This window comes from Streptomyces sp. NRRL F-525, assembly GCF_000716605.1.
In the GTDB taxonomy this organism is placed as follows: Bacteria; Actinomycetota; Actinomycetes; order Streptomycetales; family Streptomycetaceae; genus Streptomyces.
This window is the reverse complement of the sequence record NZ_JNXE01000001.1, coordinates 570,734-626,488: the sequence shown is the minus strand read 5'-3', so window position 1 is coordinate 626,488 and position 55,755 is coordinate 570,734. Positions and strand designations below refer to the sequence as shown.

Sequence of the window (55,755 nt, the reverse complement as noted above, 5' to 3'; positions counted from 1 at the left end):
GGAGACCGAGCTGTCCAGCGGAACGGGATCGGTCGGAATCCGCTCCCGGGCCGGCTCGAACTCCGCGGTCCACACGGCGGAGTGGTCGCCCGGCTGCTCCTGGGCCATGTCGTCGAGGGAACGGTCGGTCGGGAACGCCATCCGCAGGACGCCGAAAACAGTGGCGGCGTCCTCCTTGGACGCTGCCGTGAGGGACACGGTGGCCATCGAGCTCACTCTCCTTCCGAACGACGGGACACCGAGGGTTTCGGCCCCCTGTGTTTCCGGCGTTCTCTCTTCCTCGCACGGAGTTGGTGTCAGAGCCGGGTACCCCGACGGCCGACGACAAATCCGACCTCGACGCCTCTGACCTGGGGGGCCGGACCGTGACACACCCGGTCCGCATGAGACGGGCCGGGCGGGTTACCCGGGGGCTGTGCTGAGAATCGGAATGATCGCGGTGGTCGTGGCCGCCGCCCTCGCGGCTGCGGCCGCGGCCGTGACGGTGTCGCCCTGGTGGTGGACGGCCGCGGCGCCGCTCGCCGCGCTAGGCGTGATCGGTATGTGGGATCTGGTCCAGCGGCGGCACTCGGTGCTGCGGAACTATCCGGTGCTCGGGCACGCCCGCTTCCTGCTGGAACGCATCCGCCCGGAACTCCAGCAGTACTTCGTCGAGCGGAACTTCGACGGCCGCCCCTTCGACCGGGACATCCGCAGCATCGTCTACGAGCGGGCCAAGGGCACCGCCGCCGAGGAGCCGTTCGGCACCGAGCGTGACGTGTACCAGGCGGGATACGAGTACCTGGTTCCCTCGATGGCTCCGCGCCCGGTGCCCGAGAACCCGCCACGGGTACGGATCGGCGGCCCGGACTGCACCCGGCCGTACGACATGGCGCTGCTGAACGTCTCCGCGATGAGCTTCGGCTCGCTCTCCGCCAACGCCGTGCTCGCGCTCAACCAGGGCGCCGCGGCGGGCGGTTTCGCGCACGACACCGGTGAGGGCGGGCTGTCGGAGTACCACCTGCGCCCGGGTGGCGACCTGGTCTGGGAGATCGGCACCGGCTACTTCGGCTGCCGGACCCGGGACGGGGACTTCGATCCCGGCGAGTTCGCCGAGAAGGCGTCCGGCGAGAGCGTCAAGTGCGTGTCGCTGAAGCTGTCGCAGGGGGCCAAGCCCGGTATCGGTGGGGTGCTGCCCGGGGCCAAGGTGAACGCCGAGATCGCCCGGGTGCGGGACGTCCCCCAAGGGCAGACGGTCATCTCACCGCCGTATCACCGGGTGTTCTCCACGCCTCGTGAACTGGTCCGTTTCATCGCGCGGATGCGGGAGCTGTCCGGCGGCAAGCCTGCCGGTTTCAAGCTGTGCCCGGGTTCACGTCGGCAGTTCCTCGCGGTGTGCAAGGCGATGATCGAGGAGGGCACCGCGCCCGACTTCATCATCGTCGACGGCGGTGAGGGCGGCACGGGCGCCGCGCCTCTCGAATTCGCCGACCACGTCGGCACCCCGCTCACCGAGGGTCTGACGACCGTCCACAACGCGCTGGTCGGCGCGGGCCTGCGGGACCGGATCCGGATCGGCGCGAGCGGCAAGATCGCCACCGGGACGGACCTCGTCAAACGCCTGATCCAGGGCGCCGACTACGGCAACGCGGCCCGCGCCATGATGTTCGCGGTCGGCTGCATCCAGGCCCAGCGCTGCCACACCAACACCTGCCCCGTCGGCGTCACCACCCAGGACCCGCGCCGGGCCCGCGCACTGGACGTCGGAGACAAGGCCGCACGCGTGCGTCGCCTCCAAGAGGCCACCGTAGGCAGCGCGTTGCAGATCATGGCCTCCATGGGCGTCACCGACCCCGCCCAGCTCAGGCCGCACATGCTGCGCCGTCGTATCGACCCGCAGACCGTCCGTTCCTACGACGTGCTCTACGACTGGCTCTCCCCCGGCCAACTACTGGTCGAGCCCCCGGCGGACTGGGCCGCCGACTGGAAGGCCGCCGACCCCGACCACTTCACCATCTGACCCGCACCCGCTTAACGATCCGACCTGGAGGAATCCGTGGCACGAACCGTCGCCCGCGTCATCGTGGACGCCCTGAGCGAACTCGGCGTCCGCCAGGTGTTCGGCGTCGTGGGAGACGCGCTCAACCCCCTCACCGACGCCATCCGCACCACCGACGACGTGGAGTGGGTCGGCTGCCGCCACGAGGAGGCCGCCGCCTTCGCCGCGAGCGCCCAGTCCCAGCTCACCGACCGCCTCGGGGTGTGCATGGGCACGGTCGGCCCCGGCTCCGTCCACCTCCTCAACGGCCTCTACGACGCGGCCAAGAGCCGTACGCCCGTCCTGGCCGTCGCCGGCCAGGTCCCCCTGTCCGAACTGGGCAGCGACGCCTTCCAGGAGGTCGACAACGACCTGCTCTTCCGTGACGTGGCGGTCTTCCGCGCGACCATCACCGACCCCGACCAGCTGCCGCAGCTCCTGGAGACGGCGGTGCGCAACGCCCTGGGCCACAAGGGCGTCGCGGTCCTCACCGTGCCGGGCGACCTCGGCGACCGCGAACTGCACCACGACCGTCCCGCCCGCTTCTCCCTCACCACACCCACCACCCGCCCCGAGGCGTCCGCCGTACGACGGGCCGCCGACCTCCTCTCCGCCGCGGACCGGATCACCCTGCTGGTCGGGCAGGGCGCCCGCGCCGCCCGCGAGGACGTCCTCGCGCTGGCGGACCGCCTCGCGGCGCCGATGGTGCTGACGCTGAAGGCCAAGGAGGGCTTCGAGGGCGACAACCCCTTCCAGGTCGGCCAGACCGGTCTGATCGGCAACCCGGCGGCAGCCGGAGCCATGCGGTCGGCGGACACCCTGCTCCTGCTGGGCACCGACTTCCCCTATCGCGACTGGTATCCCGAGGGCCGCACGGTCATCCAGGTCGACACCGAGCCCGCGCACATCGGACGCCGTGTCCCCGTGGACCTCGGCCTGGTCGGCGACGTGGGTGCCACCGTCCGCGACCTGCTCGGCCAACTGGCCGCCGAGCCGGGCGAGTTGGGCGGCGCACGCGACCGCGGACACCTGGACGAAGGACGGAAGCGTTTCCTGAGCTGGCGTGAGAGCCAGGCACGGCTCGCCGATCCCGCACACGACACGAGCCTGGTCGGCAAGGTCCGCTCCGCGCTGGACAACCGCGAGCACGGCATCCGCCCGGAGGCACTGGCCGCCGCCGTGGACCGCAGCGCCACCGACGACGCGATCTTCACCTCGGACACCGGAATGGCCACCGTCTGGCTCTCCCGGTTCGTCGAGATGCGCGGGACACGTCGACTGATCGGCTCCTACAACCTGGGCTCCATGGCCAACGCGATGCCGCAGGCGCTCGGCGCGCAGTACCTGGACCGGGACCGCCAGGTCGTCGCGTTCTGCGGCGACGGCGGCCTGAGCATGCTCCTCGGCGACCTCATGACCCTCAAGTCCTACCAACTGCCGGTCAAACTCGTCGTCTTCGACAACCGTCGCCTCGGCATGGTCAAGCTGGAACAGGAGCAGGCGGGACTCCCCGAGTTCGGTACGGTCCTGGACAACCCCGACTTCGCCGCCGTCGCCACCGCCATGGGCATCACCGGCATCCGCGTCACCGACCCCGCCGACCTCGACGACGCCGTACGCCGCGCCTTCGCGACCGCCGGCCCCGTCCTCCTCGACGTCCTCACCAACCCGGACGAGATCGCCGTACCCGCCAAACCCACCGTCGAACAGGGCTGGGGCTTCGCCGTCGCCAAGATGAAGGAACTCCTGCGCAGCCACGGCGACGAAACCCAGCACTGATCACGGGCGCGGTGGGACGACGGCCTGGCCCACTCCAACCTCGAGGTCACCGGAGAAGGCCGGTTGATCGCAGCGCTCTCGCTCGTGGTGAATGTATGGGCGGCCGCACTGATCGTCACCGGCGCCCTGGCCGCCGGCACCGGAACGGACCATCGACAGCGTCAAGGCCGACCTAGCCGAGATCAGAGAGAGGGCACACCGATGACCCAGGACAAGCCGCACACCGGCGATGAGGCGACGCCCGCCACGGACCGACTGCGTGCGCCGGCCGAGGAGAGGACGGCACAGGCCCAGGCCCAACTCCGGGACAGGGCATCCCACGTGGTCCATGTGGTGCGGGACAGGGCCCCGGAGCCGGTACGCGAGAAGGCCGGCCAGGGTCTGCGGGCGGCACGGGCCAACCGCGCCCCGCTGCTCGTCGCGGCCGGTGCGCTCATCGCTCTGCTGCTCATCCGCCGCTCCAGGAAGCACCGATGAAGGCGAGCAAGATCGCTTACGGACCACCCTGCCATGCCGAGGACACCCCCAACGCCACCGCCATCCGTCGGCTGACCGGCAGTTGTACGGTGGCGGAACGGGGCCAGCCGTCCGACCGGGGAGCCCGAATGACCGACGACCCGACAGCCGTCGTAGAAGCGGCGTTTCAGTACTACAGGTCGCAGGACCGCGACGCGGCCTTCCCGCTCTACGTCGGCGATTTCACGTTCACGAGTCCGCAGGACGATCACATCGACAAGTCGGCCTTCTTCGAGCGGTGTTTCCCGACCGCGGACCGGTTCACGGAGCAGCAGTTGCTGCACGTCACCCCGGCAGACGAAGAACTCGTCTTCGCCTACTACGAGTTCGAGCTCACGACGGGCGGCAGGTATCGCAACATCGAGGCGATCACTGTCCGGGACGGGCTCATCCAGGAGGTGCAGGTCTTCTTCGGCGGCAAGGCGTGACGAGACCGGCGCGCCCATGCGGTCGCGGCCCGGGCTGCTCCTGTCGGGCCGACCGCAGCGGCTGGGGCCGTACGACCACGCGGTCCTCAAGCCGCGCCGGGCGCGTTCTACGGCACCTGCCCGGGCGGGGCTCCTCCGCGAACTCGGCGTCCACACGCCGGTGTTCGCCGGGAGCGGGCGTGTACCCGGCGCCTCGGCTGATGACCGATGACCGCTGCTGTGGTGGCGGGCTCAGGTGGCCGGCGCCGGGTCGGGGGCGGGCGTCTTGGCCGGGCCCGGCTCCGGTTCCAGTCCGGGCTTCCTCCGGCCCGGCGTGTGGTTGAAGAGCAGGTTCAGCAGGAACGCGGCGAGGGTCGCGCTGGTGATGGCGCTGCCGCCGATGATCTGGACCCAGGTCGGGAAGGCGTGGTAGATCGTCGGGGCCGCGACGGGGAGCATGCCGATGCCTATGGACACGGCGACGATGAGCAGGTTGCTGGTGCCCTCGAACTCCACCTTGCGCAGGGTGTTGATGCCGACCGCGGTGACGGTGGCGAACATGACCAGTCCGGCTGCTCCGATCACCGGTCCCGGCAGGGAGGCGACGATCTCGCCCAGCTTGGGGATGAGCGCGAGGACGACGAGAATGCCTCCGGCGACGGCGGCGACGTAGCGGCTGCGGACCTTGGTCATGCCGACCAGGCCGACGTTCTGGGCGAACACGGTGTCCACGAAGCCGTTCATGACGCCCGCGAAGATGCCGGAGACGCTGTCACCGGCGAGGCCGCGGGCGAGGTCGGCCTTGCTCAGGGGACGGCCGGTCATCTCGCCGACGGCGAGCATGTCGGCGGTGGACTCGGTGAACGTCACCAGCATCACCACGCACATGGAGATGACGGCGGCGATCGGGAAGTGCGGGGCGCCGAAGTGGAACGGCGCCGCGAGCCCGAACCAGTCGGCGCCCTTCGCGGAGGAGAAGTCCGTCAGGCCCATGGGGACCGCGACCAGCGTGCCGACCACCAGGCCCAGCAGCACACCGAGTTGGGCGACGAAGCCTCTTGTGAAGCGGTTGACGAGAACGATCAGCAGCACGATTCCACCGGCGAGCGCCAGGTGGCTGGGCGCCGCGTAGTCCTTGGCTGTGGCGTCCTGCCCGGCGATCAGGCCCGCCGCGACCCCTATCAGGGAGAGCCCGATGACGGTGATCACCGACCCGCTGACGAGCGGCGGGAAGAACCTGACCGCCCGCGCGAACGGCACACAGACCAGCAGCCCGAAGACACCGGCGGCGATCATCGAGCCGTAGACCGCCTGCATGCCGTACTCGCCCGCGATCAGGATCATCGGGGTCACGGCGGTGAAGGTAGCGCCCGCGACGACCGGCAGCCGCACGCCCAGGATCCTGCCGATGCCGAGCGCCTGAAGCATCGTCACCAGGCCGGCCACCAGCAGGTCGGCGTTGATCAGCAGCCCGATGGTCGAGGTGTCCAGCTTGGCCGCCGCGCCGAAGACCAGCGGGACGGTGACGCAGCCGGTGTACATGACGAGCACGTGCTGCAGACCGAGCAGTCCGAGCCGCCCGACGGGGAGGATCTCGTCGACCGGGTGTCGGGCGGGTTTGTCGGTGGACGCGGGCGCGTCAGGGGCCTGGGACACAGGGAGCCTCCGGAGGCGAAGCCGAGCTTGGAGAGAGAAGCGCGTGAGGCCGCGCCACGGCGAAAGGCGAAGGGCCGTAGAGCAGAAGCCAGTTCAGCGGGTCAAACTTTTTGTTGATGTCGTTTCGTTCGCGTTTCCGTAGCCGAACAGTGGTGTTGCTTTTGCTGTGGCTCGACGCTCGCGATCGCCCTCCACTCCCGGACATCGACTGTTAACAACGGCGGAACGGACGCGATACGGCGATGCGTCACCGTCACTCTCAAGAACGCAGGAAACCGGACACCCTGAAGGAGGTGGCGCCATGACTCTCGTACCCGGGCGTTGCGCCGATCTCCGTTGCCGTGTCCACCAGTCGGCGTGGACGCGGGGCCGTGTCGCCCACGGTGTGCCAGGCGCCCCTGAGGGCTTCCGCGCCTGAACTGCCCGAGCAGTTCGCCTACTTGACGCCGCCGCGAGCCCTCCCCCGGTTTCCCCCGACCGTTCCCGAGCCCGGCCGCTCTCCGCACGCCGCCGGGCCGCGTTCCCGTTAGAGGTCCTTCTCCCATGACCACCGTCGCGCCCCGGCCTGTCCCGACGCAGGCCGCCCCCGTCGTGCTGCCCCGCGAGTGCACCTTCGACCCCGACGACTGGGCGATCCTCGCCCAGCACTGGTACCCGGTCGCGCTCTCGACCGAGATCGGCGACGAGCCGCTCTCCGTACGCCTCCTCGACGAAACCCTCGTCGTCTACCGCGCCGACGGCCACCTCGTCGTCGCCAACGACATCTGCCCGCACCGCGGCGTCCCGCTCGGCAGGGGCTACGGCGCCGGCGACGGCACCGGTATCCGCTGCGCCTACCACGGCCTGCGCTTCGGCGCGGGCGGCCGCTGCACCGACGTACCCGCACACCCCGCGTCCAAGATCCCCGCCCGCCTCAACCTGCGCAGCTACCCGGCCGTCGAGCGCTACGGCCTGGTGTGGACCTGCCTCCGCCCCGAACCCGACGCGGCCCCGGTCATCCCGGCCATGGCGCACTGGGACGAGGCGGGCTTCCAGCAGATCACCTGCCCCTGGATCGACATCGCCGCCTTCGCCGGCCGCCAGGTCGAGGGCTTCCTCGACGTCGCCCACTTCGGCTTCGTCCACCTCGACTCCTTCGGCGACCCGAACAACACCGAGGTCCCCGACTACACCCCGGTCCGCCACCAGTACGGCCACTCCGTCGACTACTGGAGCACCGTCAGCAACTACCCCCACGGCACCAAGGAGGCCCCGCCCGGCTTCCAGTGGCTACGCCACTTCGACGTCCACCTCCCCTTCACCGCCACCCTCGTCGTGCACTTCCCCGACGGCGGACTCCTCAACATCATGAACGCCGCCTCCCCCGTCTCCGCCCGCCAGACCCGCATGTTCGCGCCCATCGCCCGCAACTTCGACACCGGCCAGCCCGTCCAGGCCGTATACGACTTCAACCGCACGGTCTTCGAGGAGGACCGTGCCGTCGTCGAGATCCAGAAACCCGAGAACCTCCCCCTCGACCCCAAACTCGAAGTCCACATCCCCGCCGACCGCAGCTCCATCGCCTACCGCCGCGGCCTGCGCGACCTCGGCCTGAGCCACTTCTTCACGGCGTAGGGCGGGGCAACACGCAATGACCACTCTCGACGCCATCGTCCATTCCATCTCCCTCGCGAGCGCTTCGGGCACCAGCCGCGTCTACGAACTCCGCCCGGCAGACCCGGCCGCGCCACTCCCCGCGTTCGAGGCCGGCGCGCACATCGACGTCCACCTGGGCACATCCCTGATCCGCCAGTACTCACTCCTCAACTCCCCTCAGGACAGCGGCCGTTACGTCATCTGCGTGCGCCGGGACGACACCGGCCGCGGCGGCTCCACAGCCGTGCACCGCGACATCACGGTCGGCCAGCAACTGCGGATCTCCGCCCCGCGCAACCTCTTCCCGCTCCTACCGGCCCAGCGCTACGTCCTCGTCGCGGGCGGCATCGGCATCACCCCGCTGCTGTCCATGGCGGAGGAACTGCACAGCCGTAGGGCCGACTTCGTCCTGCACCACTACACGTCCGACGAGCACGACGCACCCCTGCTGGAACGCGCCCGGGCCGGCGCCTTCGCCGACCGCGTGGTCGTCCACCACAGCCGGACCGGCGACAGCGTGCGCACCGCACTGCCCGCCGACCTGCGGACACCGGATCCGACGGGACTCGTATACATCTGCGGCCCGGACGGCTTCATGACCCACGTGACCGACCAGGCCGGTGCCGCGGGCTGGCGCGCCGACCAGCTCCACCTCGAACGGTTCGCCCCGGTCGCCCGCGAACCCGACCCCGTGACCGACGGCGAGTTCCGCGTCCGCGTCGCCAGCACCGGCGACAGCTACCCCGTACCGGCCGAGATGACCATCGCCGAGGTCCTCACCGCCAACGGCGTCGAGGTCGAGCTCTCCTGCGAGCAGGGCATGTGCGGCGCCTGCCTCACCCCCGTCCTGGCCGGCGAACCCGATCACCGCGACGAGGTCCAGACGGACGAGGAACGGGCCGCGAATACCCAGCTGACCATCTGCTGTTCCCGGGCCCGCAGCCCCGAACTCGTCCTGGGACTCTGATCTCTCCGTACTGTTCGGCCATCACATCCGGGTCGCCGATCTGGTACCGCGTCTCCTTCCGGCGCATGCGCGGCGCGATCTTCTTCGCCGTGAACTCGCTGGTGATCTCCTCGATCGGCTGGGCCAGTTGATAGGGGGTGCGGGTGTACGCCGAGTTCTGCAGCAGGCCAAGGATCAGGGCAACTTGGCGAAGTACAGGCCCTTCACGGAGCCGGAATCGACTACCCCGTCGCGGACGGCGGCTCTTCTTTCCGAGGAAGCCGAAGCCAGCCGCAGTGCGCCACAGCCCCACACACGAGTCCCGGAGGGGAAGAGTGGGCCACGGCCCCGGGGGACATCCGCCCCTCGGGCCGTAGCCGGGTGTAAGTCGGTCACGGCCACAGCGGCCGGGGTCCGTCGGTGAAGGCCGATGCCATCCGCCAGGCGTCGAACCGCTCCAGGGCCACGTCGCCGTCGGCACCGATACCGACGCCCACGGCCTCGTCCGGGCGGGTGGGGTAGACGCGGGCTGTCAGGGCACGCCCGTTGGCGAAGATCTCCAGTGCGGAGTGGTCGACGAGGACGCGCAGGTCGACCCGGCCGTCGGGGTCCAACGGCAGCTCGCCGTACCGGGGTTCGGTGTCGACCGTCGGGTCGAGGCTGCTCGTCTCGCGGCGCAGGCGGAGCCTGCCGCTCGCTCCGTCGGGTGCCCTGCTCACCTCCACCACGGTGCGTTCCGCGCCGTCCGGTGTCTCGCGGAGCACGAGCCGGGCGGTCGCTCCGGGAGCGAGACGCAGGGTCGTCTCGATGTCCAGCTGGTCCCCGCGCACGGCGGGCAGTTGGGTGTACGGGGCGGCCAGCCGGCCCGGAGCCACCTCTACGCGCTCTCGCCGCAGCCCGGTCAACTCCCGTACCGGGGCTTGATGCAGGCCGCCGTCCGCGGCAAGTGTGACGACCCTCGGCAGGGACATCACGCCGCACCAACCGGCCCGCGCGTTCGCCTCGTCCGTCCGGCCCTCCTGGAGCCAGCCGAACATGACGCGGCGGCCGTACTCGTCGCGGGTGGACTGGGGGGCGTAGAAGTAGCGGCCGCCGTAGTCGAGGCGGTGGAGGGCGGTCGGGGTGAAGGTGTCGCCCCGGTAGCGGCCGGTCCAGTAGAGGGGGTGGTGGGTGGTGCCCTCGTCCCAGGCGGAGAAGACCAGTGCGTCGGTGCCGCCGGTCTCCTCCTTGCCGGCCTCCTCGTCCTCGCCGAGCCGGAAGAGGTCGACGCACTCCCACATCGTGCCCGTCCAGTCGAGTTCGCCCCGGTTCCGCGAGGCGTCACCCGTCAGCAGGGGGCCGACGTAGCGCCAGCTGCGCAGGTCGTCGGACTCGTACAGGAAGGCCGTTCCGCCGACGCCTCGGATGCCCGAGCCCACCAGCTGCCGCCACACTTCGCCCTCCCGCCAGACGCAGTGGTCGCGGAAAGCCGTGATGTCGATGCCCTCGGGCGGGGCGGTGATGACCGGGTTGGCCGGGTCCTTGGTCCAGTACCTCAGATCCGCCGATCCCCTGGCCACGCACGGGAGTTCACGCTCGCCGTGCCTGCCCGAGTAGACGAGCGTGGGCACACCGCCGTCGTCGACCACGACACCGGACCAGCAGCCGTCGCGGTCGGGGCCGGTGGTGCCGGGGACGAGGGCGACCGGTTCGTCGGCCCAGTGGACGAGGTCGGTGCTGGTGGCGTGGCCCCAGTGGATGCGGTGGTGGGCGGCGGCGAGCGGGTTGTACTGGTAGAAGAGGTGGTAGACGCCGTTCCAGTGGCTCAGCCCGTTGGGGTCGTTGAGCCAGCCGCCGGGCGAGGTGAAGTGGAAGCGGGGTCGGTGGGGGTCGTGCGGTGCGCGTTCGGCCAGACCCTCGGCGGTGTGGCTGCCGGAGGGGAGGGTGAGGTCGTGGGTCATGCGGCGGTGGTCTCCGCTTTCTCGGTGGCGTCGGTGGCGTCGGTGGCCTCGTCATCCGACCGGTCCGTGGCCTTCAGGACGCGGCGGGCGGTGTCGGAGGCGGGTGCGCGCAGGTGGCAGCGCACCCAGTGGGGCTGGCCGTCGTCTTCGCCGACGATGTGGCGGACGGGCTCGGTGCGGCTGCACGTGCCGTCGTCGCCGTAGGGGCAGGACGTGGGGTTGAGGATCGCCTCGCGGAGCCTGGCGCGCTCGACGGGGTCGTAGCCGAGGGCCCGTTCGGGGTCGGGTACGGCGGACAGCAACAGGCGGGTGTAGGGGTGGGCGGGGGCGTCCATCACGGCCAACGCGTCGCCGCCCTCGACGAGTTCGCCGGCGAACATGACCATCGTGGTGTCGGCGAGGTAGCGGGCGGAGCCCAGGTCGTGCGTGATGTAGAGCATGGCGATGTTCCGCTCGTCGCGCAGGCGTCGCATCAGGTTGAGCACGCCGACGCGTACGGAGACGTCGAGCATCGACGTCGGTTCGTCGGCCAGGACCAGGCGCGGATCCACCGCCAGCGCGCGGGCGATGGAGACGCGCTGACGCTGGCCGCCGGAGAGTTCGTGCGGGTAGGACTGGAGCATGTCCTCGGTCAGGCCGACCGTTTCCACCAGTTCGCGCAGCGCCTCCGGTGTGGCGGAGTGGCCGTGCAGGACGAGGGCCCGGGTCAGGAAGTGCTCGATGCGGTGGACGGGGTTGAGTGAGCCGAAGGGGTCCTGGAAGACCATCTGGACCTTGCGGCGGTACGCCCGTGACGCCCGGCGCCGTTCGGTGCGCAGGATGTTCTCGCCGTCCAGCAACACCTCACCTGACGTGGGCTGTTCGAGGCGGGCGAGGCAGCGGGCGATGGTGGACTTGCCGCTGCCGGACTCGCCGACCAGGGCGGTGATCTTGCCGGCGGGGAGATCGAAGGAGACGTCGTTGACGGCTCGGACGCGGCGCCGGGAGAAGACGGTGCCGACCTGGAAGTCCTTGGTCAACCCCCGTACGGACAGCAGGGGTTCGGTCATCGGGAGGCTCCTTGCGTGTTGCGGGCCTCGCTGCGGGCCACCCAGCGGCCGGGCACGATCTCGCGCAGGTCGGGGATGTTCATGGAGCAGTCCGAGCGGTCCTCGGGACAGTTGACGTGGAAGCCGCAACTGTCGGCGGTGCGCGGGGCGTCGAAGAGGCCGGTGAGCTCCTGGCGCGGGCCTGTCAGTGGCGGGAAGGCGTTCATCAGCGCCTCGGTGTAGGGGTGCAGCGGTCCCGCGAACAGGTCCTTGGCGCCCGCGAGTTCGACGATCCGTCCGCCGTACATCACGCCCATGCGGTCCGAGAGCTCGATCATCAGGGAGATGTCGTGGGTGATGAAGAGGATGGAGAAGCCCAACTCCCGCTGGAGGTCGCGGATCTGCGCCATGATCTCCTGCTGCACGACCACGTCGAGCGCGGTGGTCGGCTCGTCCATGATCAGCAGCCTTGGCTTCAGGGCCACGGCCATGGCGATGACCACGCGCTGGCGCATACCGCCGGAGAGCTGGTGCGGGTACGCCTTCAGCCGTCCCGGGTCGATGCCGACCAGCTGGAGCAGCTCGCCGGCCCGCTCCCGCGCGGCCCGCTTCCTCATCTTCTCGTGGGTGGTGAAGATGTCGACGATCTGCTCGCCGACGGTCAGGACGGGGTTGAGCGAGTTCATCGCGGACTGGAAGACCATGGCGATCTCCCGCCACCGGAAGGCGCGCAACTCCCGTGCGTCCAGGGCGAGTACGTCGCGGCCCTGGAAACGGATGCTGCCCGCGGTGATCTCCGCCGGGGGCTTGAGCAGGCGCATCACCGCGTTGGCGATGGTCGACTTGCCGCAGCCGGATTCTCCGGCGAGGCCGAAGATCTCTCCGGCGCCGATCGAGAAGGAGACGTCGTCGGCGCCCACGACGGTGCGTCCGTCGCCGCGGTATTCGACACGGAGGCCGTTCACCTCAAGTACGGGTTCACGTACGGGTTCCATGGCTCAGCCCCTCCTCTCACGGCGGGCACGGCCGGCACGGCGGTTGCGCAGCCGGGGGTTGGTGATCTCGTCGACCGCGTAGTTGACCAGCGCGATGGCGAAGGCGACGAGCGCGATACACAGTCCGGAGGGGACGAAGGCCCACCACGCTCCGGTCATCAGCGCGCCGTCGTTGCTGGCCCAGTACAGGTTGGTGCCCCAGCTGACGACGCTGCTGTCGCCCAGGCCGAGGAACTCCAGGCCGGCCTGGGCGCCGATGCCGAAGATCACGCAGCCGAGCAGCGTGGTCATCACCACGGACGCCATGTTGGGCAGGATCTCGCGGAACATGATCCGCAGCGGGCGCTCCCCCGTGACGACGGCCGCGGCCACGAAGTCCTTGCCGCGGATCGACTTGGCCTGCGCGCGCAGGACCCGGGCCGAGCCCGCCCAGCCGGTGACGACGAGGACCAGGATCACAGTGGAGGTACCGGGCGGCAGGAACGCGGCCAGGATGATGAGCAGCGGCAGCCCGGGCAGCAGCAAAAAGATGTTGGTGACCAGGGTCAGCGCGTCGTCGACGACACGGCCGAAGTACGCGGACGCGAGGCCGACGACGATGGCGACCACGGTCGCCACGAGCCCCACGGTGAACCCGACGAAGAGGGAACTGCGCGCACCCCACAGGGTGAGGGCGAGCACGTCCTGCCCCTTGGCGGTCGTACCGAGCCAGTGCGCGGCCGAAGGGGCCTGGCTGCCCGTGGAGTTGATGAACGACGGGTCGCCGGGTGCCAGCACGGGTGCGAACAGGGCGAGCAGGGCGAAGAGAGCGAGCAGGATCAGCCCGCTCAACGCCTTCTTGCTGTCGATGAGTTGGCGCAGCAGTCCGCGCCGGCGGGAAGCACGCGAGGGGGCCGTCGGCGTGGTGGCCGTGGCGATGTCGATGTCGATGGCGGTCATGTCGGCCCTCCTCAGCGGACGCGGACGCGCGGGTCGAGGCGGACGTAGACGAGGTCGACGAGGAAGTTCGCGATCAGCACGGCCGCCGTGATCGTCAGGAAGATGCCCTGCATCAGCGGGTAGTCCAGGCCCTGGACGGCCATCAGCAGCTGGTAGCCGATGCCGGGGTAGGCGAACACGACCTCGGTGAGCAGGGCGCCGCCGACGACGAAGCCGAGTGCCATGCCGAAGTTGGTGACGGAGGGCAGCAGCGCGTTGCGGGCGGCGTAGCGGAACATGATCCGCGCGGGGCTGAGCCCCTTCGCCTCGGCCATCGTGATGTAGTCCTCGGCCGCTGTGGCGATCATGGTGTTGCGCATGCCGAGCATCCAGCCGCCGATGGAGACCAGCACGATGGTCAGCGCCGGCAGCACCAGGTGGGTGGCGACATTGGAGAGGAACTCGGCGTTGAAGGCAGGGGTCAGTCCGACGTCGTAGGCGTGCCGCATGGGGAACCAGCCGAGGCTCACCCCGAACAGGTACAGCGCGCCCATGGCCAGCCAGAAGTACGGGAACGAGCCGACGAAGATCAGCAGGGGCGGGAAGGCGGAGTCGAGGACGCCGCCGCGCCGCCAGGCGGCGACGATGCCGAGCAGGTTGCCGAGCACGGCGGCGATGACGAGCGCGACACCGCCGAGGAGCAGGGTCCAGCCGATCTGCGCGCCGATCACGTCGGAGACCGGGGTCGGGAAACGGGAGATGGAGATGCCGAGGTCGCCGGTGAAGACGCTCTTGACGTAGGAGACGTACTGCTCCCAGAGAGGGCGGTTGTCGAGACCGAAGAGTTTCCGCAACTGGGCTATCTGGTCGGGCTGCATGGTGCCCTGGGCCTGCGCGAACATCCGGGAGACCGGGTCGCCCGGCATGAAGCGCGGGAGAACGAAGTTCAGGGTGATGGAGGCCCAGAAGGCGAGCAGATAGAACCCCAGGTTGCGCAGGATCAGACGCACGGGTCGTGCTCCCTGTCGATGGGGGGGGGAACGTGTGGCTCGGTGCGCGGGGGCGGCCGTCCGGGGAGGAGGGCGGCCGCCGGTCCGCGGGCGGCGTCAGCTCTTTACGGGCTTCAGCGAGGTGAGCACGAGGACCGTGCTGGCGTTGCGGTTGCCGAGGGTGGCGTACGGGTTCTCCTCGGTGGGCCAGCCGGTGAAGCGGGCGTCCGTGTACGCGCCCCACTCGGGGCCGGTGAACAGCGGGACGACGGGCGCGTCCTCGTCGTACAGCTCCTGCAGGCCGTTCATCTGCTCGGCCTGCGTCTTCTCGTCCGTGGCGGCGGCGAAGGCGTCGATGAGCTTGTCGGCCTTCTTGTCGCCGAAGCGGTGGTAGTTCTCGGTGGCCTGCTTGCCGACCGGCTGGAGCATCTTGGTCGACATCACGCCGCGGAAGTACTCGTACGGCGTGGCGCCGTTGTTGCTCCACACGATGCCGGTGTCGAAGGTGCCTGTGTTGTACGACGACTGCACCGCCGCCCAGTCGGGCGTCTTCACGGTGGCGGTGATGCCGACCTTCGCCAGGTCCTGCTTGATGATGTTGGCGACCGAGATCCAGTCGGAGGAGGCGGAGCCGACGGAGATGTCGAGCGTGAAGTTCTTGCCGTTCTTCAGCTTCCGCTTGCCGCCGCTCTCCTGGTAGCCGGCCGCGTCGAGGGCCTTGGCCGCCGCGGCGGCGTCGTACTTCGTCCAGGTGCAGGAGGCGGCCAGCGAGGTGTCACGCCACTTGTCGTACGTGCGGGCCAGGCCCGTGCAGTCGGCGGGTTCGGCGTAGCCGTTCATCGCGACCTTGGTGATCTGGTCGCGGTCGACGGCCATGCTGAGCGCCTTGCGCACGGCCGGGTCGTTGAACGGCGCCTTGGTGGTGTTCAGCTGCCAGTTGATCATGGCGCCGGTGGCCGGGAACCAGTAGTGGTTGTGCTTCTTGTCCTTGGCGACGAAGGACTTCTCGATGTCCGGGATGAACGACTGCGTCCAGTCCACCTCACCGTTGGTGAAGGCGAGGTTGGCGCTGTCGTTGCCGGAGAAGGCGAGCATCTGGATGCCGGCGATCCGCTGCTTCGCGGGCTGCCAGTAGTCGGGGTTCTTGAGCAGCTCGTACGACTGGCTCTGGAACTTCTCGATCTTGGTGTACGGGCCGGTGCCGACCGGGTTCGGGTTGGTGAACTTCGCCGGGTCCTTCACCTTGGACCAGATGTGCTTCGGCAGGATGTAGTGCCCGCTGATCTCGTAGAAGGCGGTCGAATACGCCTTGCTGAAGGAGAACTTCACCGTGTGGGCGTCGACCGCGGTGACCTTGTCCAGGTAGTCGAAGCCGCCCAGCACCTTCTTCTGGAGCCCGAAGGTGTAGACGACGTCGTCGGCGGTGAGCGCCTGGCCGTCCGACCACTTGACGCCGTCGCGCAGCGTGAAGGTGAGGGACTTGCCGTCCTTGGCCTGCTCCCACTTGGTGGCAAGCCACGGCGTGTCCTTGGCGTCGGCCATGCTGTGCACCACCAACGGCTCGTAGACCGACTGGAGGGTCATCGGGGCGGCCTGCGGGGAGAGCGGGTTGAAGTTGCGCGTGAACGTCGCCAGATCCTCGCGCGGGATGGTGAGCAGCTGGTTGCCGGAGGTGTCACCGGCGCCGGCGGTGCCCGAGCCATTCGTACAGGCGGACAGGACCAGGGCCACGGCGGCGGTCGCGGTGACCGCTCTCAGGACGGCTCGGGGCCGCCGTGAAGGTATGCGGGAGGGTGCCATAATGGAGACTCTTTTCCTCTCTTCAACACACAGGGCGAAGACGGGACGGGATTACTCGGCGGACTGATTCGCAGTCAGACCGACGAGCGTTCGAGCAGCGGGCAGTCGATCGTCACCTGACGGGTGTCGAGCGGCTGCCCCGCTGCGAGAGCGGCGAGCATGTCGATGCCCTTGGTGCCCATGGCCTCGAAGGGCAGGGCGAGCGTCGTCAGCTTCGGCCGCAGATAGGCGGCGATGAGTTCCTGGTTGTCGAACCCCACCACGGCCACGTCGTGCGGGATGCGCAGCCCACGTTCCTTGATCGCGTCGTACGCGCCCATCGCCATCCGGTCGTTGCCGCAGAACAGCGCGGTCGGCCGGTCGCCGGACGGACGGTCCAGCAGTTCACCGGCGGCGGTGTAGGCGCTGTCGGCGGTCGCCCAGCCGGGGACGACGAGGGAGGGGTCGGGGGTGATCCCGGCCTCGCGGAGGGCACGTTCGTATCCTTCGCGCCGGCCGATGGCGGCCGGGATCGCCGGGTCGAGGTTGATGAACCCGATGCGGGTGTGACCGGCGTCGAGGAGTCGGCGGGTCGCCTTGTATCCGCCCGACACCTCGTCGGGCAGGATGCACGGCAACTCCCCTTCCACGTCGAAGCAGTTGACGAGCACCGTCGGCACCTCCCGGGCGGCCTTGGGGAGCGTGACGGCGCGGTGCCAGGTCGTGGCGTACAGCAGCCCTTCCACCCGGTGCTCCAGCATCTGATCGAGCGCGGCGGCTTCCTGGGCGGGATCGCCCTCGCTCGCGGCGATCAGCAGGAACCTCCGGTCGCTCCAGGCGCGGCTCTGCGCGCCCGTGATCACCTCCCCCGCGAACGGGCCGGTCACGATCTCGGTGATCAGCCCGTACCATCCGCTGCGGTTCGCTGCCAGCGCCCGCGCCCCGGCGTTGGGCCGGTACCCGAGCGCGTCGATCGCGTCCAGGATCCGCCGACGGGTCTCCTCGGGGATCACGGCGCCGGGCTTGTCATTGAGGACGAAGGAGACCGTGGTCCGCGAGACACCCGCGCGGCGGGCCACATCGCTCATGGTCACGCGATGCGACTTGTTCGTGGCCACTTCCAGTCCCTTTCGGCCAACCGGAGACGAGACGACGCTTCCGGTTTCGCGCTTTAGTAACGCGCGTTACTTCCTTGTGGCAGGGAAGTTACGTCCGTCTTGAGTGGCATGTCAATACCTACGCAAGGGGCGCATCAGGCCACTGGTTCCGGGTGCCGTTCGCGCTCGCGTTCTCCCTGGGGGAGGCGGACAGTCACTGTGGCCCGATCCCCCTGCCCCTCAGCCCCTCAGCCCCTCAGCCCCTCAGCCCCTCAGCCCCTCAGCCCCTCAGCAGCGTTACCGTCCTCGGCGCGTGCGTCGCCGGCGCCTTCACCGAGCCCGTCCGGTCCAGCTCCGATGGACTCGCGCTGCGCGCTCTGCCCTGCGCCGGCCGGGCCAACACCGCCGTCGCTCTCGCCTGGCTCGGCATCCGCACCCGCCCGCTTCCTCGGGCGCCTCTCCAGGGATTCTTCGGCATCCTCTTCCGGGCCTGCCCCACCGCCTCCGGCGTCGACCCGACCCGCCCCCACACCTTCTACGCCGGCAGCGCGGCCAACTGGCAGTGGACCGACGAGGAACTCGCCGCCACCGGGCGGGAGAGCGCGGCCTGCACACCGGCTCCCCGGCACTCAATACGCCAGCCCGGCGGCACCCGCATCGAGGACCACCTAGCCAAGGCCCGCGAGCAGGTCACCGTGTTCGTCGACCCCGAACACCCTCCCCTGCTCGCACCGGCCGCCACCCCCTGCGACCTGCCACAGAGCGGAGCCGGCAGAACAGCCCCAGGCACCCCATGACCGTCCCAGCCCGTGACCTTCACTGCCGCAAGGTCGATACTTGTCGCAAGGACGTTCCAGCCGCCCTCGCCCGGCCAACTCCAGAGACCTGACACCCCGTCACCAAAGTCAGCATTAGGTCAGCATCAGCCCCGCCAGAACCCGCTCCAGACCGCCACGGACCACCCCGGACCGCCAATACCGAAAACCGACGGAACCCATCTGACCAGCACAGACACAGGTCAGAGAGCCATTTGCCAGTCTCGCCAGGAGGTACCCATGAAGATGCTGATCAACGTCGCGGAAACCGTGGTCACGGACGCGCTGCGAGGCATGGCGGCCGCTCATCCCGAGTTGACCGTGGACGTCGAGAACCGGGTGATCGTGCGGCGGGACGCTCCCGTGGCCGGGCAGGTGGGGCTGGTTTCCGGTGGGGGGTCGGGGCATGAGCCGTTGCACGGGGGGTTCGTCGGGCCAGGGATGCTGTCGGCCGCCTGTCCCGGTGAGGTGTTCACGTCGCCGGTGCCCGATCAGATGGTGCGGGCCGCGGCCGCTGTGGACAGCGGGGCCGGGGTTCTCTTCATCGTGAAGAACTACACCGGGGACGTCCTCAACTTCGACATGGCGGCCGAGCTCGCCGAGGACGAGGGCATCCAGATCGCCAAGGTGCTGGTCAATGACGATGTCGCCGTCACCGACAGCCTCTACACCGCGGGGCGGCGCGGCACCGGGGCGACGCTGTTCGTGGAGAAGATCGCCGGCGCCGCCGCGGCCGAGGGGCAGCCGCTGGACCGGGTCGCCGCGATCGCCAAGCAGGTCAACGAGAACTCGCGGAGTTTCGGTGTCGCGCTGAGCGCCTGCACCACCCCCGCCAAGGGCAGCCCCACCTTCGATCTCCCGCCGGGCGAGCTGGAGTTGGGCGTCGGTATCCACGGCGAGCCGGGCCGCGAGCGGCGGGCGATGATGACCTCCGGGGAGATCGCCGACTTCTCCGTCCACGCGATCCTCGAGGACATGTCGCCGCGCAACCCGGTCCTGGTCCTGGTCAACGGCATGGGCGCGACCCCGCTCCTGGAGCTCTACGGCTTCAACGCCGAGGTCCACCGGGTGCTCGCCGAGCGCGGCGTCGCCGTCGCCCGCACACTGGTCGGCAACTACGTCACGTCCCTCGACATGGCGGGTGCCTCGGTCACCCTGTGCCAGATCGACGAGGAACTGCTGCGGCTGTGGGACGCGCCGGTGAGGACGCCGGGGCTGCGCTGGGGCATGTGACCCGGCGGCACACCCGGTCAACTCACCCCTCACGCAAGGAGATTCCGTGCTCGACGCCGACTTCTTCCGCCGTTGGATGACGGCGACCGCCGCCTCCGTCGCCCGCGAGGCGGACCGGCTCACCGACCTCGACTCGCCCATCGGCGACGCCGACCACGGCGCTAACCTGCAACGCGGGTTCACCGCCGTGACCGCCACCCTGGAGAAGGAGGCGCCGGACACCCCGGGCGCCGTCCTCATGCTCGCCGGACGCACGCTCATCTCGACGGTCGGCGGCGCGTCGGGCCCGCTCTACGGCACGCTGCTGCGCCGTACCGGCAAGGCCCTCGGGGATGCCGCCGAGGTGAGCGAGGAGGAGTTCGCCCTCGCGCTGCGCACGGGAGTCGAGGCGGTCATGACCCTCGGCGGTGCCGCACCCGGCGACAAGACCATGATCGACGCCCTCGTCCCGGCGGTCGACGCGCTCCCGGACGGCTTCGCCGCGGCGCGTGCCGCCGCCGAGGAGGGCGCCGTGGCCACCACACCCCTGCAGGCCCACAAGGGCCGGGCGAGCTACCTCGGGGAGCGGAGCATCGGGCACCAGGACCCGGGCGCCACCTCCGCGTCGCTGCTCATCGCCGCACTCCAGGAAGCAGCGACCACGGAGGCCACCGGTGAGTGACGAGAAGCTGGTGGGCATCGTGCTGGTGTCGCACAGCGCGGAAGTCGCCCTCTCCGTGGCCGAGTTGGCGCGCGGGCTGTCCGGCTCGGGCGCCTCGGTACCGCTCGCCGCCGCCGGGGGAACCGAGGGCGGCGGGCTCGGCACCAGTTCCGAACTCATCGCCGCGGCGGCCGCGTCCGTCGACCGCGGCGCCGGAGTCGCCGTCCTCACCGACCTCGGCAGCGCGGTACTCACCGTGAAGGCCCTGCTGGCCGAGGGCGACGAACTCCCGGCCGGCACCCGCCTGGTGGACGCCCCGTTCGTCGAGGGCGCGATCGCCGCGGTCGTCACGGCGTCGACGGGAGCGGACCTGGACACGGTGGAGGCGGCGGCCGCGGAGGCGTACACCTATCGGAAGGTGTGAGGCGGGGTCGTAGCGGAAGGCGGAGAGCAGCCGACGCTCGGCGGCAGGCACGGGCATGCGTGGGCCGGTCGGCCCGGGCGGATCGACCGGCTCCGGGTTCAGGGCAGGTCGTTCACCACGGGAGGTTCCCGGAGCGGTCGACGAACTGGCCCGTCGGGCCGTCCGGGCCGATCGTCGCGAGGGTCACGATGGACTCCGCGCCGTCGGCGACGCTGTGGCCGAGGCCGCCGGTGAAGTCGGTCGCGGTCTGCCCGGGGTCCGCGGCGTTGACCTTCACGTCCTTCAGCTCCTTCGCGTACTGCGTCGTGAGCATCGTGACCGCGGCCTTCGAGGCGCAGTAGAGGGGCAGGGCGTACTGCGACTCGATCCGCGCCGGGTCCTGGGTCATGCCGAAGGAGCCCATCCCGCTGGACACGTTGACGATGACCGGGTTCGGCGAGGTGCGCAGCAGCGGGAGGAAGGCGTGTGTGACGCGCACGATCCCGACGACGTTCACGTCGAGTACGGCGCTCATGTCGGCCGCGGTGTACTCCTCGACGGGGCCGACCCTGCCGAGGACGCCCGCGTTGTTGACCAGGACGTCGACCGTTCCCTCGTGCGCGGCGACATCCGCGGCCGCGGCCCGGACCGAGGCGTCGTCGGTCACGTCGATCTGGACGAACCGGGCGCCGAGCGAGGCGGCGGCGGCCCGGCCGCGCTCACGGTCGCGGGCACCGAGGAGGACGGTGTGCCCCGCCTCGACGAGGCGACGGGCGGTTTCCAGGCCGAGGGACTTGTTGGCCCCGGTGATGAAGGTGGTGGTCATGCTGGCTCCTCCTGGTCCGGACAGCACGGTCGTGCGCTGTTCACGACTCGACACTGAGCCCTGGGGAGGATCGGCGGGAGCTACGGGACTTCCTGGTACGGCGCGTACCACCCAGCGGCCCGGTCCATCGGACGAGGCCGCCGGGTACGCGGGGAGTCAGCCCTGCGGAGACATCCTCTGGACCCCGATGGCCGCGAGGAGTTCGAGTTTGCCGCCGGCGTCGGTGCCCGGCTGCGGCGTGTACACCACGAGGCGGAGGTTCGTGTCCTGGGTGGCGAGGATGTCGGAGTTCAGGGCGATGTCGCCGACATCCGGGTGCTGGACGAGTTTGTGCGCACTCTGGTGACCGCCCACCGCCCGGCGGCTCCACAGCTCGCGGAACCGTGGGCTGAGGTTGAGCCTCGACACCAGTGCCGCGAGGTCGGGATCGTCGGGGTACCGGCTCGTCGTTGCGCGCAGGTCGGCGACGAGGGACTCCTCGAACGCCGCCCGCTCGGCCGCCGTCTGCCGGACCCGGGGCAGCTCACCCAGGAACTGCCAGACCAGCACGTTGCGGTCGCCCGCCCCGCGGACCGTGGGATCGCCGAACGTGGCCGCGAACAGCGGGTTCCAGTGCAGCAACTGCCAGGTGGCGTCGTAGATCGCCAGCGGGTTGGCGGAGAGCTGGTCCACGATCCGGTACAGGCTCCCCGGGATCATGCGCGGAACTCTGGTCGGGTCCGCCGCGTGCCCGGCCATGCGCAGAAGGTGGGCGTGCTCGTCGTCGGACAGGTGCAGGGCGCGTGCCAGGGCCGAGCAGACCTGCGCCGACGGTGTCGCCACCCGTCCCTGCTCCAGCCGGACCACGTACTCGACGGAGATGCCGGCCAGCGTCGCCAGTTCCGCGCGCCGCAGACCCGGGACCCGACGGGGCGAGCCGTGCGCGAAGCCCACCGTGGCGGGATCCAACCGGTCGCGCCACGCCCGCAGCGCGGCACCGAGTTGATCCATGCACACCATCCTCGCGCACACCCCGCCGCACTGGGTGGTACGCGCTGTACCACGAAGCGCCGTAGCTCCCGCCGACGCGTCCTGGGGCGCAGTGTCGACTCGTGAACGGCGCACGACCGTGCCGTTCGGAGCCACGAGGAGCGACCATGACCACCACGTCGAACCACTACGTCACCGTGCTGTGGGAAGCCCGGGCCAAGTCCGGGAAGGAAGCCGCGATGAAGGCGTTCATGTCGGCCGCCGTCACCGCCTCACGCAACGACGCGGGCAACATCGACTACGAGGCCCACCAGGTCGAGGGAGAACCGGGCACGTTCGTCATCTTCGAGCGCTGGGAGAGCCGCGAGGCCCTCGACGGCCACCTGTACGCGCCCCGCATGCGGGACCTGGTGCCCCAACTGCTGGAGCTGATGGACGGCGCCATCGAGGACGGGATCCGCCTCCTGCAGCCGTTCCGTCCGGCAGGGTAGCCCCACCCTGCACAGTGCCGAGCAGCGCGGGCACGGGTCCTCCCCCACCCCTGATGCCTACGGCCGGTCGCTCTACGAAACCCCCTGCGCCGCGATCGCCAGCGCCGAGCGCAACGTCTCCGCCACCTCGGCCTCCCCCACCCCCGCGTCCGCCGCAGGCTCGCTCACACTCCACGCGAACCGCTCCACCGCCGCCCGCAACGCCGCGTTGAGCATCGCCGCCTGGATCATGGGCCGCAGGTCGTCCGCCGGTAGACCCGCCCGGTCGGCGAGCGCGCGGGCGAACGCCGGTTCCGCCTCGTCGTAGGTCTGGAGCCAGATCGCGCGCAGGCCCGGTTCGGTGCGGGTGAGGCGGACCAGGGCGCTGCCGGTGGCGCCGTCGGGGCCGGTTGCGGCGAGCAGGCCGGTCGCGAGGGCCGGGTCGAAGAGTTCCGGCAGGGGGTGGCCGGGGCGCCACTCGCGCAGGCGGGCGGCGATCACGTCGATACCGGCCGAGAAGAGCGGTCGTACGCAGCTCTCCTTGCTCGGGAAGTAACGCCACACGGTGCGCGCGGAGACGCCGACCGCCTGGCCGATCTGTTCGCCGGTGGTCGCCGCGACGCCCTGGGCGACGAACAGCTCCACCGCGGCCCGGGCGATCTCCAGACGGATCTCGGCCTTGCGTGCCTCGGTGAGAGGCGGTCGTCCCGTGCGTCCGCTGGGTGCGGTCATCAGTTCCCCTCCGGCTGCGGTCGTGACCTCCGGGGATTCTCCACCATGACTTTATGTCACTCGAAGACATTAAGTCGTATGGTGTGGGGACCCCGGGCGGCGCAGAGCCCTCGCACCACGGACAGGAGCACCTCATGGCCACTGGACTCGACGGACGCAGTGTCATCGTCACCGGAGCGGGTTCGGGCATCGGCCGTGCCGCCGCCCTGGCCTTCGCCGCGGAAGGCGCCAAGGTCGTGGCCGCCGACCTGAACGCGGACGGCGCCGAGGCGGTCGTCAAGGAGATCGAGCAGGCGGGCGGTACCGCCGTCGCGGTCCCGGGCGACCTGAGCGAGCAGACGGTCGTGGACGAGGTGGTCGCGACCGCCGTGGAGCGGTTCGGCGGGGTCGACGTGCTGGTGAACAACGCCGGGATCATGGACCGCATGTCGGCGCTGGCGGACGTCGAGGACGCGGAGTGGGAGCGGGTCATCCGGGTCAACCTGACCGCGCCCTTCCTGCTCACCCGGGCCGCGCTGCCGCACATGCTCGCGGCGGGCCGGGGCGCGATCGTGAACACCGCCTCCGAGGCGGGCCTCCGGGGCAGCGCGGCCGGCGCCGCCTACACGGCCTCGAAGCACGGGGTGGTGGGCCTGACCAAGAACCTCGCGGTGATGTACCGCAAGCAGGGCATCCGGGCCAACGCCATCGCCCCGGGCGGCACCGCGACCAACATCTCCGTGGAGGCCGACCGGGCCGCCCACGGTCCGGCGGCGCTCGGCCCGCACTTCGTCAACGTCGGCCGGCTGGCCCAGCCCGAGGAGCAGGCCGCCGCCATCGTGTTCCTCGCCTCGGACGCGGCGAGCAACATCAACGGCGTGATCCTGCCGGTCGACGACGGCTGGTCGGCGGTCTGACGGCTCCGGACAACTCGGACGCGGGGTTCAGTCCGCGGCCACGAACAGCCGCGCCAGCCGCTGCCCCGTCTCCACGGCCGCCGCGTGGTCCTCGATGGGCTTGACCTGCGAGTCCTTGAACACGATGTAGGTGACGCCGTCGTCCGTCCCGCCGCCGCGCGGATCCGCGCGGATGCCCAGCCCCTTGGCCGTGGCGTACGACGCCTCGCCGATGATGTCGTGCGGACCGACGTCTCCTACGACGGCGTACTGCACCCGGTCCCGGTAGACGACGGCGGCGACCGAGCCACCGCGGACGCCGTGGTCCCGGTGGTTCCAGAGGGCGCTCGCGGCGGGGACCACGATGTACGGGAGCCGTTCGGCGTCCAGATAGCGGCCGTCGGACTGCTGATAGGCCGTCATGGAGGAGAAGAGCGGGTCGGTGCGCGCGTTGCAGCGGGCGCCGGCCTGGCCGTCGCAGTCGATGTCCAGGTCGGCCTTCCAGTAGACGGCCTCCTTGGTGCCGCAGACCGGGATCGTCGCGCGCTCCCCGTCGTCGCTGCGGTAACGGCCGCGCGAGACGGGGACGCAGTCACGCACCTTGGCCAGCAGATCGGCGGCGCGGACGTCGCCCTCGCGCAGCGCCGCGGGCCCGGCCTGAGGCCGGACGAACGTGACAGGGGCGGCGGCGGGCAGCGTGGTCGGGGCGAGCAGGGCGGCGCCGGCCGCGGCCAGCGTCAGCGACTGGACACGCACGATAGAGGACCCTCTCCTGGGGGATCTGACGGACACTCAGCCCACCCTGGTACCGGTCCGATCAGGCGGCCACCGGTAGGGGGCCGGACGGTGCACGCCCCGAACTCCCGACGGGGGCCGGGGCCCTGAGCTCGCGTCACTCCCGACGGGGGCCGGGGACCCGAGCCGCTATCGGCTCCGGCCACCCGGCCGCCCGCGCCGGCGCGGGATCAGCGACGACAGCGGTCCGCGCCACCGGCATGAACTGCCCACTCCCAGGGGCGAGTTCAGCCGTGAGGACTTCAGCATACGTAACCCTCGTGACCGGTCGGCAACGGCGCCCCTCTTGATGCGGCCGCACCACCCGGGTCATATTGGTCCGGACCTTTTCCGTCGTGTGGTGCCCGCGTGATGCCGGGGAGGCAGAATCGTGCGACGCGTCCGTGCCACCCCCGCCCTTCTCCGTACGGCCCTCGCGTGCGCCGCGCTCCTGCTGCTCGCGTCCTGCGGGACGACCGACGAGGGGGACGGCCATGCCCCCGGTGCCCCGGCCGGCGTCACGGCCGCGGCGGGGAGCGCGACCAGCGTGCACGTCATGTGGGACGCGGTGACGGCGACCCCGGGCATCGACACCTACGAGATATATCGGGGCACCACGAAAGTGAAGGAAGTAGCCGGTTCCGAGCACATGGTGGATGTCACCAGGCTCAAGCCCGCCACCCTGTACACCTTCACCGTGCGGGCCCGGGACACCGACGGCCGCCTGGGACCGCGCAGCCGGACGGTCCGGGCGCGGACACCGGTCGCCGTCGCGGCCGACCACTCGGCGCCCACCCGCCCCCTCACCCCGCAGGGCCGCGCCATCGGCAGCCGGGCCGTCCAGCTCTCGTGGGGCGGCTCGAAGGACGACCGGGGTGTGGTGTCGTACGACATCTACCAGGGCGGGGCGAAGATCCACAGTGTGGGCGGAGCCCAGACCGCGACCGTGGTCACGGGGCTGCGGCCGAGCACCCGCTACTCGTTCACCGTGCGCGCCCGGGACGCCGCCGACAATCTCTCGCCCGCGAGCACGGCCGTCCCGCTCACCACCGCGCCCGGCGGCGACGCCGGAAGCGGCACCGCCCCCACGGACTTCCGCGCGACCACCCACCGGGGCGGCGACGGGGCGTACTACATCGACCTGTCCTGGGTGCCGCCACGCACGGACGGCCTGGTCACGGAGTACCAGATCCACCTCGACGGGCAGCCGGCCACCTCGCTGGTCTGGGGCGGGACCGCACCGCGCGATCACGCGAAGTACAGCTTCTACGCGGGCGGGGACGCCGGAGTCACCCATCGGGTGCGGCTCAGGGCGCGGTTGCCGGACGGTACGTGGGGCGGGTTCTCGGCGGAACGGACGGTGACGACGGGCGCTGCCGGGCCGTAGGGGAACCGCAGCACTCGACGGCATAAATCCGGTCGCTGGAGGCGCAGTTGGGGCGCGGGCTGTTCGAACGGCGGCCGCGCAGGACGCGGAGCCCCCGCACGCGCCGGACGTCGTAGCGGATCGGGGTGTTCCCGGCGGACCAGTCTCCGGAGCGCGTGCGCGTCGCCGGACGTGACGCTCGTACGGGAGCCACCTGGCGGGTCCACGCGAACCGGTCTCCGGCCCTGACCGCGCGTCATCCCTGAGCCGGACGAAGGAATCCGTCACCTGCCCGGTCCCCGTCCGCATGCGGGACGGGCCGGGGGCGCGTTGGCTTCCTTGGAGGCAGCACGGCCGTTTCCCGATCCCGGCGGCGCAAGGGATGTTCCGCCAACCGTGCCGCCGGAGGGCAGTCCCATGCGCACTTCTCAGCTACTACTCCGCTCCGGCCTGACCGTGACAGCCGCCGCCGCTCTTCCCCTCGCCCTGACCGCCGGTACCGCCGGCGCGGCGTCGGGGATCTCCGTGAGCACGACCGGGACCACGGTCTCGGTCACGACCAGCGCGTGCTCCCAGAACCGCACCACCGGCGTCTGGGGCACCGGTTCGCTCCTCACCAGCAGCCAGGGCAGCTTCGCCGAGGGCCGCAAGGCGACCCTGGCGGGGACGACCGTCAGCCAGTCCACCGCCTGGACGAACGTCACCCCGGGCACCTACACGATCATCGTCATGTGCCAGAACGCCAGCACGCCCGCGGGCAGCCAGTCCGTGATCGTGTCCAGGTCCACGACCCCCACGGTCTCCGCCACGGCCTCGCCCACGCGGGGCGTGATGGGCGGCCTCGGCGGGGCCACCAAGGACTACGGCCCGCTCACGCTGGGGGTGGGCGGAGGCCTGGTCGGCGTCGGTGTCATCGCGACGGCCTGGTTCCTGCGCAGGCGCGCGAAGCCGTACCGCCTCTGACCGTCCACCACCACGAGGGGCCGCCCGCACCCGGGCGGCCCCTCCCTCATGCCCTGGGACACCTGCCCTACGGCAGTTCGGCGAACTCCTCGATCGCGTGCGTGAGCCACTGCGTCCAGAAGGTCTCCAGGTCGATGCCGGCGCGCAGCACGAGGTGCTGGAGCCGGTCCTGGGGGCTGTCCCGGCCGGGCGGGAAGTCGCGCTTCTCGATCTCCTCGTACTCCGCCAACTGCCGCTGGTGCAGGGCGAGATGGCGGCGCAGGTCGTCCTCGATGCCGTCCGTGCCGACGACCGCCGCCGCGCGCAGCCGCAACAGCATCACATCGCGGTGCGGCTTGGGGTCCTGGGAGGACGCGGTCCAGCGGGCCAGTTCGGCGCGGCCCGCGGGCAGGACCTCGTAGCGCTTCTTCTGGCCGCGGGCCGGCTGCTCGGACGCGAGCGCCCGGATCTGGCCCTCGGCCTCCAGTTTTCCCAGCTCGCGATAGATCTGCTGGTGCGTCGCCGACCAGAAGTAACCGATCGACCGGTCGAAGCGCCGGGTCAGTTCGAGACCCGAGGACGGCTTCTCCAGAAGGGCGGTGAGGATCGCGTGCGGGAGTGACATGGAGGTCATCCTAGGGACGGGCCCCGGGCCTCAGAGGGCGGCCGCGACCTCGGTGCCCTGCTTGATGGCGCGCTTGGCGTCGAGTTCGGCGGCCACGTCGGCACCGCCGATGAGGTGCACGCTGCGGCCGGCGGCGGTCAACTCGTCGTAGAGGTCGCGGCGCGGGTCCTGGCCCGTGCACAGGACGACCGTGTCGACCTCCAGGACCGTGGAGCGGCCGTCGACGGTGACGTGCAGTCCGGCGTCGTCGATCAGGTCGTACTGGACGCCCGGGACCATGGTGACGCCCCGGTGCTTGAGTTCGGTGCGGTGGATCCAGCCGGTGGTCTTGCCGAGGCCGGCGCCGACCTTGGTCGCCTTGCGCTGGAGGAGGTGGACGGTGCGGGGCGGGGCGGGGCGCTCGGGTGCGGTGAGGCCGCCGGGGGCCGCGTAGTCCATGTCGACGCCCCAGGCGCGGAAGTACGTCGCCGGGTCCTCGCTCGCCTTGTCGCCGCCGTCCGTGAGGAACTCGGCGACGTCGAAGCCGATGCCGCCCGCGCCGAGGATCGCGACGCGGTCGCCGACGGGGACGCGGTCGCGCAGGACGTCGAGGTAGCCGACGACGCTGGGGTGGTCGACGCCGGGGATGTCGGGGGTGCGCGGGCTGACGCCGGTGGCGACGACGACCTCGTCGTAGGCGCCCAAGTCCCCTGCCGCGACAGGCGTGTTGAGGCGTACGTCGACCTCCTGCTCGGCGAGCCGCGTGCGGAAGTAGCGCAGCGTCTCGTCGAACTCCTGCTTGCCCGGGACCTGTCGGGCGACGTTGAGCTGTCCGCCGATCTCGCCCGCCGCGTCGTACAACGTCACCTCGTGACCGCGTTCGGCGGCCGAGACCGCGCACGCCAGACCGGCCGGACCCGCGCCCACCACCGCGACGCGTTTGCGCAACCGCGTTGGCGTGAGGACGAGTTCGGTCTCGTGGCAGGCGCGCGGGTTGACCAGGCAGGAGGTGATCTTGCCGCTGAAGGTGTGGTCGAGGCAGGCCTGGTTGCAGCCGATGCAGGTGTTGATGGCGTCGGAGCGGTCGGCCGCGGCCTTGGCGACGAAGTCCGGGTCGGCGAGCATCGGGCGGGCCATGGACACCATGTCGGCGTATCCGTCGGCGAGCAACTGCTCAGCCAGCTCAGGGGTGTTGATGCGGTTGGTGGTGACGAGCGGGACCGAGACCGCGCCCATCAGCTTCTTCGTCACCCAGGTGTACGCGCCGCGCGGTACCGAGGTCGCGATGGTCGGGATGCGCGCCTCGTGCCAGCCGATGCCGGTGTTGATGATGGTCGCCCCGGCGGCCTCAACCGCCTTGGCCAGCCTGATGACTTCGTCGAGCGTGGAGCCGCCCGGCACGAGGTCCAGCATCGACAGCCGGTAGACGATGATGAAGTCCTCGCCGACCGCCTCGCGCACCCGGCGCACGATCTCGACGGGGAAGCGCGTCCGGTTCTCGTAGGAACCGCCCCAGCGGTCGTCGCGGTGGTTGGTCTGCGCGGCGATGAACTCGTTGATGAGGTAGCCCTCGGAGCCCATGATCTCGACGCCGTCGTAACCCGCCTGCCGAGCGAGGCGGGCCGCGCGGGCGTAGTCCTCGACGGTCCGCTCGACCTCGTCGTCGGTGAGCGCGCGGGGCGGGAAGGGGCTGATCGGCGCCTGGACGGCGCTCGGCGCGACGAGGTCCTGGTGGTAGGCGTACCGCCCGAAGTGCAGGATCTGCATCGCGATCCGGCCGCCCTCGCGGTGCACGGCGGCGGTGATCTCGCTGTGCTGCGCGGCCTCGGCGTCAGTGGTGAGCTTGGCGCCGCCCTCGTAGGGCCGGCCGGCCTCGTTGGGCGCGATGCCACCGGTGACGATCAGGCCGACCCCGCCACGCGCGCGTGCCGCGTAGAACTCCGCCATGCGCTCGAAACCGCGCTCGGCTTCCTCCAGGCCTACGTGCATCGAGCCCATGAGGACACGGTTGGGCAGTGTGGTGAAGCCCAGGTCGAGCGGGTTCAGCAGGTGCGGGTAACGGCTCATCGAGGCCTCCGTGCGCGGTGTCGTGCCTCTTTTGTAGAGGACGCGAAGGCGATTGTGCAACTAGTTGCACAAAGGGCGGAGAGGGAGGGCTGAGGGCGCGATGGGTCGGCAGGCCCGGGATTCACAGGGATTTATTACCGCTTCTTTATCGCCCGCCCCGGAGAATCACAGGCAGGCGTGCCGGTGGGATGCCGCGCGCGTGGCCTAGGGAGCGAGCCGTGACGCACGATCCTGAGCACGAAGCCGGCGACAGCGCGGCCGTACCTCCGATGCCCGACCACGCCCCCGAGTGGGAGGTGCTCACGGGCCCCGGCGGAGCCGAACGCGACGGCGGTCTCGACCGGTTGTGGCGACAGCGGTCGCGGCGGTCCCGGGCGGTGATCGCCGTGGCCACCGTGGGGGTACTGGCGCTCGGCGGGACCGTCGCCTACGCGGCGACCTCGGGTGGTTCGGGCAGCGACGCGGTACCGGCCGCCGCGGGCTCCCCGTCGGGAACACCATCGCCCGGCGGTCCCGGCTTCCGGCACGGTGGCGGGTTCGGCCTCGGCGGCGCGGCCGTACACGGCGAGGCGACGGTCAAGGACAACACCACCGGCAAGTGGGTCGTACGGATCTGGCAGCGCGGCACGGTCACGAAGGTCGACGGCGACCAGGTCACCGTCAAGAGCGACGACGGCACGTCATGGACCTGGACCGTGGGCTCCGGCGTCACACCCAAGGGCGCCGACGCCCTCAAGAAGGGCGACACGGCCTCCCTGACCGGCACCCGCTCCAACGGCGGCACCCGCACAGCCGACCGAGCCTTCACGGGCACCTTCGACCGCAAGGGCCCGGGCGACGGACGAGGCGGCCCGGGCGGCCGAGGCCCCGGCCCGTGGGGACGCGGCGACCACACCCCAAGCGCCCCGCCGAGCCCGTCGGGCAGCGGCGCCACGACCTGACCCACACCACCAGCCGCCTTCACCGACACCTCCGACCGCACGACCCGGGTGAGGGACGAGACGGGCCGAGCGTTCGCGACCTCGGCCCCCTGAGGACACGGCGACCGCGCCCCAAGCACCACCCCCAGCCCGACAGGCAGCGGCGCAACGACCTGACCCGCCACCCCGCCGCCGATCACGACGTTCGCGTACGACTCCGCAGAGCAGACCGACCACGTCTCCAACCCGGCGCCCGTGAACGCCTCGTCTGCTGAAGGGAGTTGACACTCACCTGTCTCGACGAGGAGGTGGCCGCCCGGGGCCAGTCGGGCGCCCTGCCCGTCCGACAGCAGCGCTACGACCTGACCGGCACCCCTTCCGGCACGCCCACACCCACACCGCCGCCGACCAGCCCCTCACAGACACCATCGACCGCAAGGACCCGAGCACCTCCCCCAGCCCACCCGACAGCAGCACCCCGCACCCAGCCGCCCCACCCGCACCCGCGCGCTACGACCCGACCACCCCCACGCCCCTCACCCCGATCACAACATTCGCGTACAACTCCTCCGAGTACGCCGACCGCGTCTCCAGCCCGGCGCGTGTGAACGCCTCGACCGCCGCCGGGAGTTGGCGCTCGCTCGTCTCGACGAGGAGGCAGCCGGCGGGGGCGAGCCAGTCGGGGGCGCCGGTGGTCACCTCGCGGAGTATGTCGAGGCCGTCGGTGCCGCCGTCGAGGGCGACCAGGGGTTCGTGGTCGCGGGCCTCGGCCGGTAGCAGGCCAACCTCGCCCGTGGGGACGTACGGCACGTTGGCCGCGAGGATGTCGACACGGCCGCGCAACGTGTCGGGGAGCGCCGCGAACAAGTCGCCCGTGTGGACGTGACCGCCGTAGGGCGCGATATTTCTGCGGGCGCAGCGCGTGGCGGCGGGGTCGATGTCGGCGGCGTGCAGTTCGACCCGGCCGAGGGCCGCGGCCAGCGCCGCGCCGACCGCGCCGGAACCGCAGCACAGGTCCACGACGACGGACGCGTCCGGGGCGTGCGCGAGGGCCTGTTCGACGAGGAACTCGGTACGGCGGCGGGGCACGAACACACCGGGCTCCACGGCTATGCGCAGACCGCTGAACTCGGCCCAGCCGACGACGTGTTCGAGGGGCAGGCCCGTGACCCGGCGGTCCACCATGGCGGTGAGTTCGTCCGGGGTGCGGGCGGCGGAGAGGATCAGTCGCGCCTCGTCCTCGGCGAAGACACAGCCCGCGGCACGGAGCGCGGCGACGACGGAGGCGGGGGAAAGAGGGGGCATGAAAGCCGAGGGCCTTTCGGGAGGCAACCGAAGGGCGCTCTCGCGGTCACCTACCGGCGGTGATCCGCGCTGTCCTGAGGTGAGAGCACCCGACCTGACACAGCGGTAATGGGTCTCACCTCCAGGGAGTTCAGGGCCGCGACCGTCCGCGACCGGGGAGCAACACTACCCCAACCACCGGGCCCACGAGGGGCCGACCTCGTGACCGAGTTGTACTCTGCAACAACCGGGTGAACGAGGGAGATTCCAGTGCGAGCGGACCAGGCCGTGGAGACCATCCAGCGCGAGATGACGACCTTCGCCCGGCGCGCCCGGGCCTCGGCGGGCCGCCTCCACCCCGAGCTGTCCCTGGTGTCGTACACCCTGCTCAGCCACCTGGAGGAGCGCGACGGCTGCCGCGCCACCGACCTCGCCGCGCACTACGCCCTCGACAAGTCGACGGTCAGCCGCCAGGTCGCCGCCCTGGAACGCGCCGACCTCATCGAGCGCCGCCCCGACCCCGAGGACCACCGCGTCCAGGTCCTGCACCTCACCGCCGCCGGCCGCCGCATCCTCGCCCAGGTCACCGAGAACCGCCAGGCCGCCTTCCGGGAACGGCTCGCGGGCTGGCCCCAGGAGGACCTGACCCGCTTCGCCGGCTATCTGGAGCGCTACAACGCATGGCCGGAGGGGGAGTCGGACAACGGCTGAGGCGTCACCGACCCTTCGGTTCTACGACACCCCCACGGGCCGCGTCTGGGTGAGGTGCTCCGGCGCCCGCGCCGCGAGGAACGCGGTGTCGAGGCGCAGCCGGAAGCCCAGGGACTCGTACAGCCTGATGGCGGTCGCGTTGCTCGCGCCGGTGTGCAGGAACGGGGTCTCGCCGCGCTCGCGGATGCCGTGCGCGACGGCCAGTATGAGGCGGCTCGCGAGACCCTCGCCGCGGGCGGAGGGGTCGGTGCAGACCGCGCTGATCTCGGTCCAGCCGGGCGGGTGGAGTCGTTCGCCGGCCATGGCGACGAGGGCGCCGTCGCGGCGGATGCCGAGGTAGGTGCCGAGTTCGATCGTGCGGGGCAGGAAGGGGCCGGGCTTGGTCCGTTCCACCAGGTCGAGCATCTCGGGGACGTCGGCCGGGCCGAGGAGGACCGCCTCCGGATCCGGTGCGGCGGCCAACCCGTCGTCCACCATCTGCACGCCGTCGATGTGGAAGGTGATCTCCCAGTCGTCCGGCACCCGGTCCCGGAACCCGAGGAGCGGGATCTCGGCGCCCGGTCCGGACATCGCGGCCACGTCCGCCCAGTCCTCGGCGTCGGGCTCGTCGGGCAGGGCCAGCCACGGGGTCACGTCGACCGGGTAGCGCAGCACCCGTCCGCGCCGCTCGGCGAAGTGGGCGTGCGGACCGGTGAGAGCGGCACGGGCCGGGTTGTCGAGGACACGTTCGTCGGACGTGCTCATACGGCGACCTCGATCACGATCTTGCCGCGGGCGTGACCGTCCTCGACGGTGCGCAGGGCCTCGCCGGCCCGGTCGAGCGGGAAGGTCTGCGTCACGTGCGGGTCCAGCTGCCCCCTGAGCACGAGCTGCGCGAGCGCGTCGAGGACGGCGGAGTTGCGGGCGCGTTCGACCCGGGCGCCGCCGAGCTTCTCGACCTCGGGGGCGGGGGCCCCGGCGGTGATCAGTTTCGTGGGGTCGGTGAGGAGGGTGGCCGCCTCGGTGAGGACCTCGCCGCCGACGAGGTCGTAGGCGCCGTCGACGCCGTCCGGAGCGATGGCGCGTACCCGTGCGGCCAGGTCCGGTCCGGAGGGGACGTGGACCGCGCCCAGCGACTCCACGAAGTCCTTCTTGCCCTCGCTCGCCACGCCCACGGCACGCAGTCCCAGCGCGCGGGCGATCTGCAGGGCCGCGGAGCCGACACCGCCGCCCGCGCCGGTGACAAGCACGGTCGCGCCGGCGGGCAGGTCGAGCTGGCGGATCCCGTCGTACGCGGTCGCCGCGGCGACGGGCAGGGTGGCCGCGTCCGGGAAGGACAGCTCGGCGGGCTTGTGCGCGGTGACCGTGGCGGGCAGCAGGGCGTACTCGGCGTATCCGCCGGCCACCGTGCTGCCGAACACCTCGTCGCCGACGGCGAATCCGTCGACTCCGGCGCCGGTCTCCCGTACGACTCCGGAGACCTCCTGGCCGAAGACCGCGGGGAACGCGCGCGAACCGGTCTCGCCGGGTCGGCGGTAGCCGTTGCGCTGCTTCCAGTCGACCGGGTTCACCCCGGCCGCGCGCACCGCGACGAGGACTTCACCGGGGCCGGGACTGGGCCGGTCGACCTCGACGAGCGCCTCGGTCTCGGGTCCCCCGTAACGCGTGAAGACGTACGCCTTCGGCATCTCTTCCCTCACTCTCCTTCGCAGTCACCGGATCACCGGCGGTCACCACACCATCACGACACACGCCACGACCACCGGCGGTCCGTACTCAAGCCGCACTGAAGACCAAGGTCGGTCCCCGGGCGGCTATTCCCTCGGGCGGGGAGAGTTCATACGGCCGCAATGATCGTCGGCCGCCCCCGGACCTGGGCATACCTGGTGGACGCGTACCGTTGAAACGAGAAACCACTGATCACGCTCGCCCGGCGGACCCGCGCCGCAGCGGCCTGGAGGCTCCACCCGTATGCACGTCACCCGAGGCTTCACCGGACGCCCGCGCGTCCCCGACGCAGGCCTGCCGCCCGGTCAGTACGACGCGGGCGACGACTGGCCCGTCCTGTCCGCCGAGGTCACCCCCGACCTCGCACCGGCCGACTGGACGTTCCGCGTCGACGGACTCGTGGAGCAGCCGCGCACCTGGAACTGGACGCAGGCGCACGAACTGCCCGCGTCGGCCTACGAGGGTGACATCCACTGTGTGACGAGCTGGTCGAAGTTCGGGGTGCGGTTCGGGGGCGTCTCACTGGACGCGTTCTTCGATGTGGTGCGGCCCCATGTGTCCGCCACACATGTGGTCGCGTATTCGCACACCGGGTACACCACGAACCTCCCGCTCGAAGACGTGACCGGCGGTCGCGCCTGGATCGCGTGGGAGTACGACGGCAAGCCGCTGCCCGCCGAGCACGGCGGCCCCGCCCGGCTGCTGGTGCCGCACCTGTACTTCTGGAAGAGCGCCAAGTGGATCGCGGGCCTGCGTCTCCTCGACCACGACGAGCCCGGCTTCTGGGAGCAGAACGGCTATCACGCCCGGGGCAACCCCTGGGAGGAACAGCGGTACTCCGGTGACTGACACCTTCGCGCCCACCACCAGGTTCGCGGTGCCGGGACGCATCGCCGTGAGCAACCGCGCCGCCGCCGTGTGGCAGACCGCCACGCTCACCGAGATCCGCCGGGAGACCCCTCACGCCGCCACCTTCCGCTTCGCGGTGCCCGGCTGGGCCGGACATCTGCCCGGCCAGCACCTGATGCTGCGGCTGCGTGCCGAGGACGGCTATGTGGCGCAGCGCCACTACTCGATCGCCTCGCACCCGGACGACACCGGGCATGTGGAGCTGACCCTGGACCACGTCGAGGGCGGCGAGGTGTCGGGCTGGTTCCACACGGTGGCCAGGCCCGGTGACGAGGTCGAGGTCCGCGGCCCGCTGAGCGGCTTCTTCGCCTGGCCCGGCGACCGGCCCGCCCTGCTGCTGGGCGCCGGTTCCGGGGTCGTACCGCTGATGTCGATGCTCCGGCAGCACCGGGCACGGGACCTGTCCGTGCCGCTGCGGCTGGTGGTGTCGGCGCGCAGTCCGGAGGAGTTGATCTACGCGCGGGAGTACGGCGCGGAGACCACGGCCGTGTTCACGCGCAGCGCGCCGGAGGGTGTGCCGGTGGGACGTATGGCCGCCGCACATGTGGCACCGCTCCTGGCCGAGCAGCCCGCAGGTGGGTGGGAGGCCTATGTGTGCGGCTCCAACGGCTTCGCCGAGCACGCCTCCCGGCTGCTGGTCGAGGCGGGCCAGCCGGTGGACCGCATCCGCATCGAGCGGTTCGGCTGAGGATCGGTTCGGTTCGGGATCGGCCCGGTGGCACACGGCCTCCCGGCCGATCCACTCGGCTCCGGTTGAGAGAAGTACCTCGGAGGGGGTACGACTTCTGTGTGGACGCTCGCATGCGTGCGCGGTGTCGAGGCGGCGGCGGACCGGCCCCACAGGGGCTTCCGGTCTTACGGTTCCTCGGCTCCGGTGACGGCGAGGAGACCGACATGCGGACCCGGGTACGGAGTCGACGCCGACGGCGGAATCCGCTGCGGCGCCGGTCGGATGTCGTGGAGGCGTGGACAGCGCTGGCCGTGACCCTCCTGCTGTTCGTCGGCGCTCCCCTGGCCGGTGCCACCGCGGGTCTGTGGGCCCACGACCAGGCCCGGACCATCGCCGCGACCCAGCACGCCGACCGCCATCGCGTCCAGGCGAAGGTGATCGGCACCCCGCCCGCCGAACTCCCCTCGGTCGAGGGGGACCGTCCGCGCAGCTTCCCGGTGGCGGTGCGCTGGACGGAACCGGGCCAGGGCTCGCACACGGCCACGGTCGCGGTCCCGGCGGGCACGGGACGCGGTGACGTGGTGGCCGTATGGCTCGACGCCAAGGGCCACAGTGTCGCCCCGCCACCGGGTGAAGTGGCCGTCTGGCAGCACACGTTGACCGTCGGCGTATGGTCCGCGGCCGGTGTGATCGGCGTGGCCCTCCTCGCGCGCGCGGTGGCCCAACGGGTCTCCCTGCGACACCGGTTGGCCGAGTGGGAACGGGACTGGGCGCTGACGGAACCGCAGTGGACGCGACGGCGGGCGTGACGCACCGGATCCGGCAGGCGCCGGGCGTGGCGTGTCAGCCGTGGCCACCTCGACCATCCTCACACCCCAACAGCCCACCCCCACACGGCAGTTGAGACACCCCGCCTCACCCCACCCTCAGCCCCCGCCTCCCTGCCCCCACTCCCCCCTCTACACCGCGCGCTGCATCCGCCGAGCAACCCGCCCATGGTCCCGCAGCACATCCCCCAACCCCGCCAGCACCGGTTCCCCCCGCTCCACCAGCACCCGCCCACCCACAACCGTCGTCCACGCCCGCGCGGGCCCACACCGCAGCCACGCCTCGACGGGATCACTCACCGCCCCGGCCAGCGCGACCTCGTGCAGATCCCAGACGACGAGGTCGGCACACGCACCCGGCCGCAGATGCCCCAGCTCATCAGCCCGCCCCAGACACCGCGCCGAACCCCGGGTGGCGATGTCGAGGGCGTCCCGCGCGGTCATCGCACCGGGCCCGCCCCGATACCGCCCCAGCAGCAGCGCACCCCGCGTCTCCATCCACAACGAGGCGTGATCGGTCGAGGCGGAGCCGTCGCAGCCGATCCCCACCGGCAGCCCCAGCTCCCGCATCTCCTTCACCCGCGCCGTACCGCCCCCGATGAGCATGTTGGAGCTGGGGCAGTGCGCCACACCGACGCCCGCGGCGGCGAGACGGCGGAGTTCGTCGTCATTGGGGTAGATGCAGTGCGCGACCCACGTCCGGTCGCTCATCCACCCGGTGTCCTCGAAGTACTCGACGGGCCGGCAGCCGTAGGTCTCCAGGCAGTAGGTGTCCTCGTCCCGGTCCTCGGCGAGGTGTGTGTGCAGCCGTACGTCGTACCGCTCGGCGAGTTCCGCGGTCGCCGTCATCACGTCCTTCGTCACCGAGAACGGCGAGCAGGGCGCGAGCGCGACCCGGATCAGCGCGCCCGGTTCCGGGTCGTGGTGGGCCTTGATCAGGCGCTCGCTGTCGGCCAGCACCTCGTCCGTGCTCTGCGTGACGCTCCTCGGCGGCAGTCCCCCGTCCTCGACGGAGCGGGTCATCGAACCCCGCGTCGCATGGAAGCGGAAGCCGATGTCGCGGGCGGCACGGATCTCGGCGTCGACCAGGTAGGGGCGCGGATGCACATAGAGGTGGTCGGAGGATGTGGTGCAGCCACCCATGAGGAGTTCCGCCATACCGACGTACGCCGACACGTACGCGGCCTCCTCGTCGAGGCCCGCCCACAGCGGGTAGAGCGTGGTCAGCCAGTCGAAGAGGGTGCCGTTGACGGCGGGGGCGTAGGAGCGGGTGAGGTTCTGGTAGATGTGGTGGTGCGTGTTGATCAGACCGGGGGTGACCAGGCGCCCGGCCGCCGAGACGGTCGTAGCGGCATCGGGTTCGGACCCTCCCGCGCCGACGGCGGTGACCCGACCACCCGTGACGGCGACCCAGCCGCCCGGGATCTCCCGCCCGCCGTCCACGACGAGCAGTTCGGCGTCCTTGACCAGCAGATCCACGGCAGACGACATGCCGACAGGGTAGGCGCGGGGCGGCGTAAAAGCCTGGCGAGTCCTCCGAGGTCACACGTACGGTGTGATCATCTGTGCTCACACTTCACAAAGGCGGTCATCGATGGCCCTGTTCGACCTTCCGCTCGACGAACTCCGCGAGTACCGCAGCGAGTCCGCCGAGCCCGAGGACTTCGACGCCTTCTGGTCGAAGACCCTGCAGGAGACCCGCGAACACGATCTGGACGCCCGCTTCGAACCCGTCGACACGGGACTGTCCACGGTGAAGGTGTACGACGTGACGTTCGCCGGATTCGGCGGTCACCCGGTGAAGGGCTGGCTGCGGCTGCCGGCCGACGCGGCCCAACCCCTGCCGCTGATGGTGGAGTTCGTCGGTTACGGCGGCGGGCGGGGCCTCCCGCACGAGAACCTGCTGTGGGCCTCGACGGGCCGCGCGCACTTCATCATGGACACGCGCGGGCAGGGCAGCGCGTGGGGCGGCGGCGGTGGCACCCCGGACCCGGTGGGCGGCGCGCCCGCGTTTCCCGGTTTCATGACCCGGGGCATCGACGCCCCCGAGAACTACTACTACCGCCGCGTGTTCACGGACGCCGTGCGAGCCGTCGAGGCGGCCCGTTCGCACCCGTTGGTCGATCCCACGCGCACGGTGGCGGTCGGCGCCAGCCAGGGCGGCGGCATCGCCATCGCCGTGGGCGGGCTGGTCGGCGACCTGGCGGGGATCGCGCCGGACGTGCCGTTCCTGTGCGACTACCCGCGCGCCGCGATCCTCACGGACCGCCATCCGTACCGCGAGATCGCCAGCTATCTCAAGACCCACCGCGGCCGCACCGAGGACGTCCTTCGCACGCTCTCGTACTTCGACGCCGTCCACTTCGCGTCCCGGGGCCGCGCTCCCGCCCTCTTCTCGACGGCCCTGGAGGACCAGACGTGCCCTCCCTCCACGGTGTTCGCCGTGTTCAACGCGTGGGCGCACGAGGACAAGAAGATCGAGGTCTACGACTTCAACGACCATGAGGGCGGCGGCCCTTACCAGGAGGCCGTGAAGCTGGACTGGCTGCGGTCGCACGTCTGAGGGGTGCCGTATGGACACGACTGAGGCCGCCGAACACTTCGTGCGGGTCTGGGCGCGCGCCTGGGCCGAGCACGACGTGGACGCGCTGCTGGAGCTGTACGCCGAGGACTGCGTCCACCGCTCGATGCCGTTCCGTGAACCCCACCGGGGGCGGGCCGAGTTGGGCGACTATCTCCGGTGGTCGTTCGCGGCGGAGCAGGTGAGGGATGTGCGCTTCTCGGCGCCGGTCGTCGGCCAACACGGCGTCGCCGTGGCCGAGTTCAGGGTGCTGGCCGAGGAGGACGGCGAACCGTCCACCCTCGCGGGCTGTGTCTTCGCGCGCTTCGACGGCAGCGGTCTGGCCGTGGAGACCCGCGACTACTGGCACACGGAGCCGGGTCACCGGGAGCCGACCGGCACCTTGTTCCTGAACTGAGCGTACGGCGCCTTCCGGTCAGTCCGACCAGTCGGTATGTTCAGGGGGTCCGGGCCGCAGCGTCGCGGCCCGGGCGTCCGGCACACCACGGAGGCCCCATGTCCGAGCACCAGCCAGCCGTCGACGGCCACTGCGACCCCCGCTTCTCGGCGGTCCGCACGGCGTTCGAGGAGAACTTCCGGGACCGCGACGAACTGGGCGCCGCGCTGACCGTCACCGTCGACGGCGAGACCGTGGTCGACCTCTGGGGCGGCTGGGCCGACGCGGCCCGCACCCGCCCGTGGGAGCGGGACACGCTGGTCAACGTGTGGTCGACGACGAAGGGCCCGGTGGCCCTGTGCGCCCACATCCTCGCCGACCGCGGCCTGCTCGACCTCGACGCCCCGGTGGCCACGTACTGGCCGGAGTTCGCCGCCGCCGGCAAGGAGAACGTCCTCGTACGCCACCTGCTCTCCCACCGCGCCGGACTGGCAGGACTGCGCGAGCCGCACTCCCTCGCGCAGCTCTACGACTGGGAGTTGACCACCGAGCGGCTCGCGGCGACGGAACCCTGGTGGGAGCCGGGCACCCAGTCCGGGTACCACGCGCTGACCTACGGCTTCCTCGTCGGCGAAGTGGTGCGCCGCGTCTCGGGGTTGCTCCCGAGCGCCTTCCTGGAGCGCGAGGTCACCGGCCCGCTCGGCATCGACTTCACCATCGGGCTGCCGGAGAAGGAGGCCGGCCGGGCGGCCGAGCTGGTGCATCCGCCCGCCGCGTCGGCGAGTGAACAGGCCGCGATCTTCAGCCAGTTGGCGCCCGCCGCCATCGCCGCACTGACCAACCCCGTCGCGGGCGCGGCCGAGGCCAACACCCCCGAGTGGCGCGCCGCGGAGATCCCGGCCGCGAACGGCCACGGCACGGCACGCGCCGTCGCCGCGCTCTACGGCGTCTTCGCCGGACGCGGAACCTACGACGGCCACCGCGTCCTCTCCCCCGAGGCGGCCGAGCGGGTGCGCGAGGGCCAGGGCAGCTGCCGCGACCTGGTCCTCGGCGCGGGCTTCGCGCACGACACGGAGGTCGGGCTCGGGCTGTGGCTCAGCGGCCCGAACGGATCGTACGGCCGTAACCCGAGGGCTTTCGGACACGACGGGTTCGGCGGCTCCTTCGGTCTCGCCGACCCGGAGGCGGGGGTGTCGATGGGCTATGTGATGAACCGGATGGGGCCTCATATCGCCGACGACCCGCGGAAGATGACCCTGATCGACGCCGTGCACGAGGCCCTGTGAGGGGTGATCGGCGCGGGCCGGTTTCGGCCTAACTGCCCTGCCGCTCTTCCCTGGTGGTTTAGACCAATGCTAGATCTGGTCGCGCAACGAGCCCGCACGGCTACGAATCGTCACCAGTTCTGCCCTCAGTCTTGTCACCAACAGGAGGCGCGGCATGGCCCGCACCACCCCCCACGACCACCCGACCGCCGACGACCAGCCCCTCTACGGGAAGGTCGCCACCCAACTGCTCGGCGAACTCCACCACGGCACCATCCCGCCCGGTGAACGCCTGCCCGGCGAACGGCAGTTGGCCGAACACTTCCAGGTCAGCCGGGAGACCATCAGACAGGCGCTGGAGGTGCTGCGCAGGGACGGCCTGGTCGCCACAGACCGGCGCGGCAGCCACGCCACCCTGGCCGGGCAGCCCGTCGAGACCCCGTCCTCGCTCACCTTCCCGGTCGGCGCCCGCAGCACGGACCCGACCGGCTTCGACCGGGCCACCGTGGCCTGGGAGACTCCCCCGCCGGACCACGCCGAGGCCCTGGGCATCGCCCCGCACCGGCCCACCCTCGTCCACCGCTACGCGTCCGCCGCGGCCGACGGCAGCGGCCTGCGCACGGCCGTCACGTCCTTCTCGGCGGTGGCGCTGGCCGAGGTGGAGGAACTGGCCCGCTACCGCGACCGCGCCGACGGCTCCGCCGCCGCCCAACTCCGGCGCACCTACGACTGGATGCGCCGGGCCGGCCTGACCCTGCACCACCGGGACGCCATCACCCAGGTCGCCAACGCGCCCTCGGTGCGGGTGACCCGCCGGGTGCACGACCAGTACGCGCGCCCGCTGGAGATCACCGACCTGGTGGTGGAGGCCCAACAGGACGCCCTGATCTACGAGTTCACGCTGCCCGCAGCAGGCTGATCGCACAAAAGCTCAGGCCGTCGGCGCGCGGCGGATCCCAACTCGCCGCGCGCCATGCCGACTTACGCGCTCGTGAGTACGACCAGCTGCTGAGTCGCCCGGGTCATCGCCACATAGTGGTCGACGGCTCCTTCGATGCCCTCGCCGAACTGCTCCGGGTCGAGGAGGACGACCAGGTCGAACTCAAGTCCCTTGGACAGCACGGGAGTCAGCGCCCGGACACGAGGCCTCGCCCGGAAGATGTCCGCGTCCATCTCGGCCGTAGTGATGACACAGCCGATCCCGTCCGCGTGCTCGGCGAGCCAGGTGTCGAGGACCGACTCCAGGTCGGCGGTGGGTCCGTGGACGACAGGGATGCCGCTGCTGCGGATGGAGGTCGGCACGTTGGCGTCCGGGAGCACCGCACGGATGACCGGCTCCGCCTCCGTCATGATCTCTTCCGGGGTGCGGTAATTGACCGTCAGGGAGGCCAAGTTGATGCGGTCGAGGCCGACCCGCTTCAGCCGCTCCTGCCACGACTCGGTGAACCCGTGCCGGGCCTGGGCGCGGTCGCCGACGATGGTGAAGCTCCGGGACGGGCAGCGCAGCAGGAGCATCTGCCATTCCGCGTCGGTCAGTTCCTGTGCCTCGTCCACGACGATGTGCGCGAACGGCCCGGCGAGCAGGTCGGGTTCGATGGCGGACACCTGCGCGGCCTCGTCGATCAGCGCGTCCCGTAGGTCCTTTCCGTGGAGCATGCCCATCGCGCCCTCGCTCTCGTCGATCTCGACGTTCTGCAGCAGGCTGTCGATGACGTCGGTCCGGCGGGAGTGCTCGGCTGCGACGGCGGCTTCCTGTCGGCGCTTGCGGCGCGCCGACTCCGGGTCGCCGAGCCGCTGCCGTGCCGCGTCCAGCAGCGGCAGGTCGGACACCGTCCAGGCCTGGGCGTCCGGGCGCTGCAACCGCTGCACCTCGTCGCGGCTCAGCGAAGGGGCGCACTTGCGCAGGTAGGCCGGTACCGTCCACAGGTCGCCGACGAGGTCGGCCGCCTCGAGCAGCGGCCACGCGCGGTTGAAGGCGGTGAGCAGGTCCCGGTTCTGCCGCAGCGAACGGCGGAGCTGCTCGGGCGTGACCTGCCCATCCTCTCCGTCCCGCGGCGAGGCGGTGTCGTCGTGCTTGTCGACCAGGATCGTGAGCAGTTCCTGCCAGACCTGCTCGCGGCCCTCGTTGTGCGGGGTGCCGGGTTCGGCGGCCTCGAACGCGACGGCCCAGTCCTCGGCGCTCAGCCAGATGTCGGACCAGTGCGTGGTGACGTTCATGCCCTTGGTGGGCGGCTCCTCGTAGAACCGGACGGCGGGCTCGATCGCCCGCACCAGTTCCACGGACGACTTCAGCCGCGCCACCTCCGGATCGGCCTCTGCGACCGCCGCCGCGCCCTCGGCGACGAGGTCCCGCAGGATGCAGGTCTGCACGCCCTCCTCGCCGAGGCTGGGGAGGACGTCGGCGACGTAGTCCAGATAGGGCCGGTGCGGACCCACGAACAGCACGCCGCCCCTGCGGTGCCCGAGGCGCGGGTCGGAGTAGAGGAGGTAGGCGGAGCGGTGCAGGGCGACGACGGTCTTGCCGGTGCCGGGGCCGCCGTCGACGACGAGCGCGCCGCGTGATCCCGCGCGGATGATGGCATCCTGGTCGGCCTGGATGGTGCCGAGGACGTCGCGCATCCGGCCCGAGCGGTTGCCGCCGAGGCTGGCGATGAACGCGGACTGGTCGTCGAGCGCCGCGTGCCCGGCGAAGCCGTCGGCGGTGAACACCTCGTCCCAGTAGTCGCTGATCCGGCCGCGCGTCCAGCGGTACCGGCGGCGGCTCGCCAGTCCCATCGGGTTGGCGTGGGTCGCGCCGAAGAACGGCTCCGCCGCCGGGGAGCGCCAGTCGAGCAGCAGCCGACGGCCCGTGCTGTCGGTCAGGCCGAGCCGCCCGATGTACACGGGCTCGGAGGTGTCGGCGTCCACCATGTGGCCAAGACACAGGTCCAGGCCGAAGCGACGTAGCGTGCGCAGCCGTGTGGTGAGCCGGTGGATCTCCGTGTCCCGGTCCATCGCCGCCCGGCCGATGCCACCCGGTGCCCGGCGCGCGGTGTCGAGGCTCTCGGTCAGTTCCGCGATCGACCGGTCGAGGCTCTCCGCGATCGCCGCGAAGTGCTGCTCGTCGGCGGCGATCAGCGCCGGGTCGGCCTTGGCGGAGAGCCGGTCGGGAAGGTCGAAGGCGCTGGTGGTCAGGGGGTTCACGGCATCAATTCCGATCTGGGGTCGCTCACGGCCCGGCGTGCGGCTGGGCGTGGGGACCGGTGCGTGCGGTTTCTCGTGTGCTCGGTTCGGGCGGTTCACGCGTGCGTGGACCGCCCTTCCCCGCTGACCATGTCGTGGAGCAGCTTCGCGGCCACCGTCGTCCCGTCGGTGCGGATCGTGCCGGACACGGCCCGCGCCCGGTCCCGGATCCCGGGCGCCAGGACGGTGGTGAGCGCGGCCGACAGGGAGTCGTAGGTCGGCGTCGGTCCGTCGTGTGCGACGCCGATGCCCAGCTCGGCCACCCCTGCCGCCCAGTATGGCTGGTCGACGATCTGCGGCACGACCAGCTGCGGCACACCGGCCAGCGCGGCGGTCGTCGTGGTGCCCGCGCCGCCGTGGTGCACGACGGCGGCGACCCGCCGGAACAGCGCCTGCTGGTTGACCTCTCCTACGACGAAGCAGTCGTCCCGGTCGTCGACCGCGGCCAGGCCCGCCCAGCCGCTGGCGAGGAGGACACGGCGGCCCTGTGCCCGGACCGCGTCGACCGCGATGCGAGCGAGACCCGGCGAGGTGCGCAGGGCCATGCTCCCGAAGCCGACGTACACCGGTTCCTCCCCCGCCTGCAGGAACGTCTCCAGGCCGGCCGGGAGCGGGCGCTCGTCGGGCAGGATCCACGGTCCCGTCACGACGACGTCCAGGTCGGTGTGGTCCTGCCAGGAGAACAGCGCCGGGTCCGCCGCCAGCCACGGCCGCTCGGTGAAGACGTAGTCCCGTACGTTCTCGACCGGCGGCAGGCCGAGCTCCGCGCGGTGCCGGTTCTCCGCCTCGCCGTACAGGGCGTTCACGCGCTGGGCGTCCTCCGCCCACAGGGTCTTGATGTCGGTCTCCTCCGGCGAGGACGCGTGCCCCGGCCGCGAGAGGGGCGGGTACGTCGACGAGGGCAGTCCGGCCGTGTGGAAGCAGGCGAGGACGTAGCGGATGCCGAGTTTCTCGGCGACCGAGCGTGCGCCCGCCGGCATCAGACCGGTGGCCAGAAGCACGTCACAGCCCTCGGCCTCCTTGGTGAGCGTCTCGTAGCGGGCGGCGACCAGCTCGGGGGCGAGCTCGAACGCCCGCGCCGCCGACGGCGGCTTCGCACCGTTCACCACCGACCGCACCGACGAACCGAGCGGCACCAGCGGCACACCGGCGCGGGCCAGCAGCTCCACGAACTCCTCGTCCGGCGGCGCGCACACCCGCACCTCCGCGCCGAGTTCCAGCAGGCGCGACGCGAGTCCCGCGAGCGGTTCGACATCCCCGCGCGATCCCCACGTCGTCAGCAACACACGCATTCGAGACTCCCGTTTCCGCAGGTCGTGGCCTCAGGCCGGACATTCTGCGGCACGACGGGGGCCTTGCCGCAAGCCCCCCGGTGCGCTATACGTTAAGAAGGGAAGAGGAGTGGATACGCCTCCCTTTCCGCCCTCCCCGAAGGACTCGCGAAACTCGCGGCGCGAAAATCCGCCGCCGATGTCGAGAACCCGCGCCCGGCTCCGTCCCCGAGGTGAACGCGCCCACAATGGGTCGTACCGGCACCGAGGAGAACGACCATGGCCAAGTACCTGCTGCTGAAGCACTACCGAGGCGCCCCCACCGCCGTGAACGACGTCCCCATGGACCAGTGGGCCCCCGAGGAGATCACGGCCCACATCCAGTACATGAACGACTTCGCGGCCCGGCTGGAGAAGACCGGCGAGTTCGTCGACAGCCAGGCACTCTCCCCCGAAGGGACGTTCGTCCGCTACGACGGTGAGGGCCGCCCGCCGGTCACCGACGGCCCGTTCGCCGAGACCAAGGACGTCATCGCCGGCTGGATGGTGATCGACGTCGACACCTACGAGCGTGCCGTGGAGCTGGCCGGTGAGCTGTCGGCCGCCCCCGGGGCCGGTGGCAAGCCGATCCACGAGTGGCTGGAGCTGCGGCCGTTCCTGGGCGTGCACTCCACCGTCACGGACACGGAGTGCACCTTTAAGTGAACGAGGTCCTGCTGAGGAGCCTCACGCCGAGCGTGCTCGGCATCCTCGTCCGCCGCGGAGCAGACTTCGCGGCGGCCGAGGACGCCGTACAGGACGCGCTCGTCGAGGCGGTCCGGGTGTGGCCGGACGATCCGCCGCGGGACGCGAAGGGCTGGCTGGTCACGGTGGCGTGGCGGCGGTTCCTCGACGCGACGCGGGCGGAGACCGCCCGCCGTAGGCGCGAGGACCTCGTGGAGGAGGAGCCGGCCCCCGGGCCCGCGCCCGCCTCGGACGACACGCTCCAGCTCTACTTCCTATGCGCCCACCCGAAGTTGACGCCGTCGTCGGCGGTCGCGCTTACCCTGCGCGCCGTCGGCGGACTCACCACCCGGCAGATCGCGCAGGCGTACCTCGTGCCCGAGGCGACCATGGCGCAGCGGATCAGCCGGGCCAAGCGCACCGTCTCCGAGGTGCGCTTCGACCAGCCCGGCGATGTCGCGACCGTACTGCGCGTCCTCTACCTGGTGTTCAACGAGGGCTACTCCGGCGATGTCGACCTCGCCGCCGAGGCGATCCGGCTCACCCGCCAGCTCGCCGTCGCGATCGACCACCCCGAGGTCGCGGGCCTCCTCGCGCTCATGCTGCTGCACCACGCGCGGCGCGCCGCCCGGACCGCGCCGGACGGCAGCCTGGTGCCGCTCGCCGAACAGGACCGCGCGCGGTGGGACACGTCGGCGATCGCCGACGGCGTCACGATCCTCCAAGTCGCCCTCGCCCGCGACCGGTTGGGCGAGTTCCAGGCGCAGGCGGCGATCGCGGCGCTCCACGCGGACGCGCCCACCGCCGAGGAGACGGACTGGGTGCAGATCGTCGAGTGGTACGACGAACTCGCGCGCCTGACCGACAACCCGATCGTCCGCCTCAACCGCGCGGTCGCCGTGGGCGAGGCCGACGGCCCGCGCGCCGGGCTGGCCGCGCTCGCGGCACTGGACGACTCCCTCCCCCGGTACACGGCGGTGGCGGCCTATCTGCACGAACGCGACGGCGACCTGAAGACGGCGGCCCGGCTGTACGCGGAGGCCGCGCGCAAAGCGCCCAATATCGCCGAGCGCGACCACTTGACCCGTCAGGCCGCCCGGCTCAACACCCACCGGTCTCATTGACGGCCATTTGCTTTTCCTCGAAAAGTGTGGGCAGTTCGCAGCCGTCTCCCATTTCCCTTGCCCACACTTAGGACGGGTTCGTCAAGCGCGATATCGATAACACCGAAAAGGGAGTTTTCGCGTCACGAACAGCGGGGAATCGCTGCTACGGTAAGCACTCGTCCCGAGGTCGAGCGACGTGCCGTATCGGCACCCTGACCTCGGATTGCACAGCGAGTGTTCCGCTTCTCACCGGATTCCGTTCACTCTCACCTTTCCCTGTTCGCGGTACTCCCTGGAGTTCTTGAACCATGTCTGATGAGAGCGTGGCCACCGCCACGTCCACGGCACCGGAGCATTCCGGTGCCGCCCCCGTAAACCGGCATCTCGGTCTCGCCCTGTTCGTCATCGCGGCGGCCCAGTTGATGGTCATCCTCGATGCCACCATCACGAATATCGCCCTCCCCGCCATCCAGACCGATCTCGGCGTCTCCGACGCGAACCTGGCCTGGATCGTCAACTCGTACGCGCTGGCCTTCGGCGGTCTGCTGCTGCTCGGCGGCAAGGCGGGCGATCTGTTCGGCCGACGCCGGATGTTCCAAGTGGGCATCGCCGTCTTCACCCTCGCCTCCCTGCTCGGCGGACTCGCCCCGGACGAGGGCCTGTTGATCGGCGCGCGCATCCTCCAGGGCGTCGGCGCGGCCCTCGCCGCACCCAGCGCCCTGGCCCTGATCACCACGACGTTCCCGACGGGGAGGCCCCGCAACCGGGCCATGGGCGTCTACGCCGCGATGGGCGGTCTCGGTGCCACGGTCGGCCTGCTGCTCGGCGGTCTGCTCACCGATGTCCTGGACTGGCGTTGGGTGTTCTTCGTCAACATCCCCATCGGCCTCGCCGTCCTCGCCGGCACCCGCAGCCTCGTCGAGGCAAAGCGCCACCCCGGCCGCCTGGACGTCCCCGGTGCCGTCACCGGGACCGGCGGTCTGATCTCCCTGGTCTACGGCATCACACGCGGCGGCGAGCACGGCTGGACGGGCGGCCTCACCCTGGGCTGCTTCGCGGTCGCGGCCGTCCTGTTGATCGCCTTCCTGTTCCTGCAGGCCCGTACGCCGGACCCGATGATGCCGCTGCGGCTGTTCAAGGACCGTAATCGGTGGGGCAGTTACGCCACGATGCTGTTCATCGGCTCCGGCATGTTCGCCTTCTTCTACTTCCTGACGCTCTACATGCAACTGATCCTCGGCTACAGCCCCATCAGGACCGGCTTCGCCTATCTGCCGTTCAGTTTCGGCATGGCCGCCGCCGCGGGCATCAGTTCCAAGCTCGTCGCCCACCGCGCGCCCCGACTCATCGCCGGACCGGGCCTGTTGGTCGCCGCCGCGGGCATGTTCTGGTTCGCCACCCTGGAACGGGACTCCTCCTACGCCGGACACCTCATGCCGGCGATGTTCGTCACCGCGCTCGGCCTGGGCATGAGCTTCGTCCCGATGACGCTCGGCGCGGTCAGCGGTGTCTCCCACCAGGACACCGGCATCGCCTCGGCCCTGCTCAACACCGCACAGCAGATCGGCGGTGCCCTGGGCCTCGCCGTCCTCTCGACGATCTCGACCTCAGCGGCCGACGACAAGCTGCCCCAGGCGGCCGGCGCCCTCTACCGAGGCCTGGCCACCAAGGACTTGGCCCTCGTATCGAAGGCGGGGGACGCGCTGACGCACGGCTACACGATGGCATTCGTCGCCGCCGGGGCCGTGTTCGTCGCCGGTGCCGCGGTGACCGCGTTCGCCGTCACCGCCGGCCGGCAGCAGCCCACTGAAAGCGCCGCTCCGGTCCACATGGGCTGAGCCCCCATATCAGGCACCACCACATCGAACCGGCGGGGCACCGCGCGCGTACGGTCGCCCCGCCGCTGGAGAGGACTGGTCCTCGCCGCCCTGACGGTCCGGGCCGAGGAGCACCTCTCGATCACTCCCACTGGTACTGCAGGTACTTCCCGTCGAGGGTGATGACGACCCGGTCCCCGGCCGGATCGGGCGCGCGGCTGACATCGAGGCGGAAGTTGATGGCGCTCATGATGCCGTCGCCGAACTCCTCGTGGATCAGCTCCTTGATGGTGGGGCCGTAGACCTGGACGACCTCGTAGAGCCGGTAGATCGTCGGGTCCACGGGTACGGTCGCGTCCAACGCGCCCCGGGTGGGCTGGAGTTGGAAGGCGAGGGCGGCGTCCTCGCCGAGTTCGAGGAGGGCGACGGCCGTCGCCGCCTCGTCCTTGGACATGGGGTGCTGGCCCAGCAGGGCCGCGGTCGTCCACGCGAGCGGGCGGCCCACGGCCTCCGCCAACTGGGCCCATGTGACACCGGTCTTCACCTTGGCCTGGCGGACCGCTTCGCCGGCTTCACCCTTGCTGAGCATGCACAACTCCGTTCCCGGACAGCACTCTTGCCCCCACGCGCTTCAGCGTAGGAGATCACCCAGGCCGCGACAATGGCGCCGTCCCGCACCAAGTCCGGCCGTACACCAGACTCCAGGACTCCACGGACGCATACTGCGGGCATGACCCATATCGACGTACAGCAGATCGAGCGGGCGAACGCCATCGAACGCACGCCGGTCGTCTTCGTCCACGGTCTGTGGCTGTTGCCGAGCAGTTGGGACCGCTGGGCGGCGCACTTCGAGCAGGCCGGGTACGCGCCGGTCTCGCTGTCCTGGCCCGACGACCCGGAGACAGTCAAGGAGGCCAACGAACACCCCGAGGTCATGGCGGGCAAGACGGTCGGCCAAGTCGCCGACCACCTCACGGAGTTGATCGGCACGCTGACCCGTAAGCCGGCGATCGTCGGCCACTCCTTCGGCGGCCTGCTCACGCAGATCCTCGCCGGGCGCGGACTGTCCGCCGCGTCCGTGGCGATCGACCCGGCGCCGTTCCGGGGCGTGCTGCCCCTGCCGATCTCCGCGCTGCGCTCCTCCGCACCGGTCCTCAGCAACCCCGCCAACCGCAACCGCGCGGTCCCCCTCACCTACGACCAGTTCCGCTACGGCTTCGCCAACGCCGTCGGTGAGGAGGAGGCACGGGAGTTGTACGAGACGTTCGCGGTGCCCGCGCCGGGCGCTCCGCTGTTCCAGGCGGCCACGGCGAACCTCAACCCGTGGACCGAGGCGAAGGTCGACACGGAGAACCCCGACCGCGGCCCGCTCCTGATCATCTCGGGCGAGAAGGACCACACCGTGCCGTGGTCGATCGCCAACGCCTCCTACAAGAAGCAGCAGCACAACAAGAACGTCACCGAGATCACCGAGATCAAGGACCGGGGCCACGCCCTGACCATCGACCACGGCTGGCAGGAGGTCGCGGACACCGCCTTGTCGTTCGTGCGCCGCTATGTCTGAACTCCCGTACGCCTGCCGGGCATTGATGAGCACACGCGCGACGCCGATCTCCTCGACCTCGACCGGAGCCCACCGATGACGATTTCCCGTAGACCCTTGCTCCTGGGGGCAGTTGTGGCGGCCGGCACCCTCGCGGCCACCGCGCTCCCCACCTCAGCGGCATCCGCCACCGGGGGTTCGCACTCCAAGCCGAAGCCCACCGTGGTCCTGGTACACGGGGCGTTCGCCGACGCGTCCAGCTGGTCGGCCGTGGCCTCCCGACTGCAGAAGGCGGGGTACACGGTCGTGCCACCCGCCAATCCGCTGCGCGGGCTGACCTCGGACGCCGCCTACATCTCCGCGATCCTCAAGACGATCGACGGTCCGAAGGTCGTCGTAGGACACTCCTACGGCGGCGCGGTGATCACCCAGGCGGCCGCGGGCGACGCGAGCGTGAAGGCGCTCGTGTACGTCGCGGCCTTCGTCCCCGACAAGGGCGAGCAACTCGGCGAACTCGGCGCGCGGTTCCCCGGCTCGCAGCTGAGCGACGCGTTGCAGCCGTTGCCCGACGGCGCGGGCGGCACCGATCTGGCCATCCAGACGGCGAAGTTCCACGCGGTGTTCACCGCCGACCTCCCGGCGGCCACGTCCGCACTGCTGGGGGCCTCCCAACGCCCCATCAGCGCGGCCGCGTTCACGGACGTCGCCACGGCGGCGGCCTGGCGCGACATCCCCTCGTGGGCCGTCGTGGCGGCGCAGGACAGGGCGATCGCGCCCGACCTGGAGCGCTTCGAGGCCAAGCGGGCCGGTTCGCACACGACCGTGGTGGACTCCTCGCACGTCGTGATGATCTCCCACCCCGACCTGGTCACGAAGGTCATCAAGTCGGCGGCGACAGCGACGAGTTGATAACCACTCCGGCTACGGCAGCCGTCGCGCCGCAACCATGCGGACGCGGGGGCTGCCGTCGTCGCGGTCTCCGAACTCGGGCAGCGCGTAGAGGTCGACGCCGAAGCCCGCCCGCTCCAACTCCGGCCGCACGTAACCGAGTTGGAAGTCCCGGTAGTACATGACGAACGGCGGCCGCCAGACCGCGTTGCGCACCTTCATCACCGCGTCGAAGCCGGACAGCATCCAGTACGCGGGAGTTGTGGGGCGCGGCGGTGCCACGACGGGAAAGGCGAAGCATCCACCCGGCCGCAGCACCGAATGGACCTGTTCGAACAACCCCGGCAGTTCGCGGGGCAGGAAGTGGCCGAACGCCCCGAAGCTCACCACCAGGTCGAAAGCCGCCGTGAACGGCAGAGCCCGGGCGTCGCCGCGCACCCATGAGACTCGGGGTTCGCCGCTCGTCACCTGCTCCCGCGCGACGTCGAGCATGCCAGCGCTGAAGTCGACGCCGGTGACGCTCACTTGGCACACCTTCGTCAGCACCTCGACGCCCGCGCCGGTGCCGCAGCACAGGTCGAGTCCGTCGTCGAAGGGGCCGACGCGGCGCAGCATCGTGGCGACCGCGTCGAGGAGCGGGGCCGGGGTGCGGAACGGGGTGTGGTCGAACTTGGGCGCGAGGAGGTCGTAGCCGTGCTCGACGGACGACAGGGCCTGGACGGCGAGTTCGCGCAGACTGGGGCCTTCGGGGCTGAACATCCGGGTCAGCCTAGGGCAACGCGCTGCTTGAGGATCGCCAGAACGCGCTCGCACCAGCGCAGGTTCTCCTCCTCGAAGCTGATCCCGGCCATCAGCGTGAGATACGGCCCGACGCGCTCGGCGTCCCGGAGGTACTCCTCCTCGGTCCGGCCGCCGAGGAGTCGGTCCCGTACGCGCTCGTAGCGGTCCAGCTTGCCGCGCGACCACGACCTGCGCTCCTCGATCAGCTCGCGGGTGACGGCGGGGTCGGTGCCGTCCATGGCCTGGATCTTGATGAGGAGTTCGTCGCGGATGGCGGTGGGGCGCCGGGGCGGCTCGGCCGCGAAGGTGTCGAGGTCGCGGCGGCCGGCCCCGGTGAGCGTGAACATCCTTTTGTTGGGCCTGCGTTCCTGCTGTACGACCCGTGCCTCGATCAGTCCGTCCTGCGCGAGGCGCTCCAGCTCGCGGTAGAGCTGCTGCGGTGTCGCGGGCCAGAAGTTCGCCAGCGACACGTCGAACACCTTCGCCAGCTCGTAGCCCGAGGCCTCGCCTTCCAGGAGGGCCGCGAGGACCGCGTACTTGAGGGACATGTGGACACGCTAACAGCCGTTGATTAGTCTCATCCACACCTACTCAACTAATTGACTATGAGGTGAGCCGATGCGTGCGTTCCGTGAGGCGGTCGAGGCGCAGGACATGGACGCCGTCGAGGCGCTGCTGGCGCAGGACGTGGTCTTCACCAGCCCGGTCGTGTTCAAGCCGTACCCCGGGAAGGCGATCACCGCGGCGATCCTGCACGGGGTGGCGCGGGTCTTCGAGGACTTCCGGTACGTACGGGAGATCGGCGACCCGGACGGCAGCGACAGCGCGCTGATGTTCGCCGCGCGGGTCGGCGACCGCGAGCTGACCGGGTGCGACTTCATCCACGTCAACGAGGAGGGCCTGATCGACGAACTGACGGTCATGGTGCGGCCGTTGTCGGGGGCACAGGCCCTCCAGGCCGCCATGGGTGCGCAGTTCGAGCAGATCGCCAAGGAGGCGGAGGCGCGGCTCGCGTGAGGCCCGGTGCCTGAGCCCTGAGCGGCACGCGCCCCCGCCATCGCTCACGCCACGGTCAACGTGAGCGCACCCGTGTAGGTCTGGCCCGGAGTGATGGCCGTGGCCGTCCCGTCGACCGTCAGCGTGACTTTCTTGCCCCGGGGCGCCTTGACGGTCGCGTCGGCGGCGAGGGCGAGGCGGGTCAGGTACGAGGTGCCTGTGACCGTCCAGGTCGAGCCGCTGTTCAGCCGCACGATCGCGCCGTTGTTGACGGCGGCCTGGGTGGTGTTGGTGACGATGCCGAGCTCGTAGAAGGTCGACGCGTCGATGCTGGAGACGCGGTGCTTGGCCTTCGACGCGGAGATGATCCCCTCGACACTCGCGCTCTCGAAGGTGAGGACCATGTTCTTGCCGGTGCGCATGCCGTTGTAGAAGTCACCTTTCAAAGCTATGGAGTTGAAGGTGGCGGCACCGTCCGTAGCGTGCACGGCGGTCGGGTCGAAGGTCGCGTCCTTCGCCGGGTCGCCGGTCGGCTCGGTGTAGACGCCGATGTTCATCATCTTGCCGTTGACGTTGACCGAGCCCGGGTCGTCCAGCTCGATCATCTGGAGGATGATCCCGTCGCGCGGGTTGAGCCTGGCGCCCTGCGAGCCGTCGACGCTGATCGTGGTCTGCTGGCCCTTGTTGAGGAAGGTCGCCCGGTCGGAGTTGATCACCGTGCCGCCGTCGAGGGTGAGTTGGCCGGCGCCGAAGAACATGTAGCCGAAGTGCCCGGAGTCCACGACGGTGTTGCGCGCCGGGATCGACGCCAACTCGGCCTTGGACAGGCCGAGTTCCAGCTCGGTGTTGAGCGCGGCGACGGCCGCCTTGGTGCTGTCGCCGTAGTGCACGACCGCTGCCGGGCCCGCGATGATGGTCGCGTAGCTGCCGACGTCGAGCCGGGAGCCGAGCACCCGCACGGTCGCGTCGCCGATGGCGTAGGTGCCGTAGCCGTACTCCCCCGTGTTGCCGAAATGGCTGTTGATCGCGGTCAGTTTGAGCCCGCTGCCGCCCTCGACCGACAGGGCGCCCCAAGTCTCGGAGAACACGGTCGAGTTGAGGTAGGTGGCCCTGCTGTTCTTGCCGATGAGGTTGGTGGCGCGGACGTTGCCGTCGAGGCCGAGCATCCAGGGCACGGACTCCATGTACGGGGTTTCCACAGTGGCTTGGTAGTCGGCGGGCAGGACGCCGTTGCGGGCGCGGAGGACTGAGTCCTTGACGATGACGTTCGCGCCGTCGTTGGAGATGACGGCGGTGCGGACGACTCCCTTGTTGTCGATCCGGGCGCCGTCCACGACGAGCGTGGTCGCGGAACCGTCGCCGACGACCGCCGCGCCGTAGCCCGCGAAGTCGCAACGGCCGTTGCCGGTAAGGGAGATGGAGGGCCGGTCGAGGGTGTAGGTGGCGTCCTGGACGTACACGCCGTCGAAGCACTCGCCGGTCGAGTTGATCGACACGTTCTTCGCGTAGGCGTCGGTGAGCTTGCCGCCGAGGACGGCCGCGAGGACGGACTTGTCCTTGACCACGCCGTCGCCGTCGACGTAGACCGCCTGCCGGAAAGGGAAGGTGAGCGTCTCGTAGGTCACCTCGTTGGCCGCGGCGACGGTCAGGACTACGTCTCCCCGGTAGGTGCCGGCCTGGATCAGGGTGGCCGTTCCGCCGGTGGCGGTGAGGAGTTGGCCGGTCTCCACGCCGTCGACGG

General features: G+C 70.9%; 54 protein-coding genes and 1 pseudogene (2 of these 55 only partly in view). 30 read left to right on the top strand and 25 right to left on the bottom strand.

Going from position 1 to position 55,755, the window contains the following annotated elements:
* A protein-coding gene (locus OO69_RS02820; RefSeq protein WP_033278691.1) for a hypothetical protein crosses the window boundary here: on the bottom strand, positions 1–207 show its 5' portion. It extends 138 nt beyond the left edge of the window; the window shows 207 of its 345 coding nt (coding positions 1–207); it begins with the start codon at positions 205–207; the stop codon falls past the left edge of the window.
* A 223-nt stretch (positions 208–430) separates the two neighbouring features.
* Between OO69_RS02820 and OO69_RS02815 the strand changes: the two genes are divergently transcribed.
* The 5 genes and pseudogenes from OO69_RS02815 to OO69_RS02800 all read left to right on the top strand — a co-directional run bounded on the left by OO69_RS02815 (position 431) and on the right by OO69_RS02800 (position 4,740).
* The gene (locus OO69_RS02815; protein ID WP_106970949.1) at positions 431–1,999 is read left to right on the top strand and encodes an FMN-binding glutamate synthase family protein; all 1,569 of its coding nucleotides are present in this window, start codon (positions 431–433) and stop codon (positions 1,997–1,999) included.
* Between the two features lie 36 nt (positions 2,000–2,035).
* Positions 2,036–3,796, top strand: coding sequence for a thiamine pyrophosphate-dependent enzyme (locus OO69_RS02810; protein WP_033278689.1), 1,761 nt, complete (start codon positions 2,036–2,038; stop codon positions 3,794–3,796).
* Between the two features lie 66 nt (positions 3,797–3,862).
* Positions 3,863–4,001: pseudogene (locus tag OO69_RS52850) on the top strand (phage holin family protein); the annotation flags it as partial.
* On the top strand, positions 3,998–4,273 hold the full coding sequence (locus tag OO69_RS02805; RefSeq protein ID WP_033278688.1) for a hypothetical protein: 276 nt from the start codon (positions 3,998–4,000) through the stop codon (positions 4,271–4,273). The pseudogene OO69_RS52850 and the gene OO69_RS02805, both read left to right, overlap by 4 nt.
* On the top strand, positions 4,270–4,740 hold the full coding sequence (locus OO69_RS02800) for a nuclear transport factor 2 family protein (protein ID WP_234444313.1): 471 nt from the start codon (positions 4,270–4,272) through the stop codon (positions 4,738–4,740). Before OO69_RS02805 ends, OO69_RS02800 begins: the two co-directional genes overlap by 4 nt.
* Before the next feature lie 231 nt (positions 4,741–4,971).
* Here the strand turns inward: OO69_RS02800 and OO69_RS02795 are convergent, their stop codons facing one another.
* Complete coding sequence (locus tag OO69_RS02795; RefSeq protein WP_234444312.1) at positions 4,972–6,375, bottom strand: nucleobase:cation symporter-2 family protein; 1,404 nt, start codon at positions 6,373–6,375, stop codon at positions 4,972–4,974.
* Positions 6,376–6,918: 543 nt separating this feature from the next.
* Here OO69_RS02795 and OO69_RS02790 point away from each other — a divergent pair.
* Both OO69_RS02790 and OO69_RS02785 read left to right on the top strand, forming a co-directional pair.
* A complete protein-coding gene (locus OO69_RS02790; RefSeq protein ID WP_051800724.1) occupies positions 6,919–7,989 on the top strand; it encodes an aromatic ring-hydroxylating oxygenase subunit alpha in 1,071 nt (356 codons plus the stop codon).
* Positions 7,990–8,005: 16 nt separating this feature from the next.
* On the top strand, positions 8,006–8,977 hold the full coding sequence (locus OO69_RS02785; protein ID WP_033278687.1) for a PDR/VanB family oxidoreductase: 972 nt from the start codon (positions 8,006–8,008) through the stop codon (positions 8,975–8,977).
* A gap of 371 nt (positions 8,978–9,348) precedes the next feature.
* Here the strand turns inward: OO69_RS02785 and OO69_RS02780 are convergent, their stop codons facing one another.
* From OO69_RS02780 to OO69_RS02750, 7 genes are all read right to left on the bottom strand, one after another.
* Positions 9,349–10,896, bottom strand: coding sequence for a glycoside hydrolase family 32 protein (locus OO69_RS02780; RefSeq protein ID WP_033278686.1), 1,548 nt, complete (start codon positions 10,894–10,896; stop codon positions 9,349–9,351).
* Positions 10,893–11,945 (bottom strand): ATP-binding cassette domain-containing protein, encoded by a 1,053-nt coding sequence (locus OO69_RS02775; RefSeq protein WP_033278685.1) that lies wholly within the window; start codon positions 11,943–11,945, stop codon positions 10,893–10,895. Before OO69_RS02775 ends, OO69_RS02780 begins: the two co-directional genes overlap by 4 nt.
* A complete protein-coding gene (locus OO69_RS02770; protein ID WP_033278684.1) occupies positions 11,942–12,919 on the bottom strand; it encodes an ABC transporter ATP-binding protein in 978 nt (325 codons plus the stop codon). The genes OO69_RS02775 and OO69_RS02770 overlap by 4 nt, the downstream gene beginning before the upstream one ends.
* 3 nt (positions 12,920–12,922) lie before the next feature.
* Positions 12,923–13,858 (bottom strand): ABC transporter permease, encoded by a 936-nt coding sequence (locus OO69_RS02765; RefSeq protein ID WP_033278683.1) that lies wholly within the window; start codon positions 13,856–13,858, stop codon positions 12,923–12,925.
* 11 nt (positions 13,859–13,869) lie between these two features.
* Positions 13,870–14,847, bottom strand: a complete 978-nt coding sequence (locus OO69_RS02760; protein ID WP_033278682.1) for an ABC transporter permease — start codon at positions 14,845–14,847, stop codon at positions 13,870–13,872.
* A 96-nt stretch (positions 14,848–14,943) separates the two neighbouring features.
* Positions 14,944–16,626, bottom strand: a complete 1,683-nt coding sequence (locus tag OO69_RS02755) for an ABC transporter substrate-binding protein (protein WP_033278681.1) — start codon at positions 16,624–16,626, stop codon at positions 14,944–14,946.
* A 74-nt stretch (positions 16,627–16,700) separates the two neighbouring features.
* Positions 16,701–17,723 carry a LacI family DNA-binding transcriptional regulator gene (locus OO69_RS02750; RefSeq protein WP_033278680.1) on the bottom strand — a complete coding sequence of 341 codons (1,023 nt, stop codon included), beginning with the start codon at positions 17,721–17,723 and terminating at the stop codon, positions 16,701–16,703.
* Between the two features lie 152 nt (positions 17,724–17,875).
* Between OO69_RS02750 and OO69_RS02745 the strand changes: the two genes are divergently transcribed.
* From OO69_RS02745 to OO69_RS02730, 4 genes are all read left to right on the top strand, one after another.
* Positions 17,876–18,499, top strand: a complete 624-nt coding sequence (locus tag OO69_RS02745) for a hypothetical protein (protein WP_051800723.1) — start codon at positions 17,876–17,878, stop codon at positions 18,497–18,499.
* 258 nt (positions 18,500–18,757) lie between these two features.
* Positions 18,758–19,750 (top strand): dihydroxyacetone kinase subunit DhaK, encoded by a 993-nt coding sequence (dhaK, locus tag OO69_RS02740; protein ID WP_033278679.1) that lies wholly within the window; start codon positions 18,758–18,760, stop codon positions 19,748–19,750.
* A 46-nt stretch (positions 19,751–19,796) separates the two neighbouring features.
* Positions 19,797–20,411: a dihydroxyacetone kinase subunit DhaL gene (dhaL, locus tag OO69_RS02735; protein ID WP_033278678.1), complete on the top strand. Its 615-nt coding sequence runs from the start codon at positions 19,797–19,799 to the stop codon at positions 20,409–20,411.
* Positions 20,404–20,814, top strand: coding sequence for a PTS-dependent dihydroxyacetone kinase phosphotransferase subunit DhaM (locus OO69_RS02730; RefSeq protein WP_033278677.1), 411 nt, complete (start codon positions 20,404–20,406; stop codon positions 20,812–20,814). The genes dhaL and OO69_RS02730 overlap by 8 nt, the downstream gene beginning before the upstream one ends.
* A 112-nt stretch (positions 20,815–20,926) precedes the next feature.
* Here the strand turns inward: OO69_RS02730 and OO69_RS02725 are convergent, their stop codons facing one another.
* Together OO69_RS02725 and OO69_RS02720 are read right to left on the bottom strand one after the other, a co-directional pair.
* Positions 20,927–21,619, bottom strand: coding sequence for an SDR family NAD(P)-dependent oxidoreductase (locus OO69_RS02725; RefSeq protein ID WP_033278676.1), 693 nt, complete (start codon positions 21,617–21,619; stop codon positions 20,927–20,929).
* Between the two features lie 156 nt (positions 21,620–21,775).
* Complete coding sequence (locus OO69_RS02720; protein WP_051800722.1) at positions 21,776–22,609, bottom strand: helix-turn-helix domain-containing protein; 834 nt, start codon at positions 22,607–22,609, stop codon at positions 21,776–21,778.
* 146 nt (positions 22,610–22,755) lie between these two features.
* On the opposite strand from OO69_RS02720, the gene OO69_RS02715 reads away from it, so the two are divergent.
* Positions 22,756–23,079, top strand: coding sequence for a putative quinol monooxygenase (locus tag OO69_RS02715; protein WP_033278674.1), 324 nt, complete (start codon positions 22,756–22,758; stop codon positions 23,077–23,079).
* A 72-nt stretch (positions 23,080–23,151) separates the two neighbouring features.
* Here OO69_RS02715 and OO69_RS02710 read toward each other — a convergent pair whose 3' ends face one another.
* A complete protein-coding gene (locus OO69_RS02710; protein ID WP_033278673.1) occupies positions 23,152–23,790 on the bottom strand; it encodes a TetR/AcrR family transcriptional regulator in 639 nt (212 codons plus the stop codon).
* A 134-nt stretch (positions 23,791–23,924) separates the two neighbouring features.
* Here OO69_RS02710 and OO69_RS02705 point away from each other — a divergent pair, with 134 nt between their 5' ends.
* Positions 23,925–24,686 carry an SDR family NAD(P)-dependent oxidoreductase gene (locus tag OO69_RS02705; RefSeq protein WP_033278672.1) on the top strand — a complete coding sequence of 254 codons (762 nt, stop codon included), beginning with the start codon at positions 23,925–23,927 and terminating at the stop codon, positions 24,684–24,686.
* A gap of 27 nt (positions 24,687–24,713) precedes the next feature.
* On the opposite strand, the gene OO69_RS02700 is transcribed toward OO69_RS02705, so the two are convergent.
* On the bottom strand, positions 24,714–25,421 hold the full coding sequence (locus tag OO69_RS02700) for a glycoside hydrolase family 75 protein (RefSeq protein ID WP_033278671.1): 708 nt from the start codon (positions 25,419–25,421) through the stop codon (positions 24,714–24,716).
* Between the two features lie 409 nt (positions 25,422–25,830).
* On the opposite strand from OO69_RS02700, the gene OO69_RS02695 reads away from it, so the two are divergent.
* On the top strand, positions 25,831–26,826 hold the full coding sequence (locus tag OO69_RS02695; RefSeq protein ID WP_033278670.1) for a fibronectin type III domain-containing protein: 996 nt from the start codon (positions 25,831–25,833) through the stop codon (positions 26,824–26,826).
* Positions 26,827–27,222: 396 nt separating this feature from the next.
* Positions 27,223–27,768 (top strand): hypothetical protein, encoded by a 546-nt coding sequence (locus OO69_RS02690; protein ID WP_033278669.1) that lies wholly within the window; start codon positions 27,223–27,225, stop codon positions 27,766–27,768.
* 67 nt (positions 27,769–27,835) lie between these two features.
* On the opposite strand, the gene OO69_RS02685 is transcribed toward OO69_RS02690, so the two are convergent.
* Positions 27,836–28,372: a PadR family transcriptional regulator gene (locus tag OO69_RS02685; protein ID WP_033278668.1), complete on the bottom strand. Its 537-nt coding sequence runs from the start codon at positions 28,370–28,372 to the stop codon at positions 27,836–27,838.
* A 30-nt stretch (positions 28,373–28,402) separates the two neighbouring features.
* The gene (locus OO69_RS02680; RefSeq protein ID WP_033278667.1) at positions 28,403–30,418 is read right to left on the bottom strand and encodes an FAD-dependent oxidoreductase; all 2,016 of its coding nucleotides are present in this window, start codon (positions 30,416–30,418) and stop codon (positions 28,403–28,405) included.
* A 218-nt stretch (positions 30,419–30,636) separates the two neighbouring features.
* Here OO69_RS02680 and OO69_RS02675 point away from each other — a divergent pair, with 218 nt between their 5' ends.
* Positions 30,637–31,359 carry a hypothetical protein gene (locus OO69_RS02675; protein WP_033278666.1) on the top strand — a complete coding sequence of 241 codons (723 nt, stop codon included), beginning with the start codon at positions 30,637–30,639 and terminating at the stop codon, positions 31,357–31,359.
* Positions 31,360–31,848: 489 nt separating this feature from the next.
* Here OO69_RS02675 and OO69_RS02670 read toward each other — a convergent pair whose 3' ends face one another.
* Positions 31,849–32,643, bottom strand: coding sequence for a putative protein N(5)-glutamine methyltransferase (locus OO69_RS02670; RefSeq protein ID WP_033278665.1), 795 nt, complete (start codon positions 32,641–32,643; stop codon positions 31,849–31,851).
* 288 nt (positions 32,644–32,931) lie between these two features.
* On the opposite strand from OO69_RS02670, the gene OO69_RS02665 reads away from it, so the two are divergent.
* Complete coding sequence (locus tag OO69_RS02665; protein WP_051800746.1) at positions 32,932–33,333, top strand: MarR family winged helix-turn-helix transcriptional regulator; 402 nt, start codon at positions 32,932–32,934, stop codon at positions 33,331–33,333.
* Positions 33,334–33,354: 21 nt separating this feature from the next.
* On the opposite strand, the gene OO69_RS02660 is transcribed toward OO69_RS02665, so the two are convergent.
* On the bottom strand, positions 33,355–34,077 hold the full coding sequence (locus tag OO69_RS02660) for a GNAT family N-acetyltransferase (protein ID WP_033278663.1): 723 nt from the start codon (positions 34,075–34,077) through the stop codon (positions 33,355–33,357).
* Positions 34,074–35,000 carry an NADP-dependent oxidoreductase gene (locus OO69_RS02655; protein ID WP_033278662.1) on the bottom strand — a complete coding sequence of 309 codons (927 nt, stop codon included), beginning with the start codon at positions 34,998–35,000 and terminating at the stop codon, positions 34,074–34,076. The genes OO69_RS02660 and OO69_RS02655 overlap by 4 nt, the downstream gene beginning before the upstream one ends.
* Positions 35,001–35,283: 283 nt before the next feature.
* Here OO69_RS02655 and OO69_RS02650 point away from each other — a divergent pair, with 283 nt between their 5' ends.
* From OO69_RS02650 to OO69_RS02640, 3 genes are all read left to right on the top strand, one after another.
* Positions 35,284–35,889 (top strand): sulfite oxidase-like oxidoreductase, encoded by a 606-nt coding sequence (locus tag OO69_RS02650; protein ID WP_033278661.1) that lies wholly within the window; start codon positions 35,284–35,286, stop codon positions 35,887–35,889.
* On the top strand, positions 35,882–36,637 hold the full coding sequence (locus OO69_RS02645; RefSeq protein WP_033278660.1) for a ferredoxin reductase: 756 nt from the start codon (positions 35,882–35,884) through the stop codon (positions 36,635–36,637). Before OO69_RS02650 ends, OO69_RS02645 begins: the two co-directional genes overlap by 8 nt.
* A 206-nt stretch (positions 36,638–36,843) precedes the next feature.
* Complete coding sequence (locus OO69_RS02640; RefSeq protein ID WP_199810865.1) at positions 36,844–37,428, top strand: hypothetical protein; 585 nt, start codon at positions 36,844–36,846, stop codon at positions 37,426–37,428.
* A gap of 150 nt (positions 37,429–37,578) precedes the next feature.
* Here OO69_RS02640 and OO69_RS02635 read toward each other — a convergent pair whose 3' ends face one another.
* The gene (locus tag OO69_RS02635; RefSeq protein ID WP_033278658.1) at positions 37,579–38,937 is read right to left on the bottom strand and encodes an 8-oxoguanine deaminase; all 1,359 of its coding nucleotides are present in this window, start codon (positions 38,935–38,937) and stop codon (positions 37,579–37,581) included.
* 103 nt (positions 38,938–39,040) lie between these two features.
* Between OO69_RS02635 and OO69_RS02630 the strand changes: the two genes are divergently transcribed.
* The 4 genes from OO69_RS02630 (at position 39,041) to OO69_RS02615 (ending at position 42,587) form a co-directional block, all read left to right on the top strand.
* Entirely contained in the window at positions 39,041–40,009 is a 969-nt protein-coding gene (locus OO69_RS02630; protein ID WP_033278657.1) for an acetylxylan esterase, read from the top strand.
* 10 nt (positions 40,010–40,019) lie between these two features.
* Positions 40,020–40,424 carry a nuclear transport factor 2 family protein gene (locus tag OO69_RS02625; protein ID WP_033278656.1) on the top strand — a complete coding sequence of 135 codons (405 nt, stop codon included), beginning with the start codon at positions 40,020–40,022 and terminating at the stop codon, positions 40,422–40,424.
* 98 nt (positions 40,425–40,522) lie between these two features.
* The gene (locus OO69_RS02620) at positions 40,523–41,689 is read left to right on the top strand and encodes an EstA family serine hydrolase (protein WP_033278655.1); all 1,167 of its coding nucleotides are present in this window, start codon (positions 40,523–40,525) and stop codon (positions 41,687–41,689) included.
* 154 nt (positions 41,690–41,843) lie between these two features.
* Complete coding sequence (locus tag OO69_RS02615) at positions 41,844–42,587, top strand: GntR family transcriptional regulator (protein WP_033278654.1); 744 nt, start codon at positions 41,844–41,846, stop codon at positions 42,585–42,587.
* A gap of 62 nt (positions 42,588–42,649) precedes the next feature.
* Here the strand turns inward: OO69_RS02615 and helR are convergent, their stop codons facing one another.
* Both helR and OO69_RS02605 read right to left on the bottom strand, forming a co-directional pair.
* Entirely contained in the window at positions 42,650–44,851 is a 2,202-nt protein-coding gene (gene helR, locus OO69_RS02610) for an RNA polymerase recycling motor ATPase HelR (protein ID WP_033278653.1), read from the bottom strand.
* A 95-nt stretch (positions 44,852–44,946) separates the two neighbouring features.
* Positions 44,947–46,182, bottom strand: a complete 1,236-nt coding sequence (locus OO69_RS02605) for a glycosyltransferase (protein WP_033278652.1) — start codon at positions 46,180–46,182, stop codon at positions 44,947–44,949.
* A 258-nt stretch (positions 46,183–46,440) separates the two neighbouring features.
* Here OO69_RS02605 and OO69_RS02600 point away from each other — a divergent pair, with 258 nt between their 5' ends.
* The 3 genes from OO69_RS02600 (at position 46,441) to OO69_RS02590 (ending at position 49,828) form a co-directional block, all read left to right on the top strand.
* Positions 46,441–46,866: a YciI family protein gene (locus OO69_RS02600; RefSeq protein ID WP_033278651.1), complete on the top strand. Its 426-nt coding sequence runs from the start codon at positions 46,441–46,443 to the stop codon at positions 46,864–46,866.
* On the top strand, positions 46,863–48,008 hold the full coding sequence (locus OO69_RS02595) for an RNA polymerase sigma factor (protein ID WP_033278650.1): 1,146 nt from the start codon (positions 46,863–46,865) through the stop codon (positions 48,006–48,008). The genes OO69_RS02600 and OO69_RS02595 overlap by 4 nt, the downstream gene beginning before the upstream one ends.
* Before the next feature lie 290 nt (positions 48,009–48,298).
* Positions 48,299–49,828: an MFS transporter gene (locus OO69_RS02590; protein WP_033278649.1), complete on the top strand. Its 1,530-nt coding sequence runs from the start codon at positions 48,299–48,301 to the stop codon at positions 49,826–49,828.
* 121 nt (positions 49,829–49,949) lie between these two features.
* On the opposite strand, the gene cynS is transcribed toward OO69_RS02590, so the two are convergent.
* A complete protein-coding gene (cynS, locus tag OO69_RS02585) occupies positions 49,950–50,396 on the bottom strand; it encodes a cyanase (protein WP_033278648.1) in 447 nt (148 codons plus the stop codon).
* Positions 50,397–50,537: 141 nt separating this feature from the next.
* Here cynS and OO69_RS02580 point away from each other — a divergent pair, with 141 nt between their 5' ends.
* Positions 50,538–51,371, top strand: a complete 834-nt coding sequence (locus tag OO69_RS02580) for an alpha/beta hydrolase (protein WP_033278647.1) — start codon at positions 50,538–50,540, stop codon at positions 51,369–51,371.
* 75 nt (positions 51,372–51,446) lie between these two features.
* Entirely contained in the window at positions 51,447–52,259 is an 813-nt protein-coding gene (locus OO69_RS02575) for an alpha/beta fold hydrolase (RefSeq protein ID WP_033278646.1), read from the top strand.
* A gap of 12 nt (positions 52,260–52,271) precedes the next feature.
* Here OO69_RS02575 and OO69_RS02570 read toward each other — a convergent pair whose 3' ends face one another.
* Both OO69_RS02570 and OO69_RS02565 read right to left on the bottom strand, forming a co-directional pair.
* Positions 52,272–52,997 carry a class I SAM-dependent methyltransferase gene (locus tag OO69_RS02570; RefSeq protein ID WP_033278645.1) on the bottom strand — a complete coding sequence of 242 codons (726 nt, stop codon included), beginning with the start codon at positions 52,995–52,997 and terminating at the stop codon, positions 52,272–52,274.
* A 5-nt stretch (positions 52,998–53,002) separates the two neighbouring features.
* Positions 53,003–53,566, bottom strand: coding sequence for a PadR family transcriptional regulator (locus tag OO69_RS02565; RefSeq protein WP_033278644.1), 564 nt, complete (start codon positions 53,564–53,566; stop codon positions 53,003–53,005).
* Positions 53,567–53,636: 70 nt separating this feature from the next.
* Between OO69_RS02565 and OO69_RS02560 the strand changes: the two genes are divergently transcribed.
* Entirely contained in the window at positions 53,637–54,035 is a 399-nt protein-coding gene (locus OO69_RS02560; protein ID WP_033278643.1) for a nuclear transport factor 2 family protein, read from the top strand.
* Positions 54,036–54,079: 44 nt separating this feature from the next.
* Here the strand turns inward: OO69_RS02560 and OO69_RS02555 are convergent, their stop codons facing one another.
* Positions 54,080–55,755, bottom strand: partial view of a hypothetical protein gene (locus tag OO69_RS02555; RefSeq protein WP_033278642.1) — the 3' portion only. It continues 253 nt past the right edge of the window; 1,676 of the gene's 1,929 nt are visible here — the last part of the coding sequence; the start codon falls outside the window, past its right edge; it ends in the stop codon at positions 54,080–54,082.

Bases quoted from the DNA above. Each gene is read 5' to 3' on its own strand.
- OO69_RS02815 (WP_106970949.1), top strand. From the start codon at position 431: ATGATCGCGGTGGTCGTGGCCGCCGCCCTCGCGGCTGCGGCCGCGGCC.
- OO69_RS02805 (WP_033278688.1), top strand. From the start codon at position 3,998: ATGACCCAGGACAAGCCGCACACCGGCGATGAGGCGACGCCCGCCACG.
- OO69_RS02800 (WP_234444313.1), top strand. From the start codon at position 4,270: ATGAAGGCGAGCAAGATCGCTTACGGACCACCCTGCCATGCCGAGGAC.
- OO69_RS02790 (WP_051800724.1), top strand. From the start codon at position 6,919: ATGACCACCGTCGCGCCCCGGCCTGTCCCGACGCAGGCCGCCCCCGTC.
- OO69_RS02785 (WP_033278687.1), top strand. From the start codon at position 8,006: ATGACCACTCTCGACGCCATCGTCCATTCCATCTCCCTCGCGAGCGCT.
- OO69_RS02780 (WP_033278686.1), bottom strand. From the start codon at position 10,896: ATGACCCACGACCTCACCCTCCCCTCCGGCAGCCACACCGCCGAGGGT.
- OO69_RS02775 (WP_033278685.1), bottom strand. From the start codon at position 11,945: ATGACCGAACCCCTGCTGTCCGTACGGGGGTTGACCAAGGACTTCCAG.
- OO69_RS02770 (WP_033278684.1), bottom strand. From the start codon at position 12,919: ATGGAACCCGTACGTGAACCCGTACTTGAGGTGAACGGCCTCCGTGTC.
- OO69_RS02765 (WP_033278683.1), bottom strand. From the start codon at position 13,858: ATGACCGCCATCGACATCGACATCGCCACGGCCACCACGCCGACGGCC.
- OO69_RS02755 (WP_033278681.1), bottom strand. From the start codon at position 16,626: ATGGCACCCTCCCGCATACCTTCACGGCGGCCCCGAGCCGTCCTGAGA.
- dhaK (WP_033278679.1), top strand. From the start codon at position 18,758: ATGAAGATGCTGATCAACGTCGCGGAAACCGTGGTCACGGACGCGCTG.
- OO69_RS02725 (WP_033278676.1), bottom strand. From the start codon at position 21,619: ATGACCACCACCTTCATCACCGGGGCCAACAAGTCCCTCGGCCTGGAA.
- OO69_RS02720 (WP_051800722.1), bottom strand. From the start codon at position 22,609: ATGGATCAACTCGGTGCCGCGCTGCGGGCGTGGCGCGACCGGTTGGAT.
- OO69_RS02715 (WP_033278674.1), top strand. From the start codon at position 22,756: ATGACCACCACGTCGAACCACTACGTCACCGTGCTGTGGGAAGCCCGG.
- OO69_RS02710 (WP_033278673.1), bottom strand. From the start codon at position 23,790: ATGACCGCACCCAGCGGACGCACGGGACGACCGCCTCTCACCGAGGCA.
- OO69_RS02705 (WP_033278672.1), top strand. From the start codon at position 23,925: ATGGCCACTGGACTCGACGGACGCAGTGTCATCGTCACCGGAGCGGGT.
- OO69_RS02690 (WP_033278669.1), top strand. From the start codon at position 27,223: ATGCGCACTTCTCAGCTACTACTCCGCTCCGGCCTGACCGTGACAGCC.
- OO69_RS02685 (WP_033278668.1), bottom strand. From the start codon at position 28,372: ATGTCACTCCCGCACGCGATCCTCACCGCCCTTCTGGAGAAGCCGTCC.
- OO69_RS02680 (WP_033278667.1), bottom strand. From the start codon at position 30,418: ATGAGCCGTTACCCGCACCTGCTGAACCCGCTCGACCTGGGCTTCACC.
- OO69_RS02670 (WP_033278665.1), bottom strand. From the start codon at position 32,643: ATGCCCCCTCTTTCCCCCGCCTCCGTCGTCGCCGCGCTCCGTGCCGCG.
- OO69_RS02665 (WP_051800746.1), top strand. From the start codon at position 32,932: ATGACGACCTTCGCCCGGCGCGCCCGGGCCTCGGCGGGCCGCCTCCAC.
- OO69_RS02660 (WP_033278663.1), bottom strand. From the start codon at position 34,077: ATGAGCACGTCCGACGAACGTGTCCTCGACAACCCGGCCCGTGCCGCT.
- OO69_RS02655 (WP_033278662.1), bottom strand. From the start codon at position 35,000: ATGCCGAAGGCGTACGTCTTCACGCGTTACGGGGGACCCGAGACCGAG.
- OO69_RS02650 (WP_033278661.1), top strand. From the start codon at position 35,284: ATGCACGTCACCCGAGGCTTCACCGGACGCCCGCGCGTCCCCGACGCA.
- OO69_RS02640 (WP_199810865.1), top strand. From the start codon at position 36,844: ATGCGGACCCGGGTACGGAGTCGACGCCGACGGCGGAATCCGCTGCGG.
- OO69_RS02635 (WP_033278658.1), bottom strand. From the start codon at position 38,937: ATGTCGTCTGCCGTGGATCTGCTGGTCAAGGACGCCGAACTGCTCGTC.
- OO69_RS02630 (WP_033278657.1), top strand. From the start codon at position 39,041: ATGGCCCTGTTCGACCTTCCGCTCGACGAACTCCGCGAGTACCGCAGC.
- OO69_RS02625 (WP_033278656.1), top strand. From the start codon at position 40,020: ATGGACACGACTGAGGCCGCCGAACACTTCGTGCGGGTCTGGGCGCGC.
- OO69_RS02620 (WP_033278655.1), top strand. From the start codon at position 40,523: ATGTCCGAGCACCAGCCAGCCGTCGACGGCCACTGCGACCCCCGCTTC.
- OO69_RS02615 (WP_033278654.1), top strand. From the start codon at position 41,844: ATGGCCCGCACCACCCCCCACGACCACCCGACCGCCGACGACCAGCCC.
- OO69_RS02605 (WP_033278652.1), bottom strand. From the start codon at position 46,182: ATGCGTGTGTTGCTGACGACGTGGGGATCGCGCGGGGATGTCGAACCG.
- OO69_RS02600 (WP_033278651.1), top strand. From the start codon at position 46,441: ATGGCCAAGTACCTGCTGCTGAAGCACTACCGAGGCGCCCCCACCGCC.
- OO69_RS02590 (WP_033278649.1), top strand. From the start codon at position 48,299: ATGTCTGATGAGAGCGTGGCCACCGCCACGTCCACGGCACCGGAGCAT.
- cynS (WP_033278648.1), bottom strand. From the start codon at position 50,396: ATGCTCAGCAAGGGTGAAGCCGGCGAAGCGGTCCGCCAGGCCAAGGTG.
- OO69_RS02580 (WP_033278647.1), top strand. From the start codon at position 50,538: ATGACCCATATCGACGTACAGCAGATCGAGCGGGCGAACGCCATCGAA.
- OO69_RS02575 (WP_033278646.1), top strand. From the start codon at position 51,447: ATGACGATTTCCCGTAGACCCTTGCTCCTGGGGGCAGTTGTGGCGGCC.
- OO69_RS02570 (WP_033278645.1), bottom strand. From the start codon at position 52,997: ATGTTCAGCCCCGAAGGCCCCAGTCTGCGCGAACTCGCCGTCCAGGCC.
- OO69_RS02565 (WP_033278644.1), bottom strand. From the start codon at position 53,566: ATGTCCCTCAAGTACGCGGTCCTCGCGGCCCTCCTGGAAGGCGAGGCC.
- OO69_RS02560 (WP_033278643.1), top strand. From the start codon at position 53,637: ATGCGTGCGTTCCGTGAGGCGGTCGAGGCGCAGGACATGGACGCCGTC.